We start from the raw sequence: 57,671 nt of genomic DNA on the forward strand, positions 1-57,671 counted from the left end.
AAAATTTCCCTTAAAAATTTCCCAACTTAAACATCTTAAAAATCAAACAAACTCTATACTCAGCGAGCTTTTGATGGTAGAATAAGCCATTTTAAAATGCGTTATCTGCCATGAGTATCTTTTCCAAGCTAAAAAGCCTAGCCTGTGCCATCGATGATGATTTGAGTGCGGTGCTAGAACGTGACCCTGCCGCTCGCACCAAGATTGAGATTGCCCTGACTTATCCGGGCATTCATGCTCGCACCTTGCACCGTGCGTCTCACACCCTATGGCAGGCTGACCACAAATTTTTGGCAAGGGGTTTGTCACACTTGACACGCATGGCGACAGGTATTGAGATTCATCCTGCCGCCAAGATTGGCAAACGTCTGTTCATTGACCATGGCATGGGGGTCGTCATCGGTGAGACGGCAGAGATTGGTGATGACGCAACTTTATATCATGGTGTCACGCTTGGCGGGGTGTCATGGGAGAAAGGCACAAAACGCCACCCCACGCTTGGCGATAATGTCGTGGTCGGAGCAGGGGCGAAAATCTTGGGTGGTTTTAGCGTGGGCGACAACGCCAAAATCGGTTCAAATGCCGTGGTTGTCAAGCCCGTCCCTGCAGGGGCGACCATGGTCGGTTCGGCAGCCCGCATGGTTGACAAAAACATCAAAAACACCGAAACAAGCGATGACATCAAAAGCGACACACCCAAGCCTAGCACCCCCGATAAGGGTATCCGCCTAGAATCTACCAATGACGCCAGTTTCAACGCCTATGGGCTAAGCCCAAACAGTGCCGACCCTGTGGCAACGAGTATCGCCAAACTACTCGCTCACATCCAAGCCCAAGATAAGCACATTGAAGCATTGCAAAATGCCATCTGTCGTCTTGACCCTGATTTTTGCAAATCTAATATTGACAACCTTTGCAAAGACGATTTGGCAATCTTGACCGATGATGACAGCAAATAACCATCAAACCCAATATTTACCCCACCCAGTATTCGCCAATTAATTTAGCACACCAACAAACAGGAAACTCTCATGGCATGGCAACAAATTCACCTACAACTGACCAAAGAGCAAGTTGAACTTGCCGAAGCACTGTTTTATGAAGCCGAAGCGGTCTCCATTCTATTAGAAGACGCAGGCGATGAACCGCTGTTTGAGCCCATGCCCGGTGAAGAGCCATTATGGGGCGAGGTGGTGCTGACCGCCATTTTTGACACCAACACCGATGGGCGATTTGACGGCGCCAACTTTGAGAGCCTTGCCCATGACATCGCCGCCGAAGTTGGGGCAAGCCGTGTGTGGCTGTCGGTGCTAGATGATAAGGACTGGACACGTGAGTGGATGACCTATTACAAGCCCATCCAATGTGCTGGCAATCTGTGGATAGTCCCCGAATGGCTAGACGCTCCCGACCCAGACGCTACCAACCTTATCCTAGACCCCGGTCTTGCCTTTGGTACGGGCTATCACGCCACCACTCGGCTGTGCCTTGACTGGCTGACCACGCAGGATTTAACCGATAAAGTCGTGATAGATTATGGCTGTGGCTCGGGGATTTTGGGCGTAGGAGCGTTACTGCTTGGGGCTAAGCAAGTATTGGCGGTGGATATTGACCCCCAAGCGGTGCTTGCTACCCGCCAAAACGCCAAACTAAATGGCGTCGAAGATAAGATGTTGGTATTTTTGCCCGATGAATTTAAGGCTTATCAAGAAACGCACGGCACGCTTGCTGACACCATCACCGCCAACATCCTAGCCAAGCCACTCATTCACTTTGCCCCATTGTTTGCCACCTTATTAAAGGATAAAGGCAATATCGTCTTGGCAGGACTTATTGAGAACCAAGTCGATGATGTCATGACGTCATACCAGCCCTATTTTGACCTTGATACACCTTATCATTATGACAACAGCGAAGACCATCATTGGTATCGTTTATCCGCTATTAAGCACAGCTGAGCGGATTAAAATTGTCAAATGCGTAACAATTTAGTAGGATAAAGAAAAATAGTTTGTACGATTTTTGCAAGTTGTTACTTGCCAATTTCCTATCTTTGCCTATTATTTTACTGGATTTGACAAAAACATGAGCAACCAAACTAAGTGCCCCCATTGCCAAACGACTTATCCCATGCCAGCCGCCAAACTTGGTGACCCCAATGCTCGTGCCAAATGCGGTAAGTGCCAACAAGTGTTTTTTCTAAATGCCAATCTGGTCGGTAGCTCGCCTGCTGTCCAAGCTCAAAGACAGACAAATCCCGCCCCACAACCCCAAGCTCAGACAGCCCAAACAGTGGCACGCTCTGCCCCAACCACTCCCAAACGTACCAAGCGTGTCAAACCCGCACCCACCGAAGGCATGATTCATGACGAGATGGATGGCATTGAAGAGAACAAAACCAAAGCTGTCGCGGGCGTAAGCTTTTCTGATGATGAGTTGGACAGCTTTTTAAAAGACAACATCAGCTTTGCTCCGACAGTCGCCAAAAGCACCAAGGATGAGATGGCGGATAACGAAGGGGAAGAATCTTGGGCTGATGATTTACTCAAAGACACCAAGCCTGTCAACATCACCCAAACCACTAATACCAGCTCTGCCATAAACAACGTCGATTTGGATGCCATCATCCCTGTCGCCACACCCAAACCCAAAAAACCAACCAACATCAAAGAAATCCAATCAAACAAGCCCACCGCTCAACAACTTGCTACCAAAAGATCCTTAGGGTCACAGTTTTTGTGGCTCATTGGGTGTTTATTGCTCGTTGGGCTATTGGTGGCACAATACGCTCTATTTAATATAGATAAACTTGCCAAAAACCCTGAGACTGCCAGCCTTGCTCATACCATCTGCGGAGTTATTCCCTGCAATATTCCATCGGCAGATTTACATGGCTTGGAAATCACATCATCCCTAGAAAATCAAAAAGATGTCATTATTAACATCACCAACAAAACCAATTCCGAACAACTGTTTCCTTACTTACTGGTGCAGTTTAAAGACAGTAGTGGTGTGGTCGTGGGGGACTTTGTGGCGGACACCAAAGACTACCTTGGCGAATCTCAGACCACCTTACTTGCCAATCAGCACAAGCGGATCATGCTTTCAGTGAACCCTACCCCAAAAGCAAGCTCGGTAACAGTTACGCCATTTTATCAACAACTCTAAGTCACCTAGCACCAAGCTAACTTGCTCTGTTAGGTAAAGATTCATCCCATCATTTTGACGGATAAATAACCGCTTTGTAATTATTCATTAACACAAATTAACAACAGGATAATACAGCTTAACATTACAAACATCTCATGACTTGCCAAATTACGGCAATTGTTTTACAATAATTCTAGGAAATACGCCTTCTACCAACAGGTGATTGATAGGTATTGACTAGGGCGTGTTGAACTTTTTTATTTGCAATGAAAAATAGGGGAAATCGCCCGTTTTTCAAGGAAAAAATGCGGACTGATGGCCATTCTATCAGGCAAGTTTTTGACGATAAAAAACCAAATTTAGCCATTTTTCATACAAAAATGTACCTTTATTTCTAAAATATTTCTATATTGTAAATAGTGTTATAAGGGGTAGGCACGCCCTAGCCTACCACTCGTAAGAACAAGGTTAAGTGAGACACAGGAGCTTTTATGATGACCCCCACGCCTCCCATTCAAGAAACCACCCCTCTACACGACGAAGTCAAAAAAGCAGTGGAAAGTTACTTGATGCACCTAAATGGTGAGAATACTACGAGCATGTATGAGATTTTTTTGCATGAATTTGAAAAACCCTTGTTGGTGGCGGTCATGAAGCACACACGCAACAACCAATCCAAAGCCGCTCAAATGCTTGGGCTAAATCGTGGCACGCTCCGCACTAAGCTAAAAACGCATGGCTTATTATAATTTCTAATTTTGCACCCGTCATTTTTTGGCGGGTTTTCGTTTTGTTTTAATCCCACTTTTAATCCTGTTTTATCCACCCTTGTAACCCAAAAAGGTATTTTTATGAAAAAATTCGCCCTACTCTCCGTCTCTGACAAGACAGGCATTGTAGAATTCGCCCAAGAATTATCTGCCTTAGGCTTTGGTATCCTATCCACTGGCGGTACCTTTAAACTTTTGACCGAAAACGGTGTTAATGCCACAGAAGTCTCCGCCCACACCGGCTTTGCCGAAATGATGGACGGACGAGTTAAGACCTTACACCCCAAGATTCATGGCGGTATCTTGGGTCGCCGTGAGATAGATGCCGACATCATGGCAGAGCATGGCATCGATGCCATTGATATCGTGGCGGTGAACCTATACCCCTTTGCCCAAACAGTTGCCAAAGATGATGTTACCATGAGCGATGCCATTGAAAATATTGACATTGGCGGCCCTGCCATGGTGCGCTCATCTGCCAAAAACCACAAATATGTGGGTATCATCACAAGCCCTGCCGACTACACCACAGTCATCAACGAACTAAAAGCAGATGGCAGGCTATCAGACAGCGCTCGCTTTGATTTGGCGGTCAAAGCCTTTGAACATACTGCCAGTTATGACGGCATGATAGCGAGCTTTTTGGGGGCAAGACTACTGGACAAAGGCGAGACATTAAGCGATGATGCCACCGCCAAAACCCAATTCCCACGCACCTTTAACATTCAGCTTAACAAAGCCCAAGAACTCCGTTATGGCGAAAACCCCCACCAAACCGCCAGTTTTTATGTAGAAAGTGGGACAACAGAAGCATCTATCGCCACCGCCAAGCAGTTGCAAGGCAAAGAGTTATCCTACAATAACATTGCCGACACCGATGCGGCCTTAGAATGCGTCAAATCCTTTGCCAAGCCTGCCTGCGTAATTGTCAAACACGCCAACCCTTGCGGTGTGGCGGTATCGCTTGACGGTATTTTAGACGCTTATAACTTAGCCTACGCCACCGACCCTGAATCTGCATTTGGTGGGATTATCGCCTTTAACCGTGAGCTAGACGTGGATACCGCCAAAGCCATCATCGACCGTCAATTTGTCGAAGTCATCATCGCCCCAAGTGTGGCAGACGGTGTACTTGACATTACATCAGCCAAGAAAAACGTGCGTGTGCTGACTTGTGGCGAATTGCCAAACATCAACGAACGCACGCCACAGCTTGATTATAAACGTGTGAATGGCGGTCTGCTTGTTCAAGAGCAGGATTTGGGTATGATTGACAAATTCGACCTAAAAGTCGTTACCAAGGCACAGCCCACCGAGCAAGAGCTTGATGATTTGATTTTTGCATGGAAAGTTGCCAAATACGTCAAATCCAACGCCATCGTCTATGCCAAAAACCGCCAAACCATCGGTATCGGTGCAGGGCAGATGAGCCGTGTGAACTCTGCTCGCATTGCCGTCATCAAAGCCGAACACGCAGGATTGCCTGTTGAAGGGGCGGTTATGGCATCGGACGCCTTTTTCCCATTTAGAGACGGCATTGATAACGCCGCCAACGCTGGCATTAAGTGCATTATCCAGCCCGGTGGCTCTATGCGTGATGAAGAAGTCATCAAAGCCGCCGATGAGCATGGCATTGCCATGGTGTTCACAGGCATGAGACATTTTAGACACTAAAATTAGGACATATCCCAACCAACAATAAACCCCTATCTTGGGGTTTATTTTTTGCTTGTATAATCATCAAACCTCAAAATACACCACCAAAGGGCGTAGAAAGCACGCCTCTACAAAGGCATTTTTCAAGATTTGATAGTAGTCCAAGATTTAACATTGGTGCAAATTGGGGTTAATTTGTTGTATCTTACACCATGCGAATGCTCGGCAAATGCCAATCGTATCGCACCGCCAGCATTCGCACGCCAAACACCACCATCAGCATGGCAAGCTCGCACAGCCACGCCACCACACCTAGTCGCCCCAGCCCCAGATAGGTCAGCGACCCCAAGATACTGGCGGTAATATAAATTTCCTTTTGCAGTACCATCGGCAACTCTTGGCAAATCATGTCTCGCATGATACCGCCTGCGATACTCGTCATCACCGCCATCATCACAGCGATGAGTGGTGTCGCCCCCATTGATAACGCCACCGTCAGCCCAATCACGCTAAATGCTGACAGCCCAATGGCGTCAAACAGCTTTAACACGCCATTCATGCGTGCCGTTGGACGAAAAAACATCTGGCACAGGATTGATGTTATCGTAATGGCGAACACATAATTCAAATCTATCGTCCAAAAGAGCGGGTGCCTATCAAGCATGACATCACGAATCGTCCCACCGCCAATGGCATTAACCATAGATGCCAAAATACAGCCAAACAAATCAAAACCCTTACTAATGGCAAGCATGGTGCCTGCCACCGCACAGGCAATAACGCCAATAAAATCAAGCACATAAATCAAACTTGCCGTATTAATTGGTTGGGCTAACTCTATCATCATAATCATTTTATCATCAAAAAATCGGGTGTGATACCCGATTTTTATTTATAATTTTAAAATAGTTTATATAAATCAATGAGTTATCATTATAAGCCAATTTCGCCGATGAATGGCAAATGGCGGTATTTTTGTTCATAATCCAAACCATAACCCACAATAAAACGGTCTTCCACTTCAAAACCTAAAAATTTTACGTCCATGTCTATCTCACGGCGAGACGGCTTACTGACCAGTGTACAAAGCTCAATGGAGTTTGGCTCACGGGTTTTTAAAATCTCCACAACTTTGGACAACGTACGCCCAGAGTCAATAATATCTTCAACAATCAACACGTCTTTACCACGAATGTCGCCGTCCAAATCTTTTAAAATCTTGACATCGCCACTAGATACCGTGCCTTTAGCGTAGCTAGATGCGGTCATAAAATCAAACTCATGCGGTTTGTCAATCGCTCGGCACAAATCCGCCATAAAAATCACCGAACCACGAAGCAGTCCGATTAAAATCAACTCTTTATCGCTATCAGCATAATGGGCGGTGATTTGTTTGCCAAGCTCGCTTACCTTTTGGGCGATTTCTTCGCTACTAATCATGACGTTTAGATTTGGTATGGTCATAAAACTACCTTTTGGTTTTGTTAAAATTGATTTAAATTTGATGGTATATTGGTGCGTATGCACCCTACCACTCTTGATATTAAAAAGTGAAATAAAATATCACCCACTTATGGAAGTCATCATCGCTGGCGAATATATCGCCCAAACAAAGGCTAAGGCGATTAAAAAAGACAGCACAAGCACCAATAGCCCAATATGCCGTTCTTTTTTAATGATTGCCATAATGCCAATGATTAAATTAAGCTTTGGGATTAGCCAAATGGCTTTTGCTTGGGTGATTGACAGCATAAAAGCTGTATAAGGCACAATCTCGACGCCAAAACTCTCCCACATTCTGAGCAATTTATTTAACTCGTGTGGGTCATAACCGCCAAGCAGATAGATAAACACGCCTTGAACACCTACACATATCAGCAGTAATAGGATAAAAATTGCTTTTATTATCATGCTCGGCTCACAATCAATCAATAACAGGATTTATCGTTGGGATTTTGTTGCTAAATTTAGGGTTAAAGGTCTGCACTTGTGGGGCGGTCGGCAAACCAATATCGGCAAGTTTTTCGCTTACGCCCACTTGGATATTATCGCCTTCAAACAGCCTCTCATCGTCTGTTCGCTCGGTTTTTAGGCTTTCAAAATCAAACAACTCACGGTCGGCAAGCTGGCTTGGGGCGACATTTTGCAAAGCTTTAAACATACTCGCTAGGCGTTTTGGGTGGGCGTTGTCCCACTCACGAAGCATATCATTTATCATCGCCCTTTGTAAGTTTTCTTGTGAGCCACACAGTCCACACGGGATAATGGGGAACTGCTTGTAATTTGCGTACTTGATAATATCCTTTTCGGCAACATAGGCAAGCGGACGGATAAGTACGTTTTGCTTGTCATCGGATAACAGCTTAGGGGGCATGGCTTTTAGGCTTCCGCCATGAAACAAATTCAAAAAGAAAGTCGCCAAAATGTCATCACGATGATGCCCCAGAGCAATCTTGGTCGCCCCAATCTGCTTGGCAAAGCCGTACAGCGAGCCACGTCTTAGGCGTGAGCAAGCCGAGCAGTAAGTTTTGCCCTCTGGCACGACTGATTTTACGATACTATATGTGTCCTTTTCTAGGATATAATGCGGAATGCCTTGTTTGGACAGGTATTCGGGCAGGACGTGCTCTGGGAAATTGGGCTGTTTTTGGTCAAGATTGACCGCCACGATATCAAAGTTAATCGGGGCAATGCGTTTTAAAAACAGTAAAATATCAAGCAAGGTAAAGCTGTCCTTACCGCCTGAGATACACACCATGACAACATCGCCATCTTCAATCATATTAAAATCACGAATCGCCCACGACACTTCTTTACGCAGTTTTTTTTGTAGTTTTTTGAAGCGGGCGGATTTGATGCCGTCATCAAAGTCATGTTCATCATCGCCGTCTGTGTCCGTCTCTCGCTCGCTGTCGGCAGATAAGGCGTGAATGATTTCAGAATGGCTTTCTGCATCGTTTAGGATTTCATCGGTTAAATTTTGGCTATCGGTCATGGCTATTTCTCAAATTTTTTGATTTTGCGTTTAAATTTTTGGGTTGTGGTTTAAATATCGTATTTAAAAAACCGTTCGTGGTAAGCTATGCCTGCCCATAACGGTTTTCCTACCCGCAGGCATAGCTCAGGGCGAACGGAAAACCCATATAAAATTAACTCACGATTTTGGTTTTACCGTATATTTTTTGGGTTTGTCGGATTCATTGGTTTGGGTGTTGTCAATAGGTATGGCAACCAATTTTCCGTCAATCTTTTCATAGCGTACTTTTGGCTTGTCTGACTTAACAGGTTCATTATCATAAAATCTGTCTTTGCCTGTTTGTCTTTTATCAAATGACTTATCAGATTTATCAAATTTTTTATTAAAAGACTTGTCTTTATCAAATGACTTTTTGTCATTATTTTTAAAAGTGTCTTTTTTAAAGCTATCTTTTCTATCATCTTTTTTAAATCGTGGATTATCTGATTTATCTTTAAATGGCTTTTTATCAAAAGATTTTTTAACTTCTCTGTCTTTTGAATGTTTTATATCAGATTTTTTATTACAAACCGTTATTTCATCTTGCCAATCATCATTGACGGCATCAAACGCACTTTCAAATTCATACACTTTCATCATTTGATTTTTGTGCGTGATTTTAAAACTTTGATGGATGGGTTTTTTTAGATTAAAATCTACGCCAATGGTTTTATCGGTGATTGGTGTTACGTCATAACGAGCCTTGACTTCATCGTCTAGCACAAATTTGGTAAAGTTATTGCTAAAATACAGCACGCCATTTGGGACAAGGCGGTTCATGGCACGGCTTATCAGGGCGACATGGTCTCGCTGTACATCAAACGTTCCCTTAAACTTTTTAGAATTAGAAAAGGTGGGTGGGTCAATAAATATCACGTCAAATTGTTCGGTGTTATTTTTTAGCCAGTCAAAGACATCGGTGGCGATGAATTGATATTTTGGCACATCATCCAAGGTCGTGGCGGTCAAATCAAGCCCATTTAGGGCAAAGTTTTGTTTGCCCCAATTTAAATAATTGGCGGATAAATCGACGCTCGTTACCGATTTGGCTCCGCCCATTGCCGAATGCACGCTGGCGGTACAAGTATAGGCAAATAGATTTAAGAAATTTTTGCCACGACTGGCATTTTTTATCATTTCACGAATATTGCGGTGGTCAATAAATAACCCCGTATCCAAATAATCTGTAAAATTCACATACAAATATACCCCATTTTCATGAGCGACATACATTTTTTTATATCTTTGAGTATCGTCTTTGGTGTTTTTGGTATATTGGTCATTGCCCGATTGTCGCATACGGGTTTTTATAAAAATACTTTCACGGTGGACATTAAAAATATCCCGAATGGCGGATAATACCAAATTAAAACGGGTTTTGGCGACATCGGTGGGAATTTGTTTTGGTGGGGCGTATTCTTGGACGTGAATTTTATCGCCATAAATATCAATCGCTACATTATAATTGGGCAAATCAGCGTCATAAATTCGCATATTGCTGATATTGTTTTTTTGGGCGTGTTTTTTTAGATTGATGATATTTTTTTGTAAGCGGTTGATAAATTCTTGGCTATCAGGATTATCAATTTCTTTTTTATTAAAATTGATAATCAATTCATATGCCAAACGGTCGGTTTTGGCAAATTCTACCGCCCCATAACGAAAATACACGGTCAATGCTCCGTTATGGCATTTTAGGGTGTTTGGCTCGGCAATCGGCAGGGTGTCGGCGTGTTCAATGTGGCTTGCCAGCACCGCCATGTCTGCACGCCCCACATGGCGTAAGCCGTCCGCCACGATAAGCCCCAAGCCGTGATACAAGGGCTTGATAAAATCGCTCTCGCCCAGTCGCTCGCCATAAGGGGGATTGGTGATGACAAGTGGATAGGCGGTGGTAAGCTCGCTCAGCACGGCTTTGGCGGTGGCAAGCGGTCGCTGTTCTAGGCGGACGTACTCGGCAATGGGGGCAAGGGCGGACGCTATCAGATTCTTGTGGCAGGCACGCACGGCATGGGCGTCAGCGTCTAGGGCAAGGGCGGTAAAGTCGCCTTTGATAAGGGATTGTTCTAGGTGTGCAAGGTTGGCATGAAAGTCATCTAAGGCTTTACCAGCAAGGGTTTGCCACAGCTCATCATCGTGGTATTGCCAATGATAAAAGCCAAAATCGCTTGCTTTTTTGTCAATGCCCACAGGGTAGGCGGTTTTCATGAGTAGGGCTTCAGTGATGAGCGTGCCAGAGCCACACATAGGGTCAATAATGGCGGTATGCTCGCCCTTGTGCCAGTTGCATTCATAAAGCAACGCACTTGCCAAATTTTCCTTTAAAGGAGCGTCCGTGTTCGCCACACGATAGCCACGGCGGTGCAGGCTTGTGCCTGACAAGTCCAAATACAGCTCGGCAAGCTCACCTGTGGCGTGGGCGTAAATGTGAAAATCAGGGGATTTGTCCACGTTTGGTCGCTCGCCTAATTTTTTGTTAAAGCAGTCGGCGATGGCGTCTTTGATACGCAAGGTGGCAAATTGTTGGTTTACCGACAGGCGTTTGTCGGTGGATAGGCGTATGGCAAAGGTGTTTTCTACGCCAAACACGCTTGTCCAATCATAGCGACTGGCGAATTCATACAAGGTAGTGGGAACGTCTTCGTCAATGACTTTGGTCTCAACCGTGCGGGTGGTTTTTTTGCCGCCACTTTCACGCACTTGGCTCACGGTTTGGGTTTTTTGGCGAAAATAATACTCGCCAATGGGGAGTAGTACACGGCTTGCCACACGGCTATACAGGCAAATTTTGTAAAAGTCGGCAAGCGACACGCCCACACGCACACGCCCTGTCCGCACAATCTGTCCGACCAGCCCAAATAAGTCAAGCTCTATCAATAAGGCATTTTCAAGACCGTCCGCACAGGTGATGACAACATCAAAGGCGGTGGGGGTAAAGTTGGCGAAGGGTAATTTTGGCATGGTGTGGGCTTATTTGATAAGAATTTTGGTAAGGGGTTTGGGTAAACTAATTATTATAGCATAATTTGGGACGGGTATGGTAGTGACAATTGTTGTTTTTGGGGCGGTATTTAGCAGGGTAAATGGGCGAGGCAAAATGATGTTAGTGCGATTGTCAAGATGATTGCTTGTTATTATCAATTTAAATGACAGATAATTGTATAAATAACACCAGTTTATTTAATTAATTGTCACTGCTTTTTTATGGCACTCTCTACATCTTCTTCTTTGTCATTGATATTTTTATCCAATGCTTGATGAATCATTGCCAAGTGTTTTTCTTTATCATCTGAGCGGTTAAATAATATCTCTTGATAAGGATAAGGGGTTTCAAATCCTGCTTCGTCTAAGGCTCGTTTAATACGCTCATTGATGTTTTCTTTGATAATCGGAATACGGGCAACCGATAATGGAGCAACCCAAAAACGCACAATAAAATAAATGGCATATTCGCCCACTTCACTGACGGTCGCCATAGGGGCTGGGTGTTTTAAAATCACTTCATCTTTGCTTAATGTTTTGATGATGATTTCTTTGGCGTGGGCGACATCATCATACAAGCCAATTCTTGCTTTAACATCAAATCTTATCATCTTTTTGGACGTTAGGTTAATCACTTCCGATGATGACATGGTCGAATTGGGAATGATGATAATGATGTTATCACGGTCAAGGATTTGCGTGGCTCGCAGGGAGATTTTAACCACTCGTCCTTCTTTGTCGCCAAGCCGAATCCAGTCGCCCACTTGAAACGACTGCTCTATCAAAATGGTAATGCCCGCGATGAAGTTGGCAAGCGTGCTTTGGGCGGCAAAACCCACTGCCAAACCCACAATACCCAGACCTGCCACCAAGGATACAATATCAAAACCAAACTGGGCGAGTACGCTTGCCAAAGCAAAAACGATAATTAGCACCAAAATCAAGTTTTTGAGCAGTTGTTCAATGGACGCATTGAGTTCATAGTAACGTAACACTCTGGCAACCATTTGCCCACTGGTCGCCCACAGCACATAATAAAACCCCGCCCAAGTCGCCGCTTTTGCCGTTGCCTTAATGGTCTCTGCCTGCGTGCCAATCTGCGTCATCACCGCCAGCAAGCTCGCCACAAACCATGTATAACGCAGTACCGCCCGAGCAATCCAAACATGGCGCTGTGATAGGTGTAGCGGACGGCGACAATGCTTTAATAAATAGACCAACAGCCAATAAAAAAAGCCAATAATCACCAATAAAATCAATATCTTAATGCTAATACTGGCAACAGCCATGCCCCGCTCTGTCCAGTTTAGGGTCTCATCGTCGAGCGAACCGCCAAGCGACACATACACGCTTTGGTACAAATCATTTAGGATTTTTTCAAAAAAATGGGATAGATTCATGAGCTGATGAATGGTCGATGATAAAATGGGCGATGACAACCGATAAATAAACCACATCAACAAAGATGTGGTAGAATAAATAAGGTTTGTGAATTATAACATAAAACCTATGGTGTTAAAAAGGGTTTTAGCCAAATATTGACCCCACAGCCCTTGGATGAGCATAATTGGTTAGGTTTTTAGGATTTTTAACTTAATTTTTTAAATTAAGTGGCCGGTTTGCTTTTGTTTGTCAAAAACTTACTTCATAGAAAACTCACACTTGCGTTTTTTCCTTGAAAAAAACGTGCAACTTTTCTCATTTTTTATTGCAAGTGCAAAAGAAAGGCAAGCCTTGATTTTGCATGAACTTTAATAGACTTCTATGCAAACCTTAACTTTTAAACATACTGCAAAATAAAATCTTTATACATTCAAGCCCTGATATTTTCTAGACTTTAAAAATTTAAAAATTCTGTAAGATCATTTTCGCAGTGGCTTTCTACATATTTTTCTAAAAATGCAATTGCGGTATTTATAAGAACTTGGCTTTAATTTTTCTAAAGAGAAATCTAATAGACCACTTGCGAAATTAAGATTTTATTGGGTTTTTAAAAATTTCAAGCTCAATAAAATAAGGCTTTAAAGACCATTGTTTTTGAATTTCGCAAGAACTCTAATGTATTTTTCATAAAAAAGATTAAATCTTATCTTACTTGCCCACACCCAAAGACAAGCAAACTCCCAACAATATAAAAATAAACCCAGCTTATCACTAAACTGGGTATGGGTAAGATTGCAATAAGTTTTCCCTGCCATTCCTAACGGCGATTTAATTCCTGTCATCCTAGTTTTATCTTGGTTTTACCATTTAATTTTTGTAATTTTTGTGTATTATAAAAATTCTTCCCATCGCTGACCATTGGTAAAATACTTAAAATTTTGTAAGCGATTGCCGACATTTGTGTGAAAAATTATCAGTTTTTATCAGTTTTGCTGATGTTTACTAGAAAATTTATGAAATTTGACAAAAACACTTGCTTTTTTTGTCCAAAAAAGGCATAGTTATGGGTTACAACTTTTTAACAAATCTAAGGTGTTAATTATGACAGATAAATTAACTGTTGGCTTGGTGGGCTGGCGTGGCATGGTGGGTTCGGTACTCATGAACCGTATGCTTGAAGAAGGCGACTTTGACCACATCAATCCTGTGTTTTTTTCGACCAGTAACGCAGGTGGCAATGCCCCAACCTTTGATAACAAAATCCCGACCAGCACCTTAAAAGATGCAAGCAACATCAATGAGCTTGCCAAATGTGATGCCATCATTACCTGTCAAGGGGGCGATTATACCAAGTCCACGCACCCCGCCCTTAGAAAATCAGGCTGGAGGGGCTATTGGATTGATGCAGCAAGCTCACTTCGCATGGAAGACGATGCCATCATTATCCTAGACCCTGTCAATCGTGATGTCATTGATGTTGCCCTAAAAGACGGCAAAAAAGACTTCATTGGGGGCAACTGTACTGTATCGCTTATGCTTATGGCAATTGGCGAACTGTTCCGCCGTGATTGGGTGGAGTGGGTGTCAGCGATGACTTATCAAGCCGCCTCAGGAGCAGGGGCGAACAACATGCGTGAGCTTATCTTAGGCATGGGCGTACTGCGTGATAGCGTGACGGACAAACTTGCCGACCCTGCCTCTGCCATTTTGGAGATTGACCGCACCATATCCACCACTCAGCGTTCGGACGATTTCCCCAAACAGCATTTTGGGGCGGTGCTTGCAGGCAGTCTAATTCCCTATATTGACAGCCAAGTTGACAACGGTCAATCTCGTGAAGAGTGGAAAGGTCAAGCCGAAACCAACAAAATCCTAGGCAAAGAAGAAGACATCATCAGCATTGATGGTATTTGTGTGCGTATTGGGGCAATGCGTTGCCACAGCCAAGCCCTGACCATCAAGCTCAAAAAAGACATTCCTTTGCACGAAATCGAAAAAGCCCTAATCGATAGCAAAAATCCGTGGCTTGATGTCGTCCCCAACAACAAACCCGACAGCATGACACGCCTTACCCCTGTGGCGGTAACAGGTACATTGGGTGTGGCGGTCGGTCGTCTGCGTAAGATGAACATGGGGGGCGAGTATCTGACCGCCTTTACTGTGGGCGACCAGCTATTGTGGGGAGCTGCCGAGCCACTTCGCCGTATGCTTGCCATCATTCAAGGTAGAATTTGATACACGAGCCTACTTGACCAAACCAAATCAGCTCGTTGGCGGTCAAGTGATTTTAATCTTTGCAAATATTGTAAACTTTTGCAAAGATTTTACTACTTGCCCACGTTTTAATACCATATATTTGCAAATTATCAAAATAAGCTAGCATTTTTTGCCATATTTTGTTATAAATATACCATAAAACTGTTTATTGAACAGTCTATTTTTATTCATTATTGACAACCTTTTGAAAGGATAACTATGTCTTGGCATAAAACTCACCGCACTACTTTTATTTATCAAGCAGTGCTTGCTTCGTTGTTTGGTATGGTAAGCCTAAATGCTTCCGCCATGAATCTAGGTCAAGCCAACATCACATCGGCACAACACGAGCCTTTATCTGCCACGATAAATGTTACTAATATTGATGCTGCCAACTTCCACGCATCTGTCGCCAGTAACGACATATACCGCCAAATGGGGCTCAGTCCTGATGCTCAGATTTCAGCAAGTTTTACACCCACGTCAAACAATGCAGGTCAAATTACCCTAACTTCTAATCAACCCATTAGCACGCCTTTTGCTGATGTGGTATTAAACCTAAATAACAACGGCGAGCAAATCATTGAGCCGCAGACGCTACTTATGCCCTTGCCCGCCGCCAATGCTTTCACCCTACCCGAAGACAAAGTAACACAAGTGGTTACCGCTGAGACTCGACCCAACTTACCCGAGACTAGCCCCACCACCAAAACACCTGATGACACCATGTCATTAGACGAGCCAGCAACGCAGGTCATTACCCAAGACATACCTGTGCTTGAACCTGTTCTTACCGCTGTTGGTATCAGCGAAGGTAATATCATCTCTAAAGAAGAAACGGTATTATCTCAAATCACCCCCGAAGGCACTAACAGACAGGTTGACATCCTGACCGAAGAAATCGTTCGTCGTGTATATCCTGCTGGGCAAGTACCGCCCACACCTACCAGCCCAACATTTGACGAGCCATTCATTGCCCAAGACACCACACCAGAGCAGGTGTCGCAACCAAAGCAAGACCATGTGACAACACCTACCGAGTCACAGTCAAGTCAAGCCATTTATGTCGTGCAACAAGGCGATAGTTTATGGAACATTGCTAATGTTATTGCACAGGCAAATAACATGAATGTCAATGAAGTAATGGCCGCGATTCATGAAACCAACCCCGATGCTTTCAATAAAGGCAACATCAACCAGCTCAAAACAAATGCTAACTTAAACTTACCCAACTATCAAGTCATACCATCACAAAAAGCGATTGCCGAAGCTATTGAAGCCAGACGTGCCAGCAAAGAGCGAGCTGTTACTGCAAGACAACCAACAAGTAGAAGTAACACAGCAAGACAAACCAGAAAAGAGACACCAAGACGTGGCAGTCAAGTGACCGCCAAGCCTGCTCAAAAAGCCCTGCCAAAGGCTCAGATGACCTTGGTAACACCCACGCAACAAGGTAGTGCTACAGGCACCAACAACAAACATTCATCCAACACAGCGACAGGTGGCGGTAATTTAGCAGGTACTTTGAAAAATACACGTCAGCAAACTGCCAGTAATGCCAAACGTGTTAACAGTCTAAACGAAGAACTCTCATCAGCTGCTAGAAAAGTTCAACTACAAAATCAAAAACTTGCTGAACTTGAAAGTCGCTTAAAAAGCCTCAAAGAGAAAAAATAATTAACAAAGGGCACTGCCCATTAAGCCTGTATATCAAGCTTAATAAATCGGAGTTATCATGGAAACCATTATTATCGCCATTGGTGCTGTTGTTGTAATTAGTATTGTGGCGTTTTTTGTATTAAAAAAACTACAAGCTCAAAAAACAGAACTGCCTGCCAGTCCACAGGCTCATATCCCTACTCAGCAAACCCCAGTAGCACCCACACCGACAGCAACTGGCAATGATCTTGCCACCGCTGAGGCTCATATCCGCAATCAGAACTACAATGAAGCGATTGCCGAGTTAAAACGGGTGCTAATGACCAATCCCCGTCATAACGGTGCGATGCTAAAACTGCTACAAACTTATGGTGTCACCAAACAATTTGCTGCCTTTAACCAGCTACACCAAAAAATCCATGAGATTGCCGATGGCGAGACCATTCGTGAAGCTGATTTTTGCAAATCGCTATTAGAAGATGAGATAAACAGTGGCGCAGGACAAACACCCGCACCACAGCCCACTCCCGCTCAAACAGCCGCCGTGGTTGCTGCTGTGGCAGTTCCTACGCAAAATCAGACATCTGATGCTTTTGATAATGGCTTAGATTTTGACTTTGAAACACCAGCATCCAAGCCCACACCAAGTGTCACTACCAACACTGACCCATCACTTGACTTTGACTTAGAAACCTTAAATACACCAGCACCTACTGCTGAGCCTACGCTGAGTGGTAGTGACTTTGATTTAGACTTTGACACTCCTGTTCAGCCACCACAGCCTACTGCTGAGCCGACATTAGATTTTGATGATTTCTCCTTTGATGAACCAGCAAAAGAGGTGGTAGCACCTGCACTTAGCAATGAGCCTACGCTTGACTTTGACACCACATCAGATGATTTGATGAGCCTAGATGGCAGCTTAGAGAGTAATTTAGATGTACAATTTAGTCTTGACCCTGCCCCCGCTCCAACAGCGGTAGACAATCAAGCCAATGATGCACTAGATGGTTTTGATTTTGAATTTGAAACGCCAGAGCCTACCCCTGCTGTCAGCGAACAACCCAACTTAGATAACTTAGATTTTGGTACGATTTCATCAAATAAAGTTAATGAACCTGCCATCGAAGATACCTTAGGAGATCTGGGCAATGACTTGGGCAGTGACCTAGACTTTAATTTTGAAGCCACTCCCGAACCCACCCCAACTCCTGCTACACCTGATACAGCGCCAAGTGATGACTTAGCTCTTGATGGCTTTGACTTTGATACTGATGTATCAATCGCCACACCAAAGCCTGTTAATATACCACAAGCAGAAATCAAGCCAGAAACCGAACTGAGTAAGTTTGGCGACTTTGATTTGACATTTAGCACCGAAACCCCATCAGCTCCTTCGGTATACACTACCTCAACTGCTGATTTTGATACTGAACTTACTGCCGAACCTGCCACCAAGCCAGCTCTGACACCAACCATTGACCCCAGTGATGAATTTGCTGATTTTGACTTAGGGTTTAATGAGACTACATCAGCACCTGTGGTTACACCAACTGTTACCCCTACTAGCAGTGCTGATAATGATTTAGGGTTTGGCGATTTGGATTTGGGGGTAGAGTCCACGCCAGCAGTGAGCGAATCTGTACAAGATGATGGCTTGGCATTTGACACTACCGATTTGGCGTTTGACACCACGCCTGTCACTGACATACCAAATGACAGTCTTGATATTGACGGTTTTGATTTTACCGAAACACCTGCCACAATCACGCCAGAGCCAACTCCTGCTTCTGTTTCTGAGCCAGTTACTTCTGTTACACCCGTCACAGCCGTACCAACGCAAACAGCAGGCATTCCATCAGAGCTTGGTTTTGTTGATGAACTGGACAATACCGGCATCACTTTAAATCTTGCCAAACAATATCTTGACCTTGGCGAGTACGACAGTGCCAAACGTCTGCTTGATGAAGTAATACAAACAGGTAATACCACTCAGCAACAAAACGCACGTGAGTTATTAACCCAATTAGTATAATGTCGTAGCTACCAACATATAAGGCATGTCTTACGATGTGCCTTTTTGCTTTTTTGTAAAAACCATGTTATGATTCGCCCAATCATTTTACACTTAGCTTATCATGCTCTATCAATCAGACGACATCCATCTCATTTATGCTGGCGGTACTTTTGGCAGTCATGGCACGCCTTTATCGCCCTTACCCGCCCATGAGTTTTTACCTGTTTTACAAAATTTATTAAACAGCCGATTAGGCAGCAGGCAAGTCATTTTGGATAATGACTGCATCAAAGACAGTAGCACCTTAACTCCGACTGACTTTGCCCATTTTTATGAACTCATCGGTACCGCCCATCAGCAAGGTGCCAGACGATTTATACTGATTACAGGTACGGACACCCTAAGTTTTTTGGCAAGTTTTTTATTTCACGCCTTTACCAATCGCGACTTATCCTTGGTTATTACAGGAAGCATGAATCCACTACTTGTGGCAGATAATCCTACTTATCACATAGATGATACCAGCGATGCTTGGCACAATCTATCAGATGCCATCAATGTCAGCCAAACCCGTCAAGGTGTGTTTGTGCAGTTTTGCCACCAAACCTTTTGGGCGGACAACACTCAAAAAATAGACAGTCTCAATCCCAATGCCTTTTATGGCACACACGTTAGTCATCCAAGCCTGACATTACCCACAATCCGCCCCGAGTCTTTTGACATCATCAAACATCACGCCAATACCGCCAACATCAAAAGCATTTTTTTACTGCCCAATGACACAAACCACATCGCCCAAGAGCTAGCCAACATCAATGACAACACCACCGCTGTCATCCTTATCACCTATGGGGCGGGCAACTTACCCAAAAGTGATGCCATTATCGCCGAGCTTGACCGACTACATAAGCAAAACATCCCTGTGGTATGCACCACCATGTGTCCTTTTCATGGGGTGAGCACCACTTATGCCGCAGGGTCTTGGCAATATGCTCATCATGTGTGGTTAGGGGGTAAATTGAGCATTCCTGCCATCTACGGGCGACTTTTATGGCTGGCGATAAATAACGCTTTATGTTCTGATAACTGGTGATTGGTGATGAGCATGACAATCCACGCCATTGGCATTGAGTTCATTGGCACGCATTATAAAGGTTGGCAACGTCAGCAAGAAGTGGACAGCATTCAAGCCCGCCTTGAATACGCCATCTCCAAAGTCGCCAACGAACCTGTGGAAGTCATCGCCGCAGGTCGCACTGATGCAGGGGTGCATGCAGGTAATATGGTGGCTCATTTTGCCACCACCGCTCATCGCACGCCCCACCAGTGGCTTCGTGGCGTAAACACCCTACTGCCCGACGATATCGCCTTAACGTGGGTTATGCCTATGCCTGATGACTTTCATGCACGCTTTGGTGCCGTCGCTCGCCGTTATCGTTATGTCACCCTAAACCAACCCTATCGCCCTGCCATCTTACGCCATCAAGTCACTCATTTTTATGAACCCCTTGATGTCGATGTTATGGTGCAAGCCAGCCAACTTCTGCTTGGCACGCATGATTTTAGCAGTTTTCGCTCATCCATGTGCCAATCTAACAAGCCCGTCCGAGACGTTCATCACATCCGCCTATTTAAACATGGGGCGTATCTTGTGTTAGACATTCAAGCAGACGGCTTTTTGCACCATATGGTGCGTAATATCATGGGCATGCTGTTTGCCATTGGCACAGGCAGGCTCCACATTGACGCTTTGCCTGCACTCATCGATGCCAAAGACCGCTCACTACTACCACCCACGGCAGATGCGGACGGGCTGTATTTTATCAATGCTTATTATCCTGACAAATTCCAACAACTACTGCCAAAACAGCCTTTGACCCCGTTGTGGCTTGGTTTATTAGAGTAATCCATTGCTATTTTATGTAATTTCTACTATAATACTGCTTTCATTTTTAACTTATCTGACTTATGGCAAAAAAAGACGACATCATCGAGTTTGAAGGCGAAGTCATCGACACGCTACCAAACACCCTATTTAAAGTCCGCCTTGACAACGGACACGAAATCATCGCTCATATCTCAGGCAAGATGCGTAAACACTATATCCGCATTCTGACAGGCGATAAAGTCAAGGTTGAGATGACCCCTTACGATTTATCTAAAGGTCGCATTACTTATCGTGGCAAATAAACCTACCACGCTCGTCTTGCATGGTTTGCACCAAACCAGTTTGATTGTTTATCCGCTTGCCAGATACATTCGGCGAGCGGGTTTTATCGTGCATACACCCACCTATCACAGTCTACGCCAAGACGTCTCGGCACACGCCAAACGCCTAAATGACTACCTGCTCACTCATCATGGTCCCGACAAACCCATCAATCTCGTGGCTCATAGCTTGGGCGGATTGGTGATTCGGCAGTTTTTACACGACTATCCCGCATGGCAAGTTCATCGCTGTGTCTCCCTTGGCACGCCCCATCAAGGCAGTGTTTGTGCCACTTATGTTAAACGCACGCTGTCACCCCTAGTCGGACAGTCCTATATCGGAGCGTTGGACGGCACTTGCCCGAGCGTTCCTAATGACGTGGAATTTGGTGTGATTGCAGGGGATAAGTCCCAAGGCTTGGGTCTGCTGTTTTTGAATTATCACAACCGCCACTACCGCACCCGACATGCCCATGACGGCACGGTATTTGTCCATGAGACCGAACTACCATCTGCCACCGACAGCCTGATTTTACCTGTCACTCATACAGGCATGCTAACCAGCTCTGCTGTTGCCAACCAAGTGGTACATTTTTTGGAATACGGTAAATTTAGACGGGCTTAGCCTATCTGGGGTGTGCTTTTGGCTTTTTAGCTTGCCTTTATCGGTTGCAATTTTAAAAGCTGAGCCACGCCACGTCCCACCGCCTGCCCTGTGGCAAAACATGCCGTCAAAAGATAACCACCCGTCGGGGCATCAAAATCCAACATCTCACCACAGACAAAGACAGCAGGATTAGATTTTAGTTGTAATTCATCAGTTAATGCCGACCGCTTGACACCGCCACCTGTACTAATGGCTTCATCCATCGGGCGAAAACCATCAAACATCATCGGCAAGCATTTAACAAAACTTGTCATGCGTTCGTGATTTGCCCAGTCTGCCCTATGGGTACATTCACGAATTAGGGCAATTTTCACGTCATCCAAGCCGATTTTTCGTAAAATGTTATTCAAAGACTGCTTTTTATTTTTGGCAAATATCTTGGCGATGTCATCTGGCGATTTGTCAGGCAATAAATCCAAATACACTCTTATTCTATCATGACACGCACGCATGGCTTTGTTGTATTTATAAATCAGTCCGCTCTCCATGCCATAATGAGTAATGATGATGTCGCCTTGGGAGACAGGCTCACCATCTGTCCACAGACCTACCCTTTTTAACGGTTTACCAAAAAACTTATCCATGTAAGGCGACCACGACCGCACCACCCCGACATTACTGGCATACAACGGAGTTAGCTCATCATCGGACAGCCATGCCTGCCATGCACCTGTCGCCCCCAATCGCCGATACGAACCGCCACCACACGCCAGCACAATGACATCAAACGTCTGCTCAAACTCCGCCCCATTATGGGCAAATCGCACGGCATTACCATCCATACCCAAGCACTCATGACGATAAAAAATCTGCACGCCCCTTGCCATCAAGCGACGTAACCATGCCCTGAGAAATGCCGATGCTTTCATCTGCACAGGAAAAATCCGCCCACTTGACCCGACATAGGTCTCAATGCCCAGCCCAGCGAGCCAATCTACGACCCACGCATTATCACAGACTTGCAAAAAAGGTGTCAGCCAGTCGGACGGGGTGTAACGCCCCACAAAAGCCGTCATCGACTCGGCATGGCTGACATTTAGCCCTGTCTTGCCTGCCCATAGGATTTTGCGGCCTGCACTTGGCATTTGCTCATAGACACAAATGTCCACATCATAAGCGGACAAATGCTCTGCGACCATAAGACCACTCGCCCCTGCCCCAATGATGGCAACCTTAGGCTTCATCGCTTGGCGACCATGATAAATGTAGGGGCAATGTCTCATCAAAACGGGTGCGATAACCGCCAGGCTTGGTAATGATAAGTTCTTGGCAACGCTCGCCCCGTGCCAAATATTTAATCTCAAAATGCGTGCGTGCCGACATCGGCTCTATCTGCCTTTTGACATAAGGCAGTTGCCATATCTCAGTAAGCAGTCGCTCAGCTTCGTCGATATAGTCGCTAATGTTACTTGCCAAAATAATCTGCCCGCCATCTGCCATCTTGGACAGTAACAGCTCAAAGAATGGCATATTCAAAAAACGCTGGTTTTTGTTTTTGGGTTCGGGGTTGGGGTATAAGATAAAGCAGGTTTGGAGCTGCTTGGGATACACCGCAAAAGCTGTCCACGCAATGGCGTCAGCGTGAATGGCGGTCAGATTGGGCGGATTTGCTATACCTGCCTGTTTGTCAAACGCCCCAAACTTTATGGCAGTGCGTTCTATGGCATATAGGTGTTTATCAGGGTTTTGATGGGCAAATAACAAGGCGTGCTTGCCCTTGCCCGCTCCGATTTCAAGGCAAATGGGTGTATCAGCAATGGGATAAAAATCCCTAGGCGGACGCAAACTGGCTAAATGAAATATTCGGGGGAAATAATGAGATAACGGATTGGATGGCATAAAAATGATGAGTCTAAAAATAATAGAAAATGACAGTTTTTATATACAATACTGTTTTAAAGATAAGATATTGATTTTACACAAGAATATATTTTATTCTGTTATGCTCTCTTTAAAGTAACCAACAGCGGAAACTCAGCTTCTTCGGCATACTCTTGCACGATGGCGATTTTCATCTCACCAATCTCTTTGGGTAGGGTCGCCACAATCGCCTGCCCTGTTTGATGAATGTCCATCATTAAAGATACAGCTTTATCCATACCATGAGCAAACACTTCAACAAGCACAAACACCACAAAGTCCATCGTGGTAAAGTTATCATTATGCATGACCACATGAAACAATGGTACTTCTGCCTGTTCTGGCTTAGTTATCACATCGTTTTGGCTGTCGATATCAGATTCATGTTGGCTCATATCACACCTTTGCTTTTACTGTTATTCGCCTGCACCGACAGGACGCTCACTCACGCCCTTATCTTCCCTTTGGGCAACGACTTCGCCCACTTGCCAGTTATAGAGCTGTTCGACACGCTCACCACCTGCATTGATTTCTAGCTTGATTTGCTTAGGCACAAAATCTTTGGGCATGACAAACCGCCCACGAATCCGCTCCACGTCTTTAATCTCATAAATGGCAGGTTTTAAGGGGATTTGCACCATGCTGGTGGCATTTAGCAGGGTCATCTTGGGTGCCATGTTTATGGTAGAGCCTGATGACGCTATCATCGCCACATCAAAACGATACTCATAGGTGTTATCAGGCAACGCCAGAATCTCACTGCCCAATATTTCAAGGGGAATACCGCCATCTTTGGCAAGTTTTTTCTTAAACAGCTCATTGACCTGAGTCAGTTGCAGGTTTTTTGTGGTCAGCTCTTCATTTTGTTCACGCAATGTTTCTAGGTTTGACAGGCTAATGTCACGCTCTTTAACCGCTGAGTCAAGCTGTTGTTTTAACTTGGCTTCATTGACCGTCATGCCTTGTAATGGGTCTTCACTGCCGTCTTGGGCTTGAACGGTTTGCAAGCTCACCCCTTTTCTTAGTCCTTGCTTGTGTCCAATTTTATAGCCAAAAACTGCCATGACCATCGCCACCAACGCCAAAGCAATGACAAACAGCACCAAAATCTGCTGTGCCGAACCACGCTGATGAGAAATGCCTTGCTGGCGAAACTTACGATTTAAAGAATTCATGACAAAATCAAACCACACAAAGTGAACAATAAAGAGACATGTATATTTACACGTAAAAATACATTATTATACCAAAAAATTAACAAACGTTACGCCCTAATTTTTACCAATTTACCCTTTAAAATACAAAAATCATTTATTTATAAAATTAATCATAAATTGTTATCAGCTACCCACAAATGTGCATTGACGTTTTTATCGGTTTGCGGTATTGTAAGCGATGGTAAATTTTGGTTAGTTTTTTAAAAGACCATTATTTATTAACTTTATTTATTATGCAATAAACTATTCTGATAAAGCAATCTAGGAGATTGTTTATGTTGTGGTTTTTCTTTTGTGTCGCTGTGTTGGTGGCAGGCTATTTTGTGTATGGCAAGATGATTGAAAAAATCTTTGTCATCAATCCCAACAAAAACACCCCTGCCTACACCATGACAGACGGCGTGGACTACATCCCCATGTCCAAAAAACGCATTTGGCTCATCCAACTGCTTAACATCGCAGGCACAGGCCCAATTTTTGGCCCCATCTTGGGAGCGTTGTATGGTCCTGTGGCAATGCTATGGATTGTGTTTGGTTGTATCTTTGCAGGGGCGGTACACGACTACATGTGTGGCATGCTCTCAGTGCGAAATGGCGGGGCAAGCATGCCGTATCTGACGGGCAAATATCTGGGGCAACCTGTTAAGCATTTTATTAACTTGCTTGCTGTTGTCCTGCTTGTGCTTGTTGGCGTGGTCTTTGTCGCAAGTCCTGCCGCCCTACTTAGCTCCATCACCATGGATACTTTTGGCAGTAACGCCACAGGGGCGATTACCGAGAGCGTTACTATTGCCACCGAGAGCGTCAAAAATACCGTGTTTGGTATGGATAAAGACACCATCGTGGTGTTGTGGACAGCCCTGATTTTTATTTATTACATCATCGCCACATTACTGCCCATTGACAAAATCATCGGTCGGGTTTATCCATTTTTTGGCGGATTATTGCTATTCATGTCGCTTGGCATGACTTATGGTCTGCTTAAAAATGAATTTGGCGGACAGGGTGATTATTTCTTTAATAGTATAGGTGGTTTGACGGTTGAGAGCTTCTTTATGAATTTACAACCCAAAGGCGACTTGCCCATTTGGCCTCTCTTGTTTTTGACCATTACCTGTGGTGCGTTGTCGGGCTTTCACGCCACGCAGACCCCGCTCATGGCTCGCTGTGCCGAGAATGAGTCCGAAGGTCGCTTTATCTTTTATGGAGCGATGATTACCGAAGGGATTATTGCACTGATTTGGTGTGCGGTCGGCATGTCGTTCTATCCTGACTTGGCTAGCCTACAAGGTGCCATTGCTGACGGTTCACCCTCCAAGGTGGTCTATGACAGCTCAATTGCCTATCTTGACACCATTGGCGGTATCTTTGCGGTGCTTGGCGTGGTCATCCTGCCCATCACCTCGGGTGATACAGCGTTTCGGGCGGCACGGCTTATCATTGCTGAATTTATAACCATGGAGCAACGCACGCTCGTCAAGCGTTTGTGGATTGCCATTCCGCTATTTGTCATTGGCTTTATCGTCTCAAAAGTGGACTTTCAAATCCTATGGCGATATTTTAGCTGGGCAAACCAAACTGTGGCGGTGGTCATGCTGTGGACAGCGGCAGGCTATCTGTATCGTTATCGTAAGCTCCACTGGGTTTGCACATTGCCTGCCATCTTTATGAGTGCGGCATGTTATACGTTTTTGGCGTACAACAAAATCGGCTTTGGGCTTGATTATACGCTGTCGGTATGGATTGGCATTGGGCTGACAGCACTAACCACAGGGGCATTCTTTATGTTTGTCAAACGTGAAAGCGTGGCAGGCGACCCTGATGCGGTGGTGGTGGAATAAAAAATTACTTCCACGGCGATAAAAGTGTGAAAATGCAATTATAACATGCAAAAGAAACCACGTCCTAGAGCGTGGTTTTTTAAAAAATTTAAAATGCAATTTGTGTTACAAAAGATAGGTACGCTTTAATTTGATACCCTTTCTTCTATCACCACCTTTAACCGCTCGCCTTCAAACAGCTCCATCTCAGGGGCAAGTGTCACCATGAATCTATCAAAGTACAATAACTGCTTGGTTAATAACGCAAAATCCCTAGGAAAATGCACGCCATAACGCTTGCCAATCTCCACAAGTTCTAGCATGAGCAGGTTCAGATTATCCGTCTCTTGGGGCGAGCCATGCACCTTATCCATCATCGCTTTTAGATCGTCTGCCAGTTGTCCTACTTTGATTTTATCATGGCTGTAGGTCATGCCAATATCGACCATCGCCTGTGCCATGCCGTGATAGTCGTTAAGCTGCAGAGACTGCACCAATGAAAAACACGCCTGCAAACTGCTCGGCTTAATCCGCCCCATCAGCCCAAAATCCAAAAAGGCAATCCGCCCATCGGTTAGATACATGAGATTGCCTGCGTGCAAATCCGCATGGAACTCGCCCGTCATCATCAGCGACAAAAACCACGTATCTAACACATCCGCCATCACTTTTTGGGGTGTGGTGCGATTGCTTTGGGCGATGTCGCTAAGCAAACTCTCATCAACGAGCGACTTACCAACCAACAAATCCATGACCAACACACGCTTGGTCGATAGGTCATGATGAACTTTGGGAGCGGTGATGTGCTGACTGCCTGTTTTGTCTAAAAATTCACGAAATTTATCAATGTGGCGAGCCTCCGCCAAAAAATCCGTCTCAGCAGTCATGCGAGTGCGAATCTCATCAATAATGGGGGCAAGATTGGCGGTTTTCATCATCGGCAAGAGTCGCTCCATCGCCCAAAACGCTCCATGTAGTACACCTAGGTCAGTCTGCATAATCGCCCCAACATCGGGCTTTTGGATTTTTAGGGCGACCTGCCGTCCGTCTTTTAGGGTTGCCTTATGCACCTGTGCGATACTCGCTGACGCCAGTGGCACAGGGTCGATGAACGCAAAAATATCATCAAGCCCACGCCCATCATCGGTCAGCTCCTCAGTCAGTACTTCTTGCATTTTGGCAAATGGCACAGGCGGTGTGGCATCCAAACAGTCAGCAAAGGCAAGCACATACTCACGGGGAAACAGTGATGGTGTGCTGGCGATGAACTGCCCAAGTTTGATATAAGTCACGCCCATCTGCATAAAGGCATCTTTTAATAGATAAGCATCCATCTGCTCGCCCTTGGCAACACGCAAGGCGGATAGCCCTGCCACGCTGGCACTTTTATGTAGGCGACCTAGGACGTTTGCCCCTGTATTTAGGGATTTTTTGGCAAATTGTAATGGTGATGTTTTCATGGTTTTATCATCTAAGAATGGTACGGCTAAGCGTGGCACAGTGGGCAGTATTTATTGGTGGCAAATCGCATTTTTTGTAAAGTCATGGTTCTGCCCTGCCATAATAACAGCTCGTGAGCGATGGGGTTATGCCCCCGTCCGAGATAATCTAGGGCAATCTGTGCCGACATCGAGCCGATGATACTCACGGTGCTAGATAACACCCCTGATGTGGCACAGTTTTGGGTAATACTGCTGTTATCATCTTTGTCCTGTCCAAACAAACATTCATAACAGCCCGTCTGCTTATCAAACAACGCAATCTGCCCCACTTCACCAATGGCAGAGTTGGACAACAGGGGCAAACCGAGCGTTCGGCAGGTTTGGTTAATCAAATAACGACTGGTAAAATTATCCGTGCAATCAATCACCAAATCAGCACCACTACGCCCAATTATCGCTGTGATGTTATCTGCATTTAGCTCCACGTCTTGATGAGTGATGTCAATAAACTCATTATGCATCGCCAATGCACGGCTTGCCACTACCACTTTGGGCTGACCGACGTCCGACTCTCTAAACAGTGTTTGGCGTTGCAAATTACTACAGCTTACCACATCAAAGTCAATCAAATGCATACTCCCCACGCCTGCCCGTGCCAGAATCTGCAAGACAGGACAGCCCAGACCACCCACACCCACAATCAGCACACGGCTACTTTTTAGGCGCAGCTGTGCATCCATGTCCCAGTCATTTAGCAGAATCTGACGGGCATACCGCATGAGTTCATTATCGCTAAGCTCACTGGTAGTCATTTTTTTATCATTATCACTCATCACAAACCCCCATCGTGATTCTATCATTACCGCCATAGTCTTTGACGGTGCGAACGTCTTTAAAGCCTGCCTTGGCAAAAAGCATCCGCACGCCTGCCCCTTGGTCGTAGCCATGTTCTAAGGCTAATACGCCACTAGGCATGAGATACACTGCACTGCCCTTAATGATTTTTTCAATATCGGATAAGCCGTGATTGTCTGCCACCAATGCCGTGATAGGCTCCGCCCCCAACTGTGCCAAATGCTCATCGGTGCGTGCGATATAGGGCGGATTGGAAACGATAACATCAAAGCTCTGCATGGGGATATTTTCATACCAATTGGATTGGATAAATTGGCAATTTGCCACTTGCAAATCTTGTGCATTTCGCCGAGCAACGTCTAAGGCATGATGAGAATAATCCACCGCCAGCACCGTACTAGACGGCAACGCCTTTGCTATGCTTAGGGCAATACACCCCGAGCCTGTCCCCAAATCTAATATCCGAGCCTGCCCCAAACCCTTATCCGCCACCACATCAAGCACCGCCTCCACCAACATCTCCGTATCAGGGCGTGGGATAAGCGTGTGTTCATTGACCGCAAACTCATGCCCAAAAAAGCCCTGCCTGCCGATGACATATGCAAGTGGCACGCCCGAGCATAGTTTTGTCATGCCACCTTCCAGTCTACCATATTCATCAGCGGTCAGCAGATAATCATCGTGGGTGATTAAAAAGGCTTTATCTTTATTTAGCAGAAATAACAGCAACAACTCAAACCAATGATAAGGCAGGTGTGCGTGCGATAGCTTACGAAATTGGGCTTTTAGGGCATTGATGGTGTGCATGTCATTCTTTGTCAAGTACAGACTCGTCCAGCGAGATGTGTTTATCTGCCAAATGAATCAAATATAAAATCGGCAGTCCAATCACAAATGTAATGGCAAAAAACGTGGGATAATCGGTCGCATCCACAATCGCCCCCGAATAACCACCCAAGATTTTTGGCGATAGGGTCATGAGTGATGAAAACAGGGCATACTGCACCGCCGTGAAGCGAATGGATGTCAGTGCCGACAAAAAGGCGATGAATACCGCACTTGCCAAGCCTGCCGCTAGGTTATCGGTAATCACCGCAAAATACATGACCAGAATGGTTGGTATATTGGCAAGGATGATAAATAACAGGTTCGTGGCACACGCCAGTATCGCCCCCACCATCATCGCTCGCATGACCCCCATCTGCTGAGCCACCCAGCCCCCAACAAAGCCACCGCCAATACTGGCAATCACGCCCACCACTTTGACCGCATTGGCGATTTGGATTTTGGTAAAGCCCAAATCTTGATAAAATAGGTTGGAGATGTTCCCTGCCACGATGTCCGAGATACGATACAAGCCAATGAGTGCCAGTAGCAACATCGCCTTTTTGCCATAACGGGCAAAAAAATCGGTAATAGGGGCAATCCATGTCGCCTGTGCCACTTCTCGTCTGACCACGCCTGCCTGCACCAAGCCATAGCCGACCACCCCCATGGCAACTGCACTACTGATGAACTGCACACAGCCCAGCAAAAAGGCAATACCCACACTCTCTGACTCTGGCAATACCCCACCCATCATCCGATACGTTATGATAAAAGCCACCACCGAGAGTACGAACACCACGCACAGTCTTGCGTAGTCTGCAGTTTGGGTCACCACAGGTTTGACCTGACGGATAGGCTCACGAATCAGTAGCGTGGTCGCCACACCGATGAGCATGACGCACGCCATGATGAGATAGGTTTTTTGCCATGCCACATACTGATACATGCCTTCTTTGGAGCCAAATAGCTCCGCCAAATACAACGCCCCTGCCCCCGAGATAATCATGCCAATGCGATAACCTGCCACATAACTTGCCGAGAGTGCCGTTTGCATCTCGCTAGGGGCGGACTCGATACGATAGGCATCTATCACGATGTCTTGGGTCGCCGCCGAAAAGCCGAGTAACACCGCCCCCACCGCCATCACGGACGGGGCAACCTGAGCGGGGTCAGTCATCGCCATCATAATAATGGCAGTAATGATAAACACCTGACATAACAGTAGCCATGACCGGCGATGACCGAGCATTTTACCAAGCACAGGCAAGGGCAAAGCGTCCACCAATGGCGACCAAATAAACTTAAACGAATAGCCCAACGCCGCCCAGCTAAACATCGTCACCGTACTGCGGTCAATGCCTACCTCTCTTAGCCACAAGCCCAAACTAGAAAAAATCAGCAAAATAGGCACGCCTGCGGCAAAGCCTAAAAATAGCATGGATAAAGCTTGACGATTAAAATAAGCCGTCTTAAATGCCGAAAAATCAAATTGTCGTATCATTGTATTATATGAGTGCAAAAATCATTTGCCATTTTAGACTATTTTTGGTTATTTTACAAAAAGTTATTGTGATATTTTTAAAATCAGACATGTCCATGCTCACATGTCCACCCCACACATCAAGTCAAATACGCTCACCGATAGAAACTATACCACCTAAATTGCAATATCCACATAAGATACGTTTGGTAAACAAATCAACCATCTAACCTTTTAAAGTTACCGCCAGTCTTAACATATTGCCAATTTATTATAATTATGACAAAATAAAAATCCCTTTTAGCACATCAATCCATCATGAAACTTTTTAGCGTTGCCATTAGACAAGAAGATGATACTTTTTATGCCCAAGTACCTGATTTGCCAGACATTCACGTAATTGGCGACAGCATCGCCGATACGATTGATAAAGTACGTTCCACCTTGATTGGGTATTTACAAAAACTGGCAGATGATGGCAGTGACCTGCCCCAACCTGAAAACATCACCAATCATCTAACCAACCCCAAATTTGCAGGGCAAACATGGGCAATAATCAGCTTAAATTCCATGCTCTTTAACAGCAAAAAATCCTTTAACCTGCACCTGCCCCGTGCCTTACTCACCCAAATCCAAGCACAAATCGGCTATGATGAACACGACATTGAAGCCTTTATTTTAAAAGCCATAGAGCATGAACTTACCAATGCTTAACAAGCAATCATCGTCTTAACACCGTAAAAATGCCGATATTCCTAATCGGCATTTGTTTTTTCTTTTTGGGTATTTTCTTTTTTGGTGGTGACTTTTATAATGACAGCACTTTATAACTCAGATTAAGGGGCGTATCATGGCGATAGATGTGGTCATCAACCAAAAGCATTTACAAATCCAGCTCAAACAGCTAGAAACCGTCTGGCATACCGTCGTCAATGGCTATAACCTATCCCAAGCCGCCGAACTGCTCCACACCAGTCAGTCCAGCCTATCCAAACAAATCGCTGCCCTAGAAAATCAACTCAAAGCGGACGTGTTTACCCGTCAAGGCAAACGCCTAACAGGGCTTACCCCCATCGGCAAATCGCTACTGCCCCACATCGAAGCGATTTTTGCCGAGATACGCACCATCGAAAATCTAAGCCTTGATTTTAATAATGCCCAAGAAGGCACGCTGACCGTTGCCACCACCCACACCCAAGCCCGCTATGTCTTACCCACCATTGTTAAGGAGTTTTTGCAAAAATTCCCTAAGGTCAATCTGGTGCTACAACAAGCCGACCCTGAGACCATCGCCCAAATGGTCATTCGTGGTCAAGCCGACATCGGCATTGCCACCGAGAGCCTACTCAATAACGCCGTGTTACGCTGTCATCGCTATTATGACTGGTCGCACGTGGTCATCGTCCCCAAAGACCATGAGCTGGCAGGAGTGGCAGGCGTCATGGATGGCGTCGATTTGCCTGAGCTGGCAAGTTTTCCCATCATTACCTATCATGGTGGTTTTACAGGGAGAAGTGCCATTGATAGGACGTTTGAGCAGGCAGGATTACAACCCAAAATCGTGCTTGCCGCCCTAGACTCGGACGTGATTAGCACCTATGTATCGGCAGGTCTAGGTATCGGCATCATCGCTGAGATGGCGTATGAACCTACCAACTATCCTGACCTTGTTGCCATTCCTGTGAGCCACTTTGGGCGGTTTACCAGTTGGATTGCGGTGCGTGATGACAGCGACATTCGCAAATTCGGCGGTGAGTTTATCAAACTGTGTCAAGCTCAATTTGATAGACGCTAGGGCGTACCCGCCTTTGATATCCACCATACAAAGCCTGTTTAAAAAACAGGGAAATCGTACGTTTTTCAAACAAAAAAACTTGCTTGATAGAATGGCTATCAGCCTACGTTTCTCCTTAAAAACGTGCGACTTTTCGTGATTTTCATTGCAAATACAAAAAGGCAGGCACGCCCTACAATGTAAATTGTATCACAAAAGACAAGTATCCCCAATCTCTGTGCAAAAACCATAAGCAAATAGATTTCTGGTAAGTCGGTTGGACAGATGTCATAATTCTCTTATCCATCATCAATATTAGCAAGTGTTAAAACAGAGTCAATCTCTTGACCTTGTATACCCATCAGTAGATAAGTTTTAAAGCCAAATTAATACACATGTTGATTTGCACAAAAACCAAACTTACCACAAATTTAAAGTTCTTGATTCATCCTGCACCACCATGACGACACACAGATAAGAGAACACTACCAATCAAGGAAGGTTTGTGTGCATTTTGACTGGGTGTGTTATCGCATTCATCTTATCTTTTGCCCGAAGCGAAATTGAGAATGGGGCAGTATTTACAAACCTGCTTCTAACTCGCCTGCCTCCACACTTTGGCGGATTAGGGTGTTAATGGTCATCGGTCCCACACCCCCTGGTACAGGCGTGTAGAAACTGGCAATCTCTTCAATACCGTCAAGCTCAATATCGCCCACACCGCCTGTCTTAGTCGGGTGAAAGCCTGCGTCCACGACCACCGCCCCTTGTTTTATCCAATCTTTTTTGATAAGCTCTGGCACGCCCACCGCCCCCACCACGATGTCCGCTTGACGGACATGGTCGGCAAGATTGGCAGTTTTAGAGTGGCAAATGGTTACGGTGCAGTTGGCATTTAGGAGCATCATCGCCATCGGCTTACCCAAAATCGCACTACGCCCCACCACCACAGCGTGTTTGCCTGCCAGTGGTACGTTATGGTGATTTAGCAGGTGCATGATACCTTGCGGTGTGGCAGAACCATAAGCACGCTCGCCCATCGCCATACGTCCAAAGCCCAGACAAGTCACACCATCCACATCCTTGGATAGGGCAATCTCATCAAAACAGGCACGCTCATCAATCTGAGCAGGCACAGGGTGCTGCAATAAAATGCCGTGCACATCGGGATTGGTGTTTAATTCACGGATTGTAGCAAGTAGCTCATCGGTGGTCGTCTGGCTTGGCATTTCCACGCGGATAGAGTCCATGCCCACACGCTTACAGGCATTGCCCTTCATGCGGACATAAGTCGCTGACGCTGGGTCATCGCCGACTAGGATAGTCGCCAAAATGGGCGTACGTCCTGTTTTGTCTTTAAGAGTTTGCACTCGCTCACTAAGTTCTTTTTCAATTTGACCAGCAAGGGCTTTACCATCTAAAATCTGTGCCATAAATCCACCTTTTATATTAACGCAATCATCTAATGATATGGCTTAGGATAATCCTACACCAGCTCTACTGTTTGTGCTGATTTTACCACATCAAAGCGTAATTTTGATGACTTTTTATCATCATTTGTCAATTTTTCATCATCAAGCAACACTTGCACCACCCCACCTTGTGCCAGCTCACCAAAGAGTATCATTTCGGCAAGGGGTTTTTTAAGCTCATCAGTCACCAGTCGTGCCATCGGTCTTGCCCCCATGAGTTTATCATAACCCTTCTCGCCCAGATATGTACGCACGTCATCGCTGACTTCTAGTACCACGTTTTTATCATCTAGGGTGCTTTGTAGCTCGATGATGAATTTATCCACCACCGAACCGATGGTCTCACTAGATAACGGAGCGAACTGCACCACCGCATCCAAACGATTGCGAAACTCTGGGGTGAAGGTGCGTTTCATTGCCTCAGAGTTATCACTGCTGTGGTCTTGCTCGGTAAAGCCCATCGATGTACGGCTAATACTCTCTGCCCCGACATTAGTCGTCATGATGAGAATAACTTGTTTAAAGGACACGCTTCTGCCGTTATTGTCGGTCAGCGTGCCATGATCCATGACTTGTAGCAGTAGGTTAAAGACGTCATGATGGGCTTTTTCAATCTCATCAAGCAGTAACACACAGTGGGGGTGTTGATGGACTTTTTCGGTCAAAAGTCCGCCTTGGTCATAGCCGACATAGCCAGGGGGAGCCCCGATGAGTCGTGATGCGGTATGAGCTTCCATGTATTCACTCATGTCAAAACGGATAAGCTCCACGCCCAAGGCAAAGGCAAGCTGACGGGTGATTTCGGTTTTGCCGACTCCTGTTGGTCCTGCAAACATAAACGCCCCGATGGGTTTTTCGGTGGATTTGAGTCCTGCCCGAGCCAGCTTGATACTGTCGGCTAATTTACCAATCGCTTCATCTTGCCCAAAGACGACGTGTTTTAAATCTCGCTCTAAGTTTTTCAACACTTCCACGTCATCACGACTCACCGATTTGGATGGTATGCGAGCGATTTTAGCGACGATTTCTTCGACTTGTGCCACGTCCACCGTGCCGATGATGGCTGTTTGTGTGTCATGATTAACATTGTCCAACTTCTCGCCATGTTGCAATCGCATTCTCGCCCCTGCTTCATCGATGACATCGATGGCTTTGTCGGGCAAAAAGCGGTCATGGATGTGCTTGGCAGACAGCTCCACCGCCGATTTGATGGCGTCATCGGTATAGCTGACCCGATGAAAGGCTTCGTATTGGGCTTTTAAGCCTTGCAAGATACCAATACTGTCTTCTATGCTTGGTTCTTTGATGTCGATTTTTTGAAAACGTCTGGATAGGGCATGGTCTTTTTCAAAGACTTGGCGGTATTCGGCAAAGGTCGTTGAGCCGATACAGCGTAATTCGCCATTGGCTAAGGCAGGCTTGATAAGGTTAGATACGTCCATGGTGCTATTCATCGATGAACCTGCCCCGATGATGGTGTGAATCTCATCGATAAATAGCACGGCATTGGGCTGTTTTTTAATGGCTTTTAATAAGTCTTTGATACGGTTTTCAAAATCGCCACGAAACTTCGTCCCTGCCACCAATGAACCGATGTCAAGGCTATAAATGATGGTATCGGCTAGGGCTTTGGGGGCTTTGCCACTGGTGATGAGCCATGCCAACCCTTCGGCAATGGCGGTCTTGCCCACCCCAGGGTCGCCCACCAGTAGGGGATTATTTTTACGGCGACGGCATAGGATTTGGGCGGTGCGTTCTATCTCTGCCATGCGTCCGATGAGCGGGTCGGTCAAACCCTGCTTGGCTCGCTCGTTAAGATTTTGGGCAAACTCTTTGAGCGGGTCTTTTTTGGGGGCGGACTTTTGGGCTTTGGGGCTGTCATCTTCTTCGCTCTCGCCCTGCTCATCATTAGGCTCATTCATACCATGCGACAGATACCGCATGACTGACAAGCCTGATATTCCCTGCGATTTAAGCAGTGCCACCGCCTGTGAATCTCGCTCTTTAAATATCGCCACCAATACATCGATGCCTGACACCGCTCGCCCCTGCCCACTGGTCTGCACATGCCAAATCGCCCGTTGTAACACTCGCTGATAGGCTTTGGTCATCATGGGCGTGGCGTGCGCGCCTGTAATGCGTGGGATATAAACTTGCAAATACCGCTTTAACTCATTTGCCAGAAAGTCCAAATCCACCCCACACGCCGTCAAAATCTCTCGTGCTTCGGGGTCGCTGATAAGCCCCAGCAGCAAATGCTCAACCGTGATGTATTCGTGCTGTTCTTTGCGGGCGAAATCTTCTACCGCTTGGCGAGTGTTTTCAAAGGTTTTATTAAACATAAAAGTCCTACTTGATAAATGCTTTTATAACAATATGGGGATAATGCCACAAAAAACCATGATTGTTTTGCAAAAAAATGATGGATTATGGGATTATTTATTCGCCTGTGTGACTTTTAAAAACTCATCAACAACTTTATATTGCCCACTTGTTGTCTCCTCACGGTACATCGCCTCACGAAAGGCGTTGGAATTGGCAAGTCCGCCTGTGTACCAAGCGATGTGTTTTCGGGCAATGCGACAGCCTGAGTATTCGCCATAAAATTGATACAGCTCGTCCAAATGAGCCAGTACAATCTCACGCAGTTCACTCACGCTAGGCGATGGCAAAAGCTCACCTGTGGCAAGATAATGGGCAATGTCCCGAAAAATCCATGGTCGCCCCTGCCCTGCTCGCCCTATCATGACCGCATCCGCCCCTGTGTACTCTTGTACCCATTTGGCTTTTTGGGGGCTGTCAATGTCGCCGTTTACGATGATGGGGATTTTGGCGTCTGCCTTGACTTGCTTGATAAGCTCATAACGGGCATTGCCTGTATAAAAATCCTCTCGGGTGCGTCCGTGTATGGCAAGGGCGGATATGCCTGCGTTTTCGGCAATTTTGGCAACCGTTAGGATATTTTCTTGCCCGTTGGCAAAGCCAAGCCGTGTTTTTAGGGTAATCGGCACGCCCAAATCGGCAACCGACGCCACCGCACTGTCAAGGAGTCTTTTTACCAAATCTAAGTCTTGCAAAAGTGCCGACCCCGACAGCTTACGACACACCTTTTTGGCAGGACAGCCCATGTTAATATCCACGATACACGCCCCATTTTCCACCTGAAATCGCACCGCTTGGGCAAGTTTATCAGGCTCTGCTCCCGCCACTTGGGCGGATATGGGAGCAATCTCACCCGAGAAGTTGGCACGGTACAGCGACTTTTGGCGAGCGTATAGGGCGGTATCGGCAATAATCATCTCACTGACGGCATGACCTGCCCCAAAGGACTTAGCAAGACGGCGAAAGGGGTTATCGGTTACCCCTGCCATTGGGGCGACAATCAGGCGATTGGCAATGGTTTGATTGCCGATGGCTAGGGGGGTTAAGAGTATGTGTTTATTCATAAATTTTTGATTTTATTAGGTTCATTTATAGCATCCAAACCCACCACCACTTGCAAAAAATCCTTTGCCAGCACCAGTTTGCCGTCATAATAACTCTCCACTTCCTTACGAATATGCCCCATGTTGGGCTGTTTGGCGGTTTCATCATCAAAAGGGGCGTATCTGGCACTAAAATGGGTCAATATCAGCATGGGAACGTGGCAGGCGTGGGCGAATTGAGCAACCATTTTGGCACTAGAATGCTTAGGGTCAAATCCGCCCTGCTCGGCAGGTTTACTGACTATTTTTTGCATGACATCATCGGTATAAGTCGCCTCGTGGACGAGAGCGTGGCAGTCTTTGACGGCTTGGGTCAGTAGGCTTGGCGTGTCGTTGTCGCCTGCAATGACGATTTTGGTGGTGTTTTGGGCATGAACTTTGTAGTCATGCGGATTGATGATGTTGTCATCAAGGCTTAGGGGTGTATCCGCTTTCAAAATCTCATGCCAATATTTATTAGCGATGTTATCGGTTTTTAATTTGCCCGTCAAAATTTTGTCTTTGTCAAGGATCTGGACAATCTCAAAGCCAAACGATGCAATGCGGTGCGATAGCGTGTGCAGGCGTATAAAAATGCGATGATTGTCGCCCAAATCAAGGGGCAATTCACGCTCCAAATTATCCTCAATGGCAATAAAATCAATGGGATAATTAAACTGTAGCTCGCTCACGATGGTCAGTGTATCAAGCAGTTTGACAATCGCTTTTGGGGCGATGAGCGTCAAAGGCTTAGTGCGTCTGTTCATGCCAAGGCTCGCCAAAAGTCCGCCCAGCCCATAGCAGTGGTCGCCGTGCGTGTGCGTGATGAGTATGGCGGATAAGTCATTGGGCGACAGATGGCTTTTCATGAGCTGATGCTGAGTGCCTTCTCCGCAGTCGATGAGTAGCCAAGTATTGCGTTTGGCGTGGGCGTTGGCAACGCATTCTAGGGCAAGGGCAGAGACGTTGCGTTCACGAGTTGGCACACCGCTTGATGTGCCTAAAAAGGTGAGTTTGAACATGGAGTTAATTGATAAATATGGTGGCACATTGTACCATATTTATCAAAATGGGTTGGGATTTATCAAAATAAATCAGGGTGATTTTACCGTCCCGATGTGTCACCATCCATCGTCCCTAGCCATTATTAGACAACCACAAACTGCTGTCGTCATCATAAAATTCCTGCTTCCATACAGGAATGTCGGCTTTGATGGCGTTCAGTAACCACTCGCAGGCATCAAATGCAGGCGTACGATGAGACGCACACACCCCAATCCACACCGCCATATCGCCAATGCCAAGCTCGCCAATGCGATGAATGGCGACAGCGTGCGTGATGTCAAAGCTCACTTTGGCTTCACGGATGAGCTTCGCCCCATGATTGATGGCAAGTTGTTCATAGCCATAATAAGTCAGACGGCTTACCGCTCGCTTATTATTATGGTTACGCACCCACCCTTCAAACGTGACGAGCGCCCCTGCGGTGTCATTTAGTAGATACGATTTTAACAATCTATCATCAATGGGGTAATCCGACAAAGCAAAACCGTCCACTCGGGCAAGCTCATAGGCTTCATCCTTGGGCAGGCTTGTGATTAACGCATTATCATGAACCGTTTTCATATCAGCCCCCTGCCACAGGTGGAATAAAGGCAATCGTATCGCCTGATGAGACCTTATCACCCCAACTGCCAAACTCATGATTGATGGCAACCGCCACTTTGTCTTGGGGCAAATCAAAGCCGTATTTGGCGGACAATTTGGCATAAATCGTCGCCAAATCACCACTATCAGTCTGCACAGTCTCGCTATCCTTACCTGCCTGCTCGGCAAGGCTGGCAAAGTACAGCACGGTAAGGCTTATCGTATCAAGCGTTTGATTGTTATCTGTCATAATCGGATTTTCCCCCTGTTTTTTGGATAAGATGAATATCAGTTATCATGATGTCATGGCTGATTGCCTTGGTCATGTCATAGATGGTAAGACACGCCACCGACACGGCAGTCAAGGCTTCCATTTCAACACCTGTCTTGTGGGTAACTTTGGCGGTCGCCCCCACCACGATGGCGCACTCATCATCAGCATAACGAAAGCTCATCTTGATGGTGTCAAGGGGCAAGGCGTGGCATAAGGGTATCAGCTCATGCGTTTTTTTGCCTGCCATAATCCCCGCGATGTGGGCGGTCTGAATGATACTGCCCTTTTTGGTCATGCCCTCTGTGTCTTTGATGTGGCGGTACACGTCAGGGGCGAACACCACCTTACCATGTGCACTCGCGGTGCGTGCGGTGGCGATTTTGTCGCCCACGTCCACCATGGTGATGTTGCCGTCTTTGTCTAAATGGGTAAGATTCATGATTGCTCTTTTTGTAAGTTGTTTTTAAAATACGACAATGCCAATTTAAATTCATCGGGCGTATTAAAATTGGCAAGATTTCGCCAATCTGTTGGCATGCGTGTTTGGTAAATGGCTTTATCCTTTAAAAATTTCATCACAGACCGCTCGCCCTTATCCAAATATATTTTTAATTCATCATATAAAGACAACGAATAACAGCCTAATAACGGATAATCTTTATCGCCCGAAGTGTCTTTTAAATATACCCCATGATGATTTTTTAAATTAGCCTTTTTTAATAAATTAAAAATCTCACCAACATCAATCAAATTATCACAGCTAATTACCATCAAAAATTTATCGGATAAATTATTGTCCGTTGTTTTATCTTGATTAACAAAATGAGTTTGACAATAATGAAAAGCCGATAAAAGACACGATAACGCCCCTGCATTTTTGATATAGTCATCAATGATAATAACAGATGAATTGATTGAATTGGTATTGTTTGAAAAACACTTATCCAAAAATCCTTTATCATTATCGCCAAGCAATATCGCCAGATTTAACATATTGGCATTATTGATGTGAAAATCAAGCAATGTCTGATGATTTGGCAAAGGTAATAATGCCTTGGGCGAACCCATGCGGCGAGAATTACCCCCTGTCAAAATCAATAGACCAATCACGCTCATGGCTTTGCCCATCGCTTAGCCGTGCGTGGGATTTTGACGCATAAGATGTGGCACAAAGTTACATGGGCGTGTGCGGTTATCAAGCTGTTCCAACAAAATGCCTTCCCAACCCGTACGGCACGCCCCTGTCGAACCCGGCAAGCAAAAAATCGCCGTGCTGTTCGCCATACCTGCCACCGCCCGAGATTGCAAGGTGGACATACCGATGTCATCTTTGGAGAGTAGGCGAAACATCTCGCCAAAGCCTGCCACTTCTTTGTCAAACAGCACCGACACCGCCTCTGGCATATTGTCCCGATGATAAAAGCCCGTACCGCCCGTGCTGATGACGGCATGAACATTGGGGTCAGCAATCCACGCACTCATCACGGCACGGATTTGGTAGATGTCATCTGTTGTGAGTTTGCGGTTGATGAGCGTATGCCCTGCTTTGACGATACTGTCTGCCAGATATTGCCCTGATGTGTCTTCGTCCAGCGTGCGGGTGTCGGAGACGGTCAGCACGGCGATGTTGAGCGGAATAAATGGCTTGTCCGCTTTTGGCGGAGCGATGTGGTTGGGGTTATTGCAAAGCTTGCACATAGGATTGGCCTTTTAAATTAAAATAAATAAAATATCAATGAGCTTTACGTTTGTCGTGGATTTTCTTTTTCCAGCTGATTTCTAGACAGTCAATACCAAGCCATTTATCCGCCGCCTGTGTCTCAATGCCAGATTTTTGGTTAATCAATGACCATAACGCTGTCAAATTAGCAAAAGGATAAGGGCGGTCAATAAGATAAACAGGCATGTCCGCATGAAGCACCCCAGTTCGCACCACCTGATAATACCACCCTGCAATGCCCTCTCGTGCCACGAAATAGGACACGCCTGCGTTGCCAAGCTTATCATTAATCTTATAGCAGGGGCGACGTGGCTGTATCAGACGCACCTGTACGCTGTCATCGCCCTCGCCAAACTGATAAATGTCGCCAATGCAGACATTATCCTCGCACATCGGCTCGCCTGCTGTCATCACGGTTAGGTTCTCGCCCAATGAACCGATGGGTGCGTTCAAATTAAATTCTTGATTGATGGCGTCATAGGTCGTGATGGGCATTTGGTGCAGGGCTTTTAGATGTCCGCCGTGAAATTTATGTTCTGCCTGCTCATCCTCGGACAGACCCAGCAGATTTACCGTCATGCTACCGTCAATCGCTATTTTGTTAATGGCACTCACGCCACGCACGAACGGCTCTACCTTGCCTGCTCGTACATCGGTTAATGTGCCGATAAGTCTGGGCAAATCATCTGCTTGTGTGATTGTCTCTGCGGTCATGATTGAACACCTTATGCATTAAAAGCCATATCATATCATAAGATATAACTAACCGCCCACCAGCGATAAATTATTCATAATACCGCTATGACTGTCTAAATAATGGTGTTCAGGTTTGATTGGCATTAAGCCTTCTAGTGCTGTCATTAGCCCTTTTTTATCTTGTGTTGCAAGATAAGGGCGAATGTCATAATTTTGAGAATCAAATAAGCACAAATGCACTTTGCCAAGACTGCTGACTCTTAAGCGATTGCAACTATCACAAAAGTTTTTGGCATACGGCTCAATAATGCCAATACTGCCTGCATAATCGGGGTGGATATATTCAATGGCAGGTCCATCGTCTTGGGCTTTAGGCTTGGGTTGCCAGCCATGTGTAACAAGGTAGTCTTTGATAAACTGGGCGGTTTGATTTTGAGCAAAAAACAAATCGGCATTATCACTGGTTTGCATAAATTCAATAAAGCGATAAGTAACAGGACGCTCTTTGACAAAATCAAGGGCGGATAATAAATTATCATAAGCGGTATCGTGCATTAAAATACCGTTCATTTTTAATTTAATGTCGGTCGTTTGTAATAATTCATCCACATCATTTAATAGCGTGGGCAATATGTCAAAGCCTGTGATTTTTTTGAATATGTCTTTATCAAAACTGTCAATACTAAGATTTAATTGATTCAGCCCAGCGTTTTGCCAAGATGATAGGTGTTTGGCAAGTTTGTAGCCGTTTGATGAGATGGCGATTTTGGCAATGCCATGCTGTTTGGCAAGGGCGATGATGTCCGCCAAATCACGACGAACGGACGGCTCTCCGCCTGTCAGACGTAATTTTTTTGTACCAAGACTGACAAAGCCGTCAAAAAGCGTGTCAATCTCGGCAAGTGTCAGCTCGTCATTAGCTCGTTTGCCTTGATAGCCGTTCGGCAAGCAGTAATCACAGCGAAAGTTACAAAAGTCAGTAACGGATAGGCGTAGGTAGGTCAGCTGTCTGTTAAATCCGTCCACAAGTGGGGTGGGGGTAAGCTGGGTGTGTGAGCCTTGCCCGCCCATGTCAGCAAAGGGGGCTTTGGCGTGGTAGGTGGGGACGGACGTTTTCATGGCTTCGTAAGGCGTTGCCTCGGTTGTGGGTATGGGCTAAGTGTAGCAAAACCGTGCGTCCGCCCCAATCGCCCAAAAGGCAAAGGGCATACTACTTTGGGGGTAGGGGTGGGGTGATGGGGTTTTTATTTGTATAGCCACAACATTTACTCATAAAACTACTTGAACATCAAACCAAATCGCTGTATGATTTAAAAATCCAAATCAAAGGCTAAATGATATGATGTCACTCTTAAGTTTATTCATTGGGGCATTGATTGCACTTTATTTATTATTTCCTATATTGGCAATACCTTTGATTATTTTGGCTGTGACTTTGTGTGCTTTTATTCAAGGGTTTTTGGAGTCGCTCATCGAATCTTTTTTAAAAATAATAAAAATAATATTTAGGGCGTGCCTACCATTGGTAACATTTTATTGAAATTTAAAAAACCTGATAAACTAAATCAAGGAAATAACCCCATAATATTGATATTATTCTTTATTCTTTGGCTGATTGGGGCGATTATTTTTGGTACGATATGTACATTTATTGGCGGTTATGTCCGCCCCCATGATGATACTGGCATATGGCTTGGTCTTGTGTTATCTGCAATTATTTATGTCGTGGCGACCATGATATGGTTATTGGGTTATGTGCACCCAACCAACTTGATATTACCACGGATTTGTAGGGGTGTGCTGAGTACACCCTTTGATGACATTACTGTGCAAAGCGTGCTCAGCACACCCCCACATCCACGTTTATTGAGTATATTTATTGACAAGACAGCCTAGTATTTTAAAAAAGGGTAAAATCAATTTACTCTTTTAAAAAAACAAACCTTATCAATAAAATCCCCACCCAAACGGCTCTATCGTTATCTCATCGCCTGCCAAATAGCCTTCACTGTCTTTGTTTGCCACGATAAGACAATTGGCAAGCGATAACTGCTTGATACGGTGCGAGTCTTGCACGCCCACCGCTTGCACCGCAAATTTGCCAAACTCATCTTGATGGTATATGCCACGCATGAACTCTTTACGCCCTGCCCTTTTTTTGATGTCGTGGCTCAAAGTTGCGCTTAGGGTCAATCGCTTGGGCAAGTCATCAGCACGCACCCCAGACAGTCGCCACAAGGCAGGAATGATAAACTGCAAACAGCCCACCACGCAGGACAAAGGATTACCCGGTAGCCCAAAATACAGCACCGTTTTGGGGCTGTCGGCATTGTCATAAAGCTCGCCAAAGACAAAAGGCTTGCCTGGTTTCATGGCGACTTTGTAATGGGTGATTTTGCCAAGTTTGTCAATGGCGTGCGTCAAAAAATCATAATCACCCACCGACACCCCTGCACTTGACACCACCACATCGCATTCATGCACCGCTTGCTCTATGGCGTGGCAGGTCTTGGAAAAGTCATCAGGGATAATGCCGTAGTCTTTGATGATAATGGGTAAGTCTTTTAGAAGTGCTTTTAGGGTGGGTGTGTTTGAGTTGTAGATATTGGCAAAGCTTGGCAGGCTCTCGCCCACAGCTACAAGCTCGTCCCCTGTCGCCAAAATCCCCACCACAAGCGGACGATACACCACCACATCTGCCACACCAAGATTGGCAAGCAGACTGATGTCGGCAGGGTTTAGGCGTTTGCCCACGGTCAGCACGCACTCGCCCGTGGTGACTTCTTCGCCTTGGTGTCTTATGTTGTTGCCTGTGTATGAGTCTTTGGCAAGGGTGATGGTGTAAGTGGTTGATTTGTCGATGCTATTTTTTATTTCGTCCCAATCGGTGTTTTCTTGCATGACCACATTGTCGCACCCATCTGGCACGACCGCCCCTGTAAAAATTCGCACCGCTTGCCCCACACCTATCGCCCCATGATAGGGCTTGCCTGCACACGACTCGCCAATGACGACAAACTGACTACCGCTTGCCAAATCCGACTCTGCCCCCAAGGCAAAACCATCCATGGCGGACAAGTTTTGGCGGGGAATGTCAAAGCCTGCCGTGATGTCCTGTGCCAGCACATGACCGATGGCGGACAATAAGGGCAAAGCTAGCGTATCCTGATGAGCCTTGGCGTGCGTGCTTGCCGTGGTGCTGATGGCGTGTTGTAAGTCTTCTACACTAATCATAATTCCTCCTTAGCCCCGATAAATGTTCTCTTGATTGACACTAATATCAATGCCCACGATGTCGGCATTTTGTTTTAGGATGTACAAATAATCAATCAGGGCATGATGAAATGCCTGCTGAGACAGTCTATTTCTAATCATGGGTAGGGCTTCATCAAAGCTCAACGCCTTACCGTTCATACGCTCCATCACATCCACAATATGCACCCCATAACGGCTCTCAATGGGGCTTGGGGCAAGTCCTTTGGGCAGGGCAAAGACCGCCTTTTCAAACTCAGGTACAGTTGCCCCTTTTTGCAAAATACCAAGCTCGCCCCCATCTGTCTTGGACGGACAGGCAGAGTGCTGCATGGCTTGGGTAATAAATTCGCCTGACGGATTGGGGCTATTTTTGATGGTATCAATCAGCTCATAGGCACGTTTTTTTAGCTCAATGCGTTCTTCGCTTTCTTCGGGCGGACAAGCAAAGAGAATATGGCGAACTTTCATGACAGGCGGTGCGGTAAACTCGCCCTGATTGGCGGTGTAATACTGCTCACAAAGGCTGTCGGTTGGCGTATTAGGGCGGACGTTTTTGGCGATGAGTTTTGAGATGGCGTTCTCATCATCGACTTGCCATTCGTTTTTTAATTCATCATCCGCCATGACCGCTTGGCGTAATAACTCACGAATGACCAACGCTTGGGCGGACAAAAACAACGCTTCGTCTTGGCTGTCGGCAGGGTGATACTGCACTTCTTCGCCAATGGCTTGCTCGCTGATAAGCACGCCATTAACCGTAATGGTAGGCACGCTTTGGCGAGATGAAGCGATAAGATTGCTGTGATTGGCGTTCTCTTCGCTGATGGCTCGCTGTATGAGTTCGGCGTCCGATGATAAGCGTTTTAGGTCGTCTGATGTGGGCATGACCCGAATGCCGTCATCAAAAAATTCAGGCTTGTGGTTATGATGATGGGCATGGCTATGGTTGTGGTTGTGAGAGCCACCACAACCGCACGAACCATCTGACTGCTTGGCGTGGGCTTGGCTTGGCTCGCTGATTTGCAATAGCTCAGGGCTGGTTTGGGGGTTTGAAGTGGGGGCGGGGTTATTCGGGGCTTTGGGGTTATAGGCTTGGACGGTCATAAGACACCTTTGGGATATTGGTTTTGGTGTATTATTCATGATATTTGTCAAGGATAAAATACTCCTTTTGGTTAAGTAGTTGGCAAGCATGGCACGCCATAGAACCCCGCTTGTTGCTTTTAAATACTAGGATATGCCTACCATTGACAACATTTTTATAAAACAAGATGAAAATTTGACAATGTCAATCAATTTTTGCATGAAAAATAGTCAAATCTTATGGCTCGAAGACCAAAGCTTGTTTGATAAAAAACTTGCAGCCTGCGTTTTTCCGTTGAAAAACGTGCGATTCCCCTGCTTTTTTAAAAAGGCATTTTCATTACAGATACCAAAGGCAGGCATGCCCTAACTTTTACACCATACAAAATGAAAAAGTACTACGGTTTTCGTTCGTGGTGAGCCATGCCTACCCATGACGGAAAACGACCCGCAGGCAAGCTTGTGGCGAAAGTTTTTTGTAGTAAAATTCAATTTTGTTGGCTGTATAATGCCGTGCCGTCATCGGTTTTATGATAATTACGGTTAAAATAAGTCAACGCCCCATCACTGTCGCCTTGACGAATGGCGATAATCTCACAAATGAACACACCATGCGTGCCAACTTCTTTAATCTCGCTAATCTTGCAATCAAAGCTAATCAAGGCATCAGACAGCATTGGCGAGCCTGTGGCAAGTCTCTCCCAAGTGCCGTGTTCAAAACGTTCATCAGAATTTAGCGGTGATGCGAACGTATTAGATAGATGCGATTGCTCAGCGGTCAAGGTATTGACCATAAGCACGCCATTTTTGACAAAATTGTCATAAAATCCGATGTTTGTATTCATACACACAAGCAAAGTCGGGGGCGTGTCGGTCACGCTACATACTGCCGATGCCGTAAAACCATGTTGCCCTGCCACACCGTCTGTCGTTATCACATGAACAGCGGTGGTGAGTTTTGCCATTGCGTCTTTAAAATCTGTTACTGATACCATTGTTATTTTCTTAAATTATTTTATAAATATAAATGTTGGATTTTCATACAGAAAACCCAACATTCATTCGATTTGGCTGATTATTTACCTGCCAACTCGTTACGGATAATTTTCGCCCCTTCGCTAAGAGCGTGCAACTTACCACGAGCAACCGTACGAGATAGTGGAGCCATACCGCAGTTGGTGCTTGGGTAGAGTTTATCCGCATCCACAAATTGCAAGGCTTTACGCAAAGTATCCGCCACTTGCTCAGGTGTTTCAATCTCATTGGTCGCTACGTCAATCGCCCCGACCATGACCGTTTTGCCACGAATCAGCTCAATCAAATCCATTGGCACACGAGAATTTTGGCATTCTAGTGAGATGATGTCAATTTTGGATTGTTGCAGTTTTGGGAAACTCTCTTCGTATTGTCGCCATTCGTTGCCAAGCGTTTGCTTCCAATCGGTGTTCGCCTTAATGCCATAGCCGTAGCAGATATGTACCGCTGTTTGGCATTTTAGCCCGGAGGTGGCACGCTCCAAAGTTGCCACGCCCCAATCGTTTAGCTCATCAAAAAACACATTAAACGCAGGCTCATCAAACTGAATAATATCCACGCCTGCCGCTTCTAGCTCTTTTGCTTCTTCATTTAGGATTTTGGCAAATTCCCACGCGAGCTTCTCACGGCTCTTGTAATGCCCGTCATACAAGGTATCAATCATCGTCATCGGGCCAGGCAACGCCCATTTGATGAGCTTGTCGGTATGCTGACGCAAAAATTTGGCATCGTCCACAAACACCGATTCTGGGCGAGACACATCGCCTACCACGCTAGGCACACTAGCATCGTAGCGGTTACGAATGCGGACGGTTTCACGCTTGTTAAAATCCACACCGTCCAAATGCTCAATAAACGTTGTTACAAAGTGCTGACGAGTCTGCTCACCGTCGCTGACAATGTCAATGCCCGCTCTGGACTGCTCGGCAAGCGATATCAAAAGGGCGTCTTGCTTGGCTTGGCGTAGCTCATCGCCTTCAAATTTCCATTCTGACCACAGTTTTTCGGGTTCGGCAAGCCAAGATGGTTTTGGCAGACTGCCTGCGGTGGAAGTGGGAAGTAAAATTTTGCTCATTGTGTTTTCCTAAATTAAAATTTGCATTATACCAAAAAAATTCAAATCAACCGACAATTAAATCGGTTGATTGAAATTCATCTTTTATTTTTCGGCAAGCCAAGCGTCCAAAATCTCTTTATACGGCTTAATAAATTGCTCTTCGGCAAGTTTGCCTTGTTTTACCGCCAAATCGTTACGCTCCACACGGTCATAATCCACTTTCGGCACGGCATAGTCTTCATAAGTTAGACTGCCCTTGTACACTTGCCCCGCCACCGAATTGGCACTATAAATCTCTGGGCGATAGATACGCTGGAACGCTTCCATGGTCGCAATGGTGCTGATGAGCTCTAAGTTAGTGTAATCGTTCAACAAATCAGCATTTTCATCAAAATAAAACGCATACGGAGCAACCGATTTTGGTGGCATAAAGTAACGCACTTTTAAGCCCATTTTGGCAAAATATTCATCGGTCAATGAATAGTCGTTTTGTACATATTCCACGCCCAAAATCGGGTGCGTATTGGTCGTTCTGTGGTAGGTGCGAGTGGTCGCAACACTAAGGCACAGTACAGGCGGTTTTTTGGATTGGGCTTTGTACTCTTCGGACGCAACCATAAATTTGAACAATTTGCCATGCAAATCGCCATAGCCTTCTGGTACGCTAAATTCAGCCTTGTCTTTGTTGTACTCACGAAGTAGCACGCTAAAATCATAATCACGGACAAACGATGAAAAGCTGTTGCCGATGATGCCATCAATGGTTTTGCCTGTTTTGTGGTCAAGTACAGACGTTTTTAGCCACTCCAATCCTGAGAAAAATTCGCCCTTGCCTGACACGTCAATGTCAATGGACACAATGTCAATCAGCACCGAATAGCGGTCGTTGGTTGGGTTGTCCCAAGTCGCCAAATCGTTAAAACGGTTGTCAATCATTCTAATGGCGTTTTGTAGGTTTTGTTTGCGGTTTTCGCCACGAGCTAGGTTAGCAAAGTTGGTGGTCAAACGAGTGCTACTGGCTGGCTCATAGTTTTCATCAAAACGCTGGGCATGCACTCGGCATTGAAATTGTGTGGTCATTTTTTCACCTTACGGGGTTGTTTTTGGAATGTGTATATTAAACCACATTTTTGTGATAAAGAAAAATGATATATTTTTATAAAAAGTTGAAAAAAATTCAGGTTTGAGATTTTTGTGGTTTTGGGCGTTTGTTTTTGAGTGGATTTGTGGGGGTAAATTGCAATTTGGTTGGTGATAAGGTATGATTTTTGGGTGTTGTGTTTGTTCCCATAAAACCGCATTAAATTTCTTATTGGTGGCAGGGTGCGTAATACGCACCAATAAGATTTTTTTATTCAAAAGGTGCGTGGGACGTACCCTATGAAGCTAATTCAACGCACGTTTTAATTTTATGTAAATATTTTTACAATTTTATGCACATTTTTTTGCAATTTTCACTGACCTTATGCACAAATAAGGGTAAGATATAACCATGGACAGGGTAGCGTAAGCGTAATTCCTAGTCGGCAAAAGCTCCAAAGAAATTTGGGGCTTTTGTTTTAGGGATAAATTCTTAATCCCAAATCTTCATAATTATGCCCTGTATTGCTTGCTCCATGCTTACAATAAAATTTATGTTTAATAATATCAAAGGCTCGGTTAATCTGAGCAGGTCTTAATACATGGTTACCAATGGGTCGTGCGATTAAATCCGCCAGTTGCATACCCGATGAATTGGCATATTTTGATGCCAAAATCAGTTGAAATGGATAGCATTTATCTTGGCAAACACGCTCAAATTCAGCTTTTAATAATTCATCTTCATTCAATCCACGTTGCTCAAATACCACAAAAGTTTGGTTATCTTGCTGTCTTTTTTCACCCAAAAAATCATTCAAGCGTTCAAGCCCCATTGACATTGCCAAATGATAAGGATTGTCCGCAATATCGACTTTGGGCAGTTCATCTTTGCGAATAACGCAAGCGATGACAACAAATTTATTATTTTTCATCAATTCACTAATATCATTTAAACATGTCATGCCCAAAATAATTAAATTTTAGGTTTTGAATCTCTTTAACAGTATGATTGTTATAATATCTTTTATTAAAAATACAAAATACCAAAACAAAAATAGGGTATTTTGAATTGATGTTATCCAAATTATGGTCGCCACTTTCATCCACATAAACAATACAATCACTAAAATTCATGTCATCTCTTAATGGTTTGCTATTTTGTCGTCATTATAAAAACAAAATATCAAAAATACCATCTTGTTTTTTTCTAAAAAAATAAGATGGTGGGTTAAGTCAAAAAACTAATGCCCTCAAACAAAAAAGGCGGACATCAATCCGCCTTTTTTATCATTCGCCATCTTGGCTCGTTTCTATCATCTCGCCATGTTCGCTGTCGCTGTCATCATCGCTTGGCTCTTCATGTTCCACACAGGCAAGCCCCACCAGCGTTTCGCTCTCGCTAATGCGAATGAGCTTGACCCCTTGGGCGTTACGTCCTGCGGTTGCGATTTGGGCGACAGGTGTGCGGACAAGCGTGCCTTTATCGGAGATTAAAATCACGTCTTCGTCGCCTGTTACCGCCACCGCTTTGACAAGCTGGCCGTTACGCTCTGATGTCTTAATGGCAATCACGCCTTGACCGCCACGCCCTTTGGTCGGATAGTCGTCAATCGGAGTGCGTTTGCCGTAGCCGTTTTCGCACGCTGTCAAAATCTCGCCTGCCTGTGGGGCAACCACGAGCGACACCACGCGACTGACCGACACCACGCTGTCATTATCACTATCATCGGTATCGTCATCGGTCGGCTCATCATCGTCCAAGCCGAGACTGGCGAGCAGATTGACACGGATACCACGCACGCCCTTGGCAGTACGTCCCATCGCACGAATGGCGGATTCTTTAAAGCGAATGGCTTTGCCTTCGTTGGAGAACAGCATAATATCCTGCTCACCGTCCGTAATCGCCACGCCAATCAAGGTATCGCCATCCACAAGGTCAATGGCTCTTAGTCCGTTGGCACGCAAATTGGCAAATTGCGACAACGCCACACGCTTGACCGTACCGCTTGCCGTGGCAAAAAACACAAATTTACCTTCATCGGCTAGGCTCTCCACAGGCAAAATGGCGGTTACGCTCTCGCTTGGGTCAATGTTGATAAGATTGACAAGCGGTCTGCCCTTTGAGCCACGAGAGGCAATCGGCACTTCAAAGCCACGCAAGCCAAACACTCGCCCTGTGTTGGTAAAGCATAAAATATGGGCATGCGTACTGGTAACTAATAAATGCTCAATCACGTCATCTTCTTTCATGGCGGTCGCTGATTTGCCTTTTCCGCCACGTTTTTGGGCTTGGTAGTCGCTCACGGCTTGGGTTTTGGCATAGCCTGTATGCGACACGGTCATGACCACCGTCTGCTCTGGGATTAAATCTTCACGGCTAAAATCGGCTCGTGCGTCCACAATATTGGTCTTACGCTCATCGCCAAAATCATCACGAATCTGGATAAGCTCCGCCTTAATCACGCCCATGAGCTTATCAAAATCCGCCAAAATCATCTGTAAGCGTGCAATCTCGCCCAAAATCTCTTGGTATTCTTTGGACAATTTGTCCTGCTCCAAACCTGTCAAGCGATGCAACTGCATATCCAAAATGGCATTTACTTGGTCGGGCGATAGACGGTATTCTTTGTCATCATTGATAAGCCCAAACGGGGTGTTTAAATCCTCGCCCTCTATAATGTCGGGGCGAATAGACGTTGCCCCTGCATTTTTTAGCATGGCAACCACATTGCCCGCCTGCCAGATACGCTCAAGCAGGTTCTCACGAGCCTCGGCACGGTTGGCGGACTTTTTGATGGTCTCAATGATGTCATCAATGTTGGTAAGGGCAATCGTCAAGCCCTCAAGTAGATGTCCACGAGCTTTGGCTTTATTCAGCTCAAAAATGGTACGGCGTGTAACGACTTCTTGGCGATGACGGATAAAGCTGGCAATCAAGTCATGCAAGGTCATAAGACGTGGCTGTCCGTTGTCAAGGGCAACCATGTTAATGCTAAAACTGGACTCTAAGGGTGTCTGCAAAAATAGATTATTCACCACAACTTCGGCATTTTCGCCACGTCTTAGGTCAATGGCAATTCGCATACCCTCTTTGTCGGACTCATCACGCACGCCTGTGATGCTGTCTAATTTTTTGTCATTGACAAGTTGGGCGATTTGCTCAATGAGTTTGGCTTTATTGACTTGATAAGGAATCTCAGTAAAGACAATGCGTTCACGGTCTTTGCTTGCCCCTTCCATATTCTCAATGACATAACGCCCACGAATGTGCAGTCGCCCTTTGCCTGTGCGATAAGCGTCAAAAATACCGCTTCGCCCATAGATGATACCGCCTGTGGGGAAATCAGGTCCGCTGATGTGGCTAGCTAGCTCATCGCCATCAATCTGCGGGTTATCGGCATAGGCAAGACAAGCGTTCACCACTTCGGTTAGGTTATGCGGTGCCATGTTGGTCGCCATGCCGACTGCAATGCCCGTTGCTCCATTGACAAGCAGGTTTGGCACACGAGCAGGTAGCACAGACGGCATTTTTTCGGAGCCGTCATAGTTGTCCTCCCAGTCCACCGTGTCTTTGTCAAGGTCGGCAAGCATTTGGTGCGTGAGTTTTTGCATACGCACTTCGGTATAACGCATGGCGGCAGGCGGGTCGCCGTCCACCGAACCGAAGTTACCCTGTCCGTCCACCATCATATACCGCATAGAAAACGGCTGGGCAAGACGCACAATGGCATCATACACGGCAGTGTCGCCGTGGGGGTGATATTTACCGATAACATCGCCCACGACACGGGCAGATTTTTTGTAGGGTTTGTTATAATCGTTGGACAGCTCGTGCATGGCGTACATCACACGGCGGTGAACAGGCTTTAAGCCATCTCGCACATCAGGTAAGGCACGAGAGACGATGACGCTCATCGCATAGTCAAGGTAGGACTGCTTTAATTCATCAACAATCCCAACGGGGGTTACGCTATCGGTCATAATTTTTCCAAGTAACACACATAAAGGCGACATTATAGCACAAAATGGCAAAAATGGCGAATTTTACGCCATAAAATCTGGGCTTTTTATTTGAAAAAATAATTAAAAATCAATATGTTAAAACTTTATGGTTTGGTGGTTTTTTAGAATTTTTAAAAACCTAACAATACACTTGAATAAATCGCAAAAATTTGCTAATATATCGACTTTATTGTGTTAGGCAACGTGTCTCCTTTATTTTATTGGGTAATTCGGTGGCTGCCTGAATTATCGCCTACACTAAGTTATCTTTATATCCATTTTTACTTTTTGTAAGGAAATCATCATGGCAAACTCAGCCCAAGCTCGTAAACGTGCACGCCAAAACATCAAACGCCGTGCCCAAAACGCCTCTCAACGTTCTATGGTTCGTACCTACATCAAACGTGTGGTATCTGCCATCGAATCTAAGTCTTATGACCTAGCAACCGAAGCCTACGCCAAAGCCGTTCCTGTGATTGACCGCATGGCTGACAAAGGCATCATTCACAAAAACAAAGCCGCTCGTCATAAGAGCCGTCTAAACAAAGCCATCAAAGCACTAAAAGCTTAATCGGCACTCATGCCAGTTTTGGTAACAGACGTAAAAAGACCTTAATATTAATTAAGGTCTTTTTTATTTTAAAGTGGTAGATTTTGTGTTAAAATTTGTGCGTTTTTTCGCCTTTATTTTGCTTTTATCCTGCCCTTATTTAAAGGGTTTTATAAGAATTTGTAAGGACGCACCATGTCAGACACCCCACCCCAAGCCAACCACCCCACCCCAAGCCAACTCCCAAAGCCTGTCTCACTCACCCATCAGCTAAACCGTGAAGCCAAATGGTCTTTGTATCTGACACTCCTGTATATGGCAGGTTGGGTGATTTTTGCCTATTTTATGCCAGCAGGAACGGGACTTTTGGGCTTGCCGTTGTGGTTTGAGTTAAGCTGTATTTTTTTGCCCCTGATTTTTATTTTAATCAGTATGGCGGTGTTAAAGGCGATTTATCAGGAAGTAGATTTGGACACTGATTTGACATCAGACAAAGGGGGCGACGCATGAGTTTAAATATTCAAATTTTAATCCCCTTTGTTCTGTATCTGTTTTTTGTGTTTGGGGTGGCGTGGCACGCTTATCAAAAACGCAAAACGGGCGGATTTTTAAATGAATACTATGTCGGCTCACGCTCCATGGGCGGATTTGTGCTTGCGATGACCACGGTGGCGACTTACGTCTCGGCAAGTTCGTTCATCGGCGGGCCAGGGGCGGCGTATAAATTTGGCTTGGGCTGGGTGCTGCTGTCCATGATACAAGTGCCTGCAATCTGGCTCACGCTTGGCACGCTTGGTAAGAAGTTTGCCATGCTCGCCCGCCAAACAGGTAGTATTACCATCAATGACCTGCTATTTGCCCGTTATCAAAATAAAGTCGTGGTGTGGCTTGCGTGTGTCTCGCTCCTACTGGCGTTTTTTGGCATGATGGTGGTGCAGTTTATTGGGGCGGGTCGTCTGCTTGAAACGACACTGGGTCTGCCTTATGAATGGTCGATTGGCGTGTTTGCCCTTGTGATTGGGCTTTATACCTTTATTGGGGGCTTTCGTGCGGTGGTCTTGACCGACACCGTGCAGGGGCTTGTCATGCTCATCGGCACCATGCTCCTACTTGGGGCAACGATTGTCGCCACAGGGGGTATGGAGAACGCCATGACCACCCTGCACGCCATTGACCCACGCCTACTGACCCCCACAGGCGTTGATGATAAGCTGTCGGCAACATTTATGCTGTCGTTTTGGGTACTGGTGTGTTTTGGTCTCATTGGCTTGCCCCATACGGCGGTACGGGCGATGGCGTATAAAGACAGTCGCTCGCTACACCGTGGGATACTCGTGGGAACGGTGGTGATGACGGTGCTGGTCTTGGGCATGCACCTAGCAGGGGTCTTGTCTCGTGCGGTCGTGCCTGAGCTTGATGTGCCTGACAAGGTCATTCCCACGCTCATGATGACGGTGCTACCGCCCTTTGTGGCAGGGATATTTTTGGCGGCACCTATGGCGGCGATTATGTCGTCCATTGACTCAATGCTGATACAGTCGTCAAGCACGCTGATTAAGGATTTGTATTTATCTATCAAGCCTGACGCTATCCACAACGAAGCCAAAATCAAACGCTACTCCACCACGCTCACGCTTGGCTTTACCGTGATTTTGGCGGTCGTTGCCATGCTAAATCCGCCAGATATGCTCATTTGGCTAAATTTGCTGTCCTTTGGTGGGTTAGAGGCGACTTTCTTATGGGTGCTGGTCTTTGGGCTGTATTACAAAAAAGCCAATGCCACAGGGGCGATATGGTCTATGGTGGCAGGTCTGACTAGCTATGTCATCATTGCCTATTTTAAAATCGCCTTATGGGATTTGCACGCTGTTGTGCCTGCGTTGGTGATTGGGCTTGTTGCGTTTTTGGCGGGGAATAAGTTAGGGGAGATAAAAAAGGTATGATGTTAGGATGTACCTGCCTTTTGTATTTGCAATGAAAAATGTCTGTTTAAAAAAGCAGGGAATCGCACGTTTTTCAAGGAAAAAATGCAGGCTGTGAGTTTTCTATCAGACAAGTTTTTGGCTTTGAGCCACAATCCGGCCCACTTAATTTTGAAAATTAAGTAAAAATCTTAAAATCTACACAGTTAAGTGGTCGGATAGCCATTTTTCATGTAAAAATTGATAAAGTATAAATTTGCATCTTATTGTATAAAAATATCATCAATGTTCAACATGCCCTTAGACATACTGCAAAATAAAATGTTTATGTTCAGACCCTGATATTTTGAGTTTAAAAATTGAAAAATGCTGCAAAACCATTATTTCACAGTGACTCTGTTGTTGTGAAAAACACAAAAACCAACACACCCCAACAAAAAAATCACCCAATATCCATTGAGCGATTTTTGTTTTATAAAACCATTAGACTCTAAACTGTGGGAGCAATGCAGGCACACCGGGGAACATGCCCACCAAGCCCATGGCAATACACAGAATCACAAAACCTGCCACAGGGATAATCACACGTCCCATCAAACCTAGCTCAACACTACGTTTTTTATCACCGATAAGACCTAAGTTGTCTAGCATCATGGTTAGCGACCAACCAAACACGGGATTCACGAGTGCTGATGAGAACACCACGATGGCAGCTGACTGAGTTGTCTTACCTGCACGAGTCATCTCCATGCCTGCTTCTAGTAGGGGTACAAATACCGCCACGATAAGAGCTGTGGAGAGCACAGGTTGCCATACCGCCAAGTCCATGGGATAACCCCAAATGGCTGCGACGATACAAAATACCGCAGTCAAGACAGCACCAGCAGGAATCGGACGTTTAGCAATGGACGCAGGCACGATGTAGGTACCCCATGATGATGTGAAGTTCGCCCCGCCCAGTGCTGAGCCCACCATTTGACGGATAGAGCACGTAATGGTCGTGTCATCAATATTCATGTGCGTGCGTTCAGAGTGCTTAGGATAGCTGATTTGCTGAAATACTTTGTGTCCCAAGAAATCTGGTGGCCACATGGCAACCGCCAACACCGCAAAAGGAAACACCACGATAAAGGCTTTGGCGTCGGGCAAACCCAGTGTCCAACCTGTATCCTCACCCCACCAGTAGGTCGGACTAAGTGGCGGCAGTCCCGGCTCGGTCTTAAACTCAAAGGGAGCTCCCAAGATAAACGCCAAAAATCCTGCCAACGCACAGCCGATAGGCACTGCAAGCCAACGTTTTTGCCAATGTTCTAGCAAGGCATACATGACAATGGTTGACAAAATGATGATAAAGGCGATGTGTGGCAGACCAAT

General features: G+C 45.6%; 53 protein-coding genes (1 of these 53 only partly in view). 19 read left to right on the forward strand and 34 right to left on the reverse strand.

Annotated features, from left to right (window positions below; genetic code table 11):
* Positions 1–110 precede the first annotated feature (110 nt).
* From cysE to purH, 5 genes are all read left to right on the forward strand, one after another.
* The gene (gene cysE, locus B0182_RS01485; protein WP_078273249.1) at positions 111–959 is read left to right on the forward strand and encodes a serine O-acetyltransferase; all 849 of its coding nucleotides are present in this window, start codon (positions 111–113) and stop codon (positions 957–959) included.
* A gap of 72 nt (positions 960–1,031) precedes the next feature.
* Positions 1,032–1,958 carry a 50S ribosomal protein L11 methyltransferase gene (gene prmA / locus B0182_RS01490; protein WP_078273250.1) on the forward strand — a complete coding sequence of 309 codons (927 nt, stop codon included), beginning with the start codon at positions 1,032–1,034 and terminating at the stop codon, positions 1,956–1,958.
* Between the two features lie 127 nt (positions 1,959–2,085).
* Entirely contained in the window at positions 2,086–3,168 is a 1,083-nt protein-coding gene (locus B0182_RS01495; protein WP_078273312.1) for a DUF3426 domain-containing protein, read from the forward strand.
* A gap of 473 nt (positions 3,169–3,641) precedes the next feature.
* Positions 3,642–3,899 (forward strand): DNA-binding transcriptional regulator Fis, encoded by a 258-nt coding sequence (fis, locus tag B0182_RS01500; RefSeq protein WP_036387573.1) that lies wholly within the window; start codon positions 3,642–3,644, stop codon positions 3,897–3,899.
* 102 nt (positions 3,900–4,001) lie between these two features.
* Positions 4,002–5,594 carry a bifunctional phosphoribosylaminoimidazolecarboxamide formyltransferase/IMP cyclohydrolase gene (purH, locus tag B0182_RS01505; protein WP_078273251.1) on the forward strand — a complete coding sequence of 531 codons (1,593 nt, stop codon included), beginning with the start codon at positions 4,002–4,004 and terminating at the stop codon, positions 5,592–5,594.
* 187 nt (positions 5,595–5,781) lie between these two features.
* On the opposite strand, the gene B0182_RS01510 is transcribed toward purH, so the two are convergent.
* The 6 genes from B0182_RS01510 to B0182_RS01535 form a co-directional block, all read right to left on the reverse strand.
* Positions 5,782–6,417: a trimeric intracellular cation channel family protein gene (locus B0182_RS01510; protein ID WP_410173937.1), complete on the reverse strand. Its 636-nt coding sequence runs from the start codon at positions 6,415–6,417 to the stop codon at positions 5,782–5,784.
* Between the two features lie 92 nt (positions 6,418–6,509).
* Positions 6,510–7,040 carry a hypoxanthine phosphoribosyltransferase gene (gene hpt / locus B0182_RS01515; protein ID WP_078273314.1) on the reverse strand — a complete coding sequence of 177 codons (531 nt, stop codon included), beginning with the start codon at positions 7,038–7,040 and terminating at the stop codon, positions 6,510–6,512.
* A gap of 99 nt (positions 7,041–7,139) precedes the next feature.
* Positions 7,140–7,487, reverse strand: coding sequence for a hypothetical protein (locus B0182_RS01520; RefSeq protein WP_078273252.1), 348 nt, complete (start codon positions 7,485–7,487; stop codon positions 7,140–7,142).
* A gap of 13 nt (positions 7,488–7,500) precedes the next feature.
* Entirely contained in the window at positions 7,501–8,571 is a 1,071-nt protein-coding gene (gene ttcA / locus B0182_RS01525) for a tRNA 2-thiocytidine(32) synthetase TtcA (protein WP_078273253.1), read from the reverse strand.
* A 159-nt stretch (positions 8,572–8,730) separates the two neighbouring features.
* On the reverse strand, positions 8,731–11,553 hold the full coding sequence (gene rlmKL, locus B0182_RS01530; protein ID WP_078273254.1) for a bifunctional 23S rRNA (guanine(2069)-N(7))-methyltransferase RlmK/23S rRNA (guanine(2445)-N(2))-methyltransferase RlmL: 2,823 nt from the start codon (positions 11,551–11,553) through the stop codon (positions 8,731–8,733).
* 230 nt (positions 11,554–11,783) lie between these two features.
* Positions 11,784–12,974 carry a mechanosensitive ion channel family protein gene (locus B0182_RS01535; protein ID WP_078273315.1) on the reverse strand — a complete coding sequence of 397 codons (1,191 nt, stop codon included), beginning with the start codon at positions 12,972–12,974 and terminating at the stop codon, positions 11,784–11,786.
* Between the two features lie 1,084 nt (positions 12,975–14,058).
* Here B0182_RS01535 and asd point away from each other — a divergent pair.
* The 7 genes from asd (at position 14,059) to B0182_RS01575 (ending at position 21,722) form a co-directional block, all read left to right on the forward strand.
* The gene (gene asd / locus B0182_RS01545; protein ID WP_078273256.1) at positions 14,059–15,192 is read left to right on the forward strand and encodes an aspartate-semialdehyde dehydrogenase; all 1,134 of its coding nucleotides are present in this window, start codon (positions 14,059–14,061) and stop codon (positions 15,190–15,192) included.
* Positions 15,193–15,432: 240 nt separating this feature from the next.
* Positions 15,433–16,890 (forward strand): type IV pilus assembly protein FimV, encoded by a 1,458-nt coding sequence (locus B0182_RS01550; protein WP_078273257.1) that lies wholly within the window; start codon positions 15,433–15,435, stop codon positions 16,888–16,890.
* Between the two features lie 58 nt (positions 16,891–16,948).
* Positions 16,949–18,907, forward strand: a complete 1,959-nt coding sequence (locus B0182_RS01555) for a FimV/HubP family polar landmark protein (protein WP_078273258.1) — start codon at positions 16,949–16,951, stop codon at positions 18,905–18,907.
* A gap of 103 nt (positions 18,908–19,010) precedes the next feature.
* Positions 19,011–19,982, forward strand: coding sequence for an asparaginase domain-containing protein (locus tag B0182_RS01560; protein ID WP_078273259.1), 972 nt, complete (start codon positions 19,011–19,013; stop codon positions 19,980–19,982).
* Positions 19,983–19,988: 6 nt separating this feature from the next.
* Positions 19,989–20,795, forward strand: a complete 807-nt coding sequence (gene truA / locus B0182_RS01565; RefSeq protein WP_410173929.1) for a tRNA pseudouridine(38-40) synthase TruA — start codon at positions 19,989–19,991, stop codon at positions 20,793–20,795.
* A 62-nt stretch (positions 20,796–20,857) separates the two neighbouring features.
* Positions 20,858–21,079, forward strand: a complete 222-nt coding sequence (infA, locus tag B0182_RS01570; RefSeq protein ID WP_029102801.1) for a translation initiation factor IF-1 — start codon at positions 20,858–20,860, stop codon at positions 21,077–21,079.
* On the forward strand, positions 21,069–21,722 hold the full coding sequence (locus B0182_RS01575) for a lipase family alpha/beta hydrolase (protein ID WP_078273261.1): 654 nt from the start codon (positions 21,069–21,071) through the stop codon (positions 21,720–21,722). Before infA ends, B0182_RS01575 begins: the two co-directional genes overlap by 11 nt.
* Before the next feature lie 26 nt (positions 21,723–21,748).
* Here the strand turns inward: B0182_RS01575 and B0182_RS01580 are convergent, their stop codons facing one another.
* The 4 genes from B0182_RS01580 to B0182_RS01595 form a co-directional block, all read right to left on the reverse strand.
* A complete protein-coding gene (locus B0182_RS01580; protein WP_078273262.1) occupies positions 21,749–22,948 on the reverse strand; it encodes a TIGR03862 family flavoprotein in 1,200 nt (399 codons plus the stop codon).
* Positions 22,938–23,603, reverse strand: a complete 666-nt coding sequence (locus B0182_RS01585) for a class I SAM-dependent methyltransferase (protein ID WP_078273263.1) — start codon at positions 23,601–23,603, stop codon at positions 22,938–22,940. Before B0182_RS01585 ends, B0182_RS01580 begins: the two co-directional genes overlap by 11 nt.
* A gap of 101 nt (positions 23,604–23,704) precedes the next feature.
* Positions 23,705–24,019: an ATP-dependent Clp protease adaptor ClpS gene (locus B0182_RS01590; protein WP_029102797.1), complete on the reverse strand. Its 315-nt coding sequence runs from the start codon at positions 24,017–24,019 to the stop codon at positions 23,705–23,707.
* Between the two features lie 21 nt (positions 24,020–24,040).
* Positions 24,041–24,799, reverse strand: a complete 759-nt coding sequence (locus tag B0182_RS01595; RefSeq protein ID WP_078273264.1) for a coiled-coil domain-containing protein — start codon at positions 24,797–24,799, stop codon at positions 24,041–24,043.
* A gap of 317 nt (positions 24,800–25,116) precedes the next feature.
* On the opposite strand from B0182_RS01595, the gene B0182_RS01600 reads away from it, so the two are divergent.
* Entirely contained in the window at positions 25,117–26,682 is a 1,566-nt protein-coding gene (locus tag B0182_RS01600) for a carbon starvation CstA family protein (protein WP_078273265.1), read from the forward strand.
* A 125-nt stretch (positions 26,683–26,807) separates the two neighbouring features.
* On the opposite strand, the gene B0182_RS01605 is transcribed toward B0182_RS01600, so the two are convergent.
* Genes B0182_RS01605 through B0182_RS01620 form a run of 4 tightly spaced genes read right to left on the reverse strand, consistent with a single transcriptional unit; the run spans position 26,808 to position 31,287 of the window.
* Positions 26,808–28,121: an ABC1 kinase family protein gene (locus B0182_RS01605; protein ID WP_078273266.1), complete on the reverse strand. Its 1,314-nt coding sequence runs from the start codon at positions 28,119–28,121 to the stop codon at positions 26,808–26,810.
* A 26-nt stretch (positions 28,122–28,147) separates the two neighbouring features.
* Positions 28,148–28,963 (reverse strand): HesA/MoeB/ThiF family protein, encoded by an 816-nt coding sequence (locus B0182_RS01610; protein WP_420029486.1) that lies wholly within the window; start codon positions 28,961–28,963, stop codon positions 28,148–28,150.
* Positions 28,929–29,765, reverse strand: a complete 837-nt coding sequence (gene prmC, locus B0182_RS01615) for a peptide chain release factor N(5)-glutamine methyltransferase (protein WP_078273268.1) — start codon at positions 29,763–29,765, stop codon at positions 28,929–28,931. The genes B0182_RS01610 and prmC overlap by 35 nt, the downstream gene beginning before the upstream one ends.
* Before the next feature lies 1 nt (position 29,766).
* The gene (locus B0182_RS01620; protein WP_181879595.1) at positions 29,767–31,287 is read right to left on the reverse strand and encodes an AmpG family muropeptide MFS transporter; all 1,521 of its coding nucleotides are present in this window, start codon (positions 31,285–31,287) and stop codon (positions 29,767–29,769) included.
* Positions 31,288–31,584: 297 nt separating this feature from the next.
* On the opposite strand from B0182_RS01620, the gene B0182_RS01625 reads away from it, so the two are divergent.
* Both B0182_RS01625 and B0182_RS01630 read left to right on the forward strand, forming a co-directional pair.
* A complete protein-coding gene (locus tag B0182_RS01625; protein ID WP_078273269.1) occupies positions 31,585–31,980 on the forward strand; it encodes a type II toxin-antitoxin system HicB family antitoxin in 396 nt (131 codons plus the stop codon).
* Positions 31,981–32,116: 136 nt separating this feature from the next.
* Positions 32,117–33,061 (forward strand): LysR substrate-binding domain-containing protein, encoded by a 945-nt coding sequence (locus B0182_RS01630; RefSeq protein WP_078273270.1) that lies wholly within the window; start codon positions 32,117–32,119, stop codon positions 33,059–33,061.
* Between the two features lie 560 nt (positions 33,062–33,621).
* On the opposite strand, the gene folD is transcribed toward B0182_RS01630, so the two are convergent.
* From folD to moaA, 11 genes are all read right to left on the reverse strand, one after another.
* Positions 33,622–34,473: a bifunctional methylenetetrahydrofolate dehydrogenase/methenyltetrahydrofolate cyclohydrolase FolD gene (gene folD / locus B0182_RS01635; RefSeq protein ID WP_078273271.1), complete on the reverse strand. Its 852-nt coding sequence runs from the start codon at positions 34,471–34,473 to the stop codon at positions 33,622–33,624.
* A 53-nt stretch (positions 34,474–34,526) separates the two neighbouring features.
* A complete protein-coding gene (gene clpA / locus B0182_RS01640) occupies positions 34,527–36,854 on the reverse strand; it encodes an ATP-dependent Clp protease ATP-binding subunit ClpA (protein ID WP_078273272.1) in 2,328 nt (775 codons plus the stop codon).
* Between the two features lie 93 nt (positions 36,855–36,947).
* A complete protein-coding gene (dusB, locus tag B0182_RS01645) occupies positions 36,948–37,958 on the reverse strand; it encodes a tRNA dihydrouridine synthase DusB (RefSeq protein WP_078273273.1) in 1,011 nt (336 codons plus the stop codon).
* Positions 37,955–38,998 carry a ribonuclease Z gene (locus B0182_RS01650; RefSeq protein WP_078273274.1) on the reverse strand — a complete coding sequence of 348 codons (1,044 nt, stop codon included), beginning with the start codon at positions 38,996–38,998 and terminating at the stop codon, positions 37,955–37,957. The genes dusB and B0182_RS01650 overlap by 4 nt, the downstream gene beginning before the upstream one ends.
* 115 nt (positions 38,999–39,113) lie before the next feature.
* On the reverse strand, positions 39,114–39,602 hold the full coding sequence (locus tag B0182_RS01655; RefSeq protein ID WP_078273275.1) for a molybdenum cofactor biosynthesis protein MoaE: 489 nt from the start codon (positions 39,600–39,602) through the stop codon (positions 39,114–39,116).
* Between the two features lies 1 nt (position 39,603).
* Positions 39,604–39,873, reverse strand: a complete 270-nt coding sequence (locus tag B0182_RS01660; protein ID WP_078273276.1) for a MoaD/ThiS family protein — start codon at positions 39,871–39,873, stop codon at positions 39,604–39,606.
* Complete coding sequence (moaC, locus tag B0182_RS01665) at positions 39,863–40,336, reverse strand: cyclic pyranopterin monophosphate synthase MoaC (protein ID WP_078273277.1); 474 nt, start codon at positions 40,334–40,336, stop codon at positions 39,863–39,865. The genes B0182_RS01660 and moaC overlap by 11 nt, the downstream gene beginning before the upstream one ends.
* The gene (gene mobA, locus B0182_RS01670) at positions 40,333–41,013 is read right to left on the reverse strand and encodes a molybdenum cofactor guanylyltransferase (protein WP_078273317.1); all 681 of its coding nucleotides are present in this window, start codon (positions 41,011–41,013) and stop codon (positions 40,333–40,335) included. The genes moaC and mobA overlap by 4 nt, the downstream gene beginning before the upstream one ends.
* 15 nt (positions 41,014–41,028) lie before the next feature.
* On the reverse strand, positions 41,029–41,595 hold the full coding sequence (gene moaB / locus B0182_RS01675; RefSeq protein WP_078273278.1) for a molybdenum cofactor biosynthesis protein B: 567 nt from the start codon (positions 41,593–41,595) through the stop codon (positions 41,029–41,031).
* Positions 41,596–41,629: 34 nt separating this feature from the next.
* A complete protein-coding gene (locus B0182_RS01680; RefSeq protein WP_078273279.1) occupies positions 41,630–42,331 on the reverse strand; it encodes an MOSC domain-containing protein in 702 nt (233 codons plus the stop codon).
* Positions 42,332–42,379: 48 nt separating this feature from the next.
* Positions 42,380–43,384 carry a GTP 3',8-cyclase MoaA gene (gene moaA, locus B0182_RS01685; RefSeq protein WP_228157841.1) on the reverse strand — a complete coding sequence of 335 codons (1,005 nt, stop codon included), beginning with the start codon at positions 43,382–43,384 and terminating at the stop codon, positions 42,380–42,382.
* 516 nt (positions 43,385–43,900) lie between these two features.
* Between moaA and B0182_RS01695 the strand changes: the two genes are divergently transcribed.
* Positions 43,901–44,209 (forward strand): hypothetical protein, encoded by a 309-nt coding sequence (locus B0182_RS01695; RefSeq protein WP_158079592.1) that lies wholly within the window; start codon positions 43,901–43,903, stop codon positions 44,207–44,209.
* A gap of 51 nt (positions 44,210–44,260) precedes the next feature.
* Here the strand turns inward: B0182_RS01695 and B0182_RS01700 are convergent, their stop codons facing one another.
* From B0182_RS01700 to gyrA, 8 genes are all read right to left on the reverse strand, one after another.
* A complete protein-coding gene (locus B0182_RS01700) occupies positions 44,261–45,547 on the reverse strand; it encodes a molybdopterin molybdotransferase MoeA (RefSeq protein ID WP_078273283.1) in 1,287 nt (428 codons plus the stop codon).
* 9 nt (positions 45,548–45,556) lie between these two features.
* Positions 45,557–46,672, reverse strand: coding sequence for a peptidylprolyl isomerase (locus B0182_RS01705; RefSeq protein ID WP_078273284.1), 1,116 nt, complete (start codon positions 46,670–46,672; stop codon positions 45,557–45,559).
* A 467-nt stretch (positions 46,673–47,139) separates the two neighbouring features.
* On the reverse strand, positions 47,140–47,646 hold the full coding sequence (locus B0182_RS01715; RefSeq protein ID WP_078273286.1) for a flavin reductase: 507 nt from the start codon (positions 47,644–47,646) through the stop codon (positions 47,140–47,142).
* Positions 47,647–47,726: 80 nt separating this feature from the next.
* The gene (locus B0182_RS01720) at positions 47,727–48,761 is read right to left on the reverse strand and encodes a methionine synthase (protein ID WP_078273287.1); all 1,035 of its coding nucleotides are present in this window, start codon (positions 48,759–48,761) and stop codon (positions 47,727–47,729) included.
* Positions 48,762–48,845: 84 nt separating this feature from the next.
* A complete protein-coding gene (locus B0182_RS01725) occupies positions 48,846–49,823 on the reverse strand; it encodes a DUF1852 domain-containing protein (protein ID WP_078273288.1) in 978 nt (325 codons plus the stop codon).
* A gap of 479 nt (positions 49,824–50,302) precedes the next feature.
* On the reverse strand, positions 50,303–50,755 hold the full coding sequence (locus B0182_RS01735; protein ID WP_264676269.1) for a DUF3800 domain-containing protein: 453 nt from the start codon (positions 50,753–50,755) through the stop codon (positions 50,303–50,305).
* A gap of 13 nt (positions 50,756–50,768) precedes the next feature.
* Positions 50,769–50,957, reverse strand: coding sequence for a DUF3800 domain-containing protein (locus B0182_RS15070; RefSeq protein WP_264676268.1), 189 nt, complete (start codon positions 50,955–50,957; stop codon positions 50,769–50,771).
* A 153-nt stretch (positions 50,958–51,110) separates the two neighbouring features.
* Positions 51,111–53,804 carry a DNA gyrase subunit A gene (gene gyrA / locus B0182_RS01740; protein WP_078273290.1) on the reverse strand — a complete coding sequence of 898 codons (2,694 nt, stop codon included), beginning with the start codon at positions 53,802–53,804 and terminating at the stop codon, positions 51,111–51,113.
* Positions 53,805–54,129: 325 nt separating this feature from the next.
* On the opposite strand from gyrA, the gene rpsT reads away from it, so the two are divergent.
* From rpsT to panF, 3 genes are all read left to right on the forward strand, one after another.
* Positions 54,130–54,396: a 30S ribosomal protein S20 gene (gene rpsT / locus B0182_RS01745; protein WP_078273291.1), complete on the forward strand. Its 267-nt coding sequence runs from the start codon at positions 54,130–54,132 to the stop codon at positions 54,394–54,396.
* Between the two features lie 174 nt (positions 54,397–54,570).
* Positions 54,571–54,885, forward strand: coding sequence for a YhdT family protein (locus tag B0182_RS01750; RefSeq protein ID WP_078273292.1), 315 nt, complete (start codon positions 54,571–54,573; stop codon positions 54,883–54,885).
* Positions 54,882–56,318, forward strand: coding sequence for a sodium/pantothenate symporter (gene panF, locus B0182_RS01755; protein ID WP_078273293.1), 1,437 nt, complete (start codon positions 54,882–54,884; stop codon positions 56,316–56,318). The genes B0182_RS01750 and panF overlap by 4 nt, the downstream gene beginning before the upstream one ends.
* A gap of 462 nt (positions 56,319–56,780) precedes the next feature.
* On the opposite strand, the gene B0182_RS01760 is transcribed toward panF, so the two are convergent.
* A protein-coding gene (locus B0182_RS01760) for a DUF3360 family protein (protein ID WP_228157812.1) crosses the window boundary here: on the reverse strand, positions 56,781–57,671 show its 3' portion. The gene runs 612 nt beyond the window's last position; only the last 891 of its 1,503 coding nucleotides appear in the window; the start codon falls outside the window, past its right edge — the gene reads right to left on this strand; it ends in the stop codon at positions 56,781–56,783.

Origin of the sequence: Moraxella bovis, from assembly GCF_002014975.1 — a bacterium.
Lineage (GTDB): Bacteria > Pseudomonadota > Gammaproteobacteria > Pseudomonadales > Moraxellaceae > Moraxella > Moraxella bovis.

Coding starts and splice junctions, on each gene's coding strand:
- cysE (WP_078273249.1), top strand. CDS start 111: ATGAGTATCTTTTCCAAGCTAAAAAGCCTAGCCTGTGCCATCGATGAT.
- prmA (WP_078273250.1), top strand. CDS start 1,032: ATGGCATGGCAACAAATTCACCTACAACTGACCAAAGAGCAAGTTGAA.
- B0182_RS01495 (WP_078273312.1), top strand. CDS start 2,086: ATGAGCAACCAAACTAAGTGCCCCCATTGCCAAACGACTTATCCCATG.
- fis (WP_036387573.1), top strand. CDS start 3,642: ATGATGACCCCCACGCCTCCCATTCAAGAAACCACCCCTCTACACGAC.
- purH (WP_078273251.1), top strand. CDS start 4,002: ATGAAAAAATTCGCCCTACTCTCCGTCTCTGACAAGACAGGCATTGTA.
- hpt (WP_078273314.1), bottom strand. CDS start 7,040: ATGACCATACCAAATCTAAACGTCATGATTAGTAGCGAAGAAATCGCC.
- B0182_RS01520 (WP_078273252.1), bottom strand. CDS start 7,487: ATGATAATAAAAGCAATTTTTATCCTATTACTGCTGATATGTGTAGGT.
- ttcA (WP_078273253.1), bottom strand. CDS start 8,571: ATGACCGATAGCCAAAATTTAACCGATGAAATCCTAAACGATGCAGAA.
- rlmKL (WP_078273254.1), bottom strand. CDS start 11,553: ATGCCAAAATTACCCTTCGCCAACTTTACCCCCACCGCCTTTGATGTT.
- B0182_RS01535 (WP_078273315.1), bottom strand. CDS start 12,974: ATGAATCTATCCCATTTTTTTGAAAAAATCCTAAATGATTTGTACCAA.
- asd (WP_078273256.1), top strand. CDS start 14,059: ATGACAGATAAATTAACTGTTGGCTTGGTGGGCTGGCGTGGCATGGTG.
- B0182_RS01550 (WP_078273257.1), top strand. CDS start 15,433: ATGTCTTGGCATAAAACTCACCGCACTACTTTTATTTATCAAGCAGTG.
- B0182_RS01555 (WP_078273258.1), top strand. CDS start 16,949: ATGGAAACCATTATTATCGCCATTGGTGCTGTTGTTGTAATTAGTATT.
- B0182_RS01560 (WP_078273259.1), top strand. CDS start 19,011: ATGCTCTATCAATCAGACGACATCCATCTCATTTATGCTGGCGGTACT.
- truA (WP_410173929.1), top strand. CDS start 19,989: ATGAGCATGACAATCCACGCCATTGGCATTGAGTTCATTGGCACGCAT.
- infA (WP_029102801.1), top strand. CDS start 20,858: ATGGCAAAAAAAGACGACATCATCGAGTTTGAAGGCGAAGTCATCGAC.
- B0182_RS01580 (WP_078273262.1), bottom strand. CDS start 22,948: ATGAAGCCTAAGGTTGCCATCATTGGGGCAGGGGCGAGTGGTCTTATG.
- B0182_RS01585 (WP_078273263.1), bottom strand. CDS start 23,603: ATGCCATCCAATCCGTTATCTCATTATTTCCCCCGAATATTTCATTTA.
- B0182_RS01590 (WP_029102797.1), bottom strand. CDS start 24,019: ATGAGCCAACATGAATCTGATATCGACAGCCAAAACGATGTGATAACT.
- B0182_RS01595 (WP_078273264.1), bottom strand. CDS start 24,799: ATGAATTCTTTAAATCGTAAGTTTCGCCAGCAAGGCATTTCTCATCAG.
- B0182_RS01600 (WP_078273265.1), top strand. CDS start 25,117: ATGTTGTGGTTTTTCTTTTGTGTCGCTGTGTTGGTGGCAGGCTATTTT.
- B0182_RS01605 (WP_078273266.1), bottom strand. CDS start 28,121: ATGAAAACATCACCATTACAATTTGCCAAAAAATCCCTAAATACAGGG.
- B0182_RS01610 (WP_420029486.1), bottom strand. CDS start 28,963: ATGATAGAATCACGATGGGGGTTTGTGATGAGTGATAATGATAAAAAA.
- prmC (WP_078273268.1), bottom strand. CDS start 29,765: ATGCACACCATCAATGCCCTAAAAGCCCAATTTCGTAAGCTATCGCAC.
- B0182_RS01620 (WP_181879595.1), bottom strand. CDS start 31,287: ATGATACGACAATTTGATTTTTCGGCATTTAAGACGGCTTATTTTAAT.
- B0182_RS01625 (WP_078273269.1), top strand. CDS start 31,585: ATGAAACTTTTTAGCGTTGCCATTAGACAAGAAGATGATACTTTTTAT.
- B0182_RS01630 (WP_078273270.1), top strand. CDS start 32,117: ATGGCGATAGATGTGGTCATCAACCAAAAGCATTTACAAATCCAGCTC.
- folD (WP_078273271.1), bottom strand. CDS start 34,473: ATGGCACAGATTTTAGATGGTAAAGCCCTTGCTGGTCAAATTGAAAAA.
- clpA (WP_078273272.1), bottom strand. CDS start 36,854: ATGTTTAATAAAACCTTTGAAAACACTCGCCAAGCGGTAGAAGATTTC.
- dusB (WP_078273273.1), bottom strand. CDS start 37,958: ATGAATAAACACATACTCTTAACCCCCCTAGCCATCGGCAATCAAACC.
- B0182_RS01650 (WP_078273274.1), bottom strand. CDS start 38,998: ATGTTCAAACTCACCTTTTTAGGCACATCAAGCGGTGTGCCAACTCGT.
- B0182_RS01655 (WP_078273275.1), bottom strand. CDS start 39,602: ATGAAAACGGTTCATGATAATGCGTTAATCACAAGCCTGCCCAAGGAT.
- B0182_RS01660 (WP_078273276.1), bottom strand. CDS start 39,873: ATGACAGATAACAATCAAACGCTTGATACGATAAGCCTTACCGTGCTG.
- moaC (WP_078273277.1), bottom strand. CDS start 40,336: ATGAATCTTACCCATTTAGACAAAGACGGCAACATCACCATGGTGGAC.
- mobA (WP_078273317.1), bottom strand. CDS start 41,013: ATGAGCGTGATTGGTCTATTGATTTTGACAGGGGGTAATTCTCGCCGC.
- moaB (WP_078273278.1), bottom strand. CDS start 41,595: ATGTGCAAGCTTTGCAATAACCCCAACCACATCGCTCCGCCAAAAGCG.
- B0182_RS01680 (WP_078273279.1), bottom strand. CDS start 42,331: ATGACCGCAGAGACAATCACACAAGCAGATGATTTGCCCAGACTTATC.
- moaA (WP_228157841.1), bottom strand. CDS start 43,384: ATGGGCGGGCAAGGCTCACACACCCAGCTTACCCCCACCCCACTTGTG.
- B0182_RS01700 (WP_078273283.1), bottom strand. CDS start 45,547: ATGATTAGTGTAGAAGACTTACAACACGCCATCAGCACCACGGCAAGC.
- B0182_RS01705 (WP_078273284.1), bottom strand. CDS start 46,672: ATGACCGTCCAAGCCTATAACCCCAAAGCCCCGAATAACCCCGCCCCC.
- B0182_RS01715 (WP_078273286.1), bottom strand. CDS start 47,646: ATGGTATCAGTAACAGATTTTAAAGACGCAATGGCAAAACTCACCACC.
- B0182_RS01720 (WP_078273287.1), bottom strand. CDS start 48,761: ATGAGCAAAATTTTACTTCCCACTTCCACCGCAGGCAGTCTGCCAAAA.
- B0182_RS01725 (WP_078273288.1), bottom strand. CDS start 49,823: ATGACCACACAATTTCAATGCCGAGTGCATGCCCAGCGTTTTGATGAA.
- B0182_RS01735 (WP_264676269.1), bottom strand. CDS start 50,755: ATGAAAAATAATAAATTTGTTGTCATCGCTTGCGTTATTCGCAAAGAT.
- B0182_RS15070 (WP_264676268.1), bottom strand. CDS start 50,957: ATGAATTTTAGTGATTGTATTGTTTATGTGGATGAAAGTGGCGACCAT.
- gyrA (WP_078273290.1), bottom strand. CDS start 53,804: ATGACCGATAGCGTAACCCCCGTTGGGATTGTTGATGAATTAAAGCAG.
- rpsT (WP_078273291.1), top strand. CDS start 54,130: ATGGCAAACTCAGCCCAAGCTCGTAAACGTGCACGCCAAAACATCAAA.
- B0182_RS01750 (WP_078273292.1), top strand. CDS start 54,571: ATGTCAGACACCCCACCCCAAGCCAACCACCCCACCCCAAGCCAACTC.
- panF (WP_078273293.1), top strand. CDS start 54,882: ATGAGTTTAAATATTCAAATTTTAATCCCCTTTGTTCTGTATCTGTTT.